The sequence below is a fragment of the Cylindrospermum sp. FACHB-282 genome, assembly GCF_014697195.1.
Lineage (GTDB): Bacteria > Cyanobacteriota > Cyanobacteriia > Cyanobacteriales > Nostocaceae > Cylindrospermum.
On sequence record NZ_JACJRJ010000005.1, the window covers coordinates 57,672 to 115,342 of the forward strand.

Consider the following 57,671-nt stretch of genomic DNA (forward strand, 5'->3'; position numbering starts at 1 on the left):
AAGTGTTAACCAAACCTCCTCAACCTGTCACAGAAAGCAAAGATACAATTACCACTCCCTCAGTTTCCCCAACTTCAGAAACGCCATTAAATAACACACCCCAAATTAAAAAGACTATAGTAATTAACCCAACAACATCCCCAGCTATCAACACTCCCGAATCTACAATCATCCCAAATACAAATTATTTCTGGCTTTCCCAAAGACGTGTAACAGATGCAGATTTGGATGGTAAAGACGCTTTTGAATTGGATATTATGCGAAATACAATTTTCGCCAAAAATGGTCGCCGTTTTGAAACTCCTGGTTTACAAGATTACTTTAATCAACAATCTTGGTACAGTCCTCAATATTCACCCAAGGAATTTCCTGCTAAATTACTTTCAAAATTAGAGCAACGAAATGTAGACTATATTGCCAAATATCAAGAACGTTATAACCGGAGATATTTTAAAAAATAAAGTATTTCACAATTAACAACTATTTGATGGTTAATATGTTGACGGTCGTTTAATATATTAACCTCAGAGAAGGGATACATTCCATTGCTAGACCGTCTGAGTATCTCATGTACATTTAGAAAGGGCGCACGCTTGTAACTGAATATGACAACAACGCTACTGAATAATCGCTATCAAGTTATCCAGGTGCTCGGTGCTGGTGGGTTTGGTGAAACCTTTCTGGCAGAAGATACCCATATGCCTTCTCGCCGACGCTGCGTTATCAAACAACTCAAACCCATAACTAATGATCCGCAAACCTACCAATTAATTCAACAGCGGTTTGAACGGGAAGCAGCAACCTTAGAGTATTTAGGCAAAAGTAGTGACCAAATTCCTGAACTCTACGCCTACTTTTCTGAAAATGGGCAGTTTTACCTCGTCCAAGAATGGATTCTTGGTCAAACTTTATCTAACATAGTCCAATCGAAAGGATATGAAAGTGAAACAGCCGTTCGAGATATTCTCTTGAGTTTGCTGTCAGTCCTTGATTATGTCCACAGCAAAGGCATTATTCACCGGGATATTAAGCCAGATAACATTATCCTTCGCGCCCTTGATAACAAACCTGTTTTAATTGATTTCGGTGCAGTCAAAGAAACTATCCGTTCTGTGGTAAATTCCTCAGGACACCCTACACAATCTTTGGTGATTGGTACACCTGGGTATATGCCTAGTGAACAAGCCGTTGGCCGTCCAGTTTACGCCACAGACATCTACAGCTTAGGGTTAACAGCAATATATCTGCTAACTGGCAAACATCCCCAAGAATTAGAAACTAACCCGCAAACTGGCGAAATACTTTGGCAAAATCACGCCCCTAGAGTTTCTCCCCAATTAGCGATGGTACTCAATCAGACAATTAGACCCCATACTAGCGATCGCTATAGTACTGCAAGTAAAATGCTATATGCCTTGCAGTCTGCTAGTAATATTCCCTCACAATCATCTACTGCTACTGCCACAATCAGCCTTAGTCCCCATGGTGCGGCGCTAACCCAGCCATTATCATCACCACCAAAAACTCCCGTTATCAGAGGGTCTACAACTCTAGAACTCTGGCAAAAGCCTCCCGTGATTATTGGTAGTTTGGTCTTGGGTAGCTTGATTGCTGGAGTAGTTATTTCTAACATCACCCGTCAGCCCCAGATAGAAGCCCCCATTGCCAACAATACCAGCCCCTCACAACCATCTCCAACTCCCACTATTTCCCCTACTAATCCCCCTATTTCTTCCCCACCTTCTTCGGCCCCATCTGTAACTAACTCACCACCGCAGCAGCCAATTACTTCTACATCTTCACCAACCGCTGATACCTCAGAAGCATTCACACCACTGCCAGCAGACGAACCTGAAATTGCCGATACCAACGCCCCCGCAGTCCCAGCAACACCACAACCAGAAACAGAAAATCAGACCCCTGTAATTTCCACATTGGAGGCTGATTCAGAAACAAAGAAAAAGAAACCAAAGAAAAACAAGGAGTTTCGTAATAACACAACTGCCTCTACCACTGAGACAAGGGTACCCGCATTTCCTACCGGCACATCAAGAAGCAGCGTTGAAGCAGCACTTGGCAAAAAAAGTAAAGATTTAAGAGGCTTGTGGGGCAATACCCGTGCTGTCACCTATAAGTTAGTCCCAAATCAAATTGACCTTGGCTACTTATTTGATCGTAATTCTGGAGCATTGCGTCAAACAGAGGCAGCTTTTGCCCAATCGGTAGACCCCCAAGTAATGCAAACAACCTTGAATGGAATGTTAAATGGGCAAGCTACGGAGGAAATTAAGCAGGGACTCCAACAAATACAACAGCGTCAGTCCGATAATTTTCAGTTTAGCCAAGGTAGCGTCAAGGGTCAGATTGTCCGGCAAAATTGTGATTTTATTTACATCAGTATTTGGGATGCAGATTTACACGAATTTGTCAGTCCATCAGCAGCTAAACAGTGTTAGGTCATCCGTGAGAGGTTAAGATAAAGCGCCTTTTGCTGCACCCTCTTGACAAATGTACAATTTTTTTAACCTGTCACGGATGGCTCTATATTCTTTATCACAAAATCAGACTCATGTAATTATTATTTTGTCAATAGTAATCATAGGAATTATCAATGTGATCTGTTGTTAATTATTTACAGAATATTTACTATAATTTGATACGGGCAATATGAGCTTATGTACTGGTAAGTCAATTCAGAAAAAAATTCTGATATCCAAAATTTAAAGTTAATAAGATTATCTTGCAGAAGATACTTTAAATTTACTTATCAATCGCATTTGAAATCATAATTATTTTTCCCCTAATTTATAAATATTCAGAGTAGTCATGGCAAAGTATCTACTGGCTTCTGCTAATGGGATGGCATTGTTATGCTTAATTTCCGGGTTATCACCCGTGCAAGCTCTCCCTAATTTAGAAAGTGCAGATAAAAATATAGCTGTTAATCAAGATGGTGGCAGCTATAAAAAAAATGATTCTCATCAAAGCAATTTAGCAAATAATATATCCAGTGAATTGCTGATAGCTAATGAGAGTCAAAAAACACTATCCTCAGTCAATCAACAGCAAAAAAGTCAAGATTTAGAAGTAGATTCTACTGTTGATTCTTGGCAGCCAATCTTGCCACAACCAGCAAATTTCTCTCCACCCTCAGACAGTCTTGCACAAGTAACATCCGTATCCCAATTGTCTGATGTACAGCCGGCCGATTGGGCTTTTCAGGCACTGCAATCTTTAGTTGAACGCTATGGTTGTATCGCAGGTTATCCCAGTCAAACCTATCGCGGTAATCGGGCGATGACTCGCTATGAATTTGCTGCTGGATTAAATGCTTGTTTAGACCGAATCAACGAACTGATTGCGACTGCAACTACTGATTTGGTCAAGAGAGAAGATTTAGCCACGTTGCAGAAACTACAAGAACAATTTGCGACGGAATTGGCAACATTGCGGGGTCGAGTAGATGCTGTAGAAGCTCGCACAGAGAAACTAGAAGCAAATCAGTTTTCTACGACTACTAAACTAAATGGAGAGGTAATTATTGCTGGTGTTGGTGCTAGCGGCGGCGCTCCTAATGACAGTGACCCTAATATCGTTCTAGTAAATAGAGTACGGTTAAATCTTACCACTAGCTTTACTGGTAAAGATTTATTAATTACTGGATTGCAAGCTTATAACTTTTTGGGCGGAGTCAATGGACAGGGTAGCGTGCAAGAAAGTTTAGGATTAGCTGCACCGCTTTTAAGTGCGAGTAGCGCTCGTACCAGTTTTGAGCCGCAATTTCCTGGAGTAAATGTCAACACTTTGTCGAGTGTTGGCGCAAACAGTGTTCAGCTTTACAAATTGCTGTATATCTTTCCCGTCGCTGATAAATTAACCTTGTTTGCGGGAACTGCGGCGGAAACATCAGATGCGTTCCCAGCAATTACGCCTTTTTCTGGTGAAGGACAAGAGTCAATTTCTCGTTTTGCCGGCTTGAATCCTGTGGTAAGGGTTTCTGGTGGAACTTCTGGTACTGGTTTAGCATCGGCGGCGGGATTTATTTTTAACATTTCGCCAAATTTGGATTTAAGAGCTTTATACGGCAGTGTAAATGCCAATTTACCCCAAAATTCTGCTAATGAGGCACTACCAGGAGTTTCTACTACACCTTTGGGAGCAGGTTTATTTAGTGGTAGTAGTGTTATTGCCACACAGTTAACCTTCAAGCCAAGTAGTGATTTGGATATTGGTTTAAACTATGCCCACAGTTATCACGAAATCAATATTTTGGGTACAGGATTAATTAGTAGTGATATCGGTGCTTTAGCAGGGGTGGCAGCTGGAACACCAGTCACACTCAACTCCTTTGGAAGTACCGTAACATGGCGATTGTCTCCCAAGATAGCCTTATCTGGCTACGGTGCAGCACTATTTGTTGACGCTGCTTCTAATAACGTGAATGCTTCCACCGCCTTTACAAGTTGGATGGTGGGAGTTCACTTCAAAGATTTATTCAAGTCAGGGAACAATGCCGGGATTATTTTTGGTCAGCCGCTTTACCGTACTGATGCCAGTGGTTCTGCTCAACTTACCCCCACAGGTGACAATCGGGCCACTCCTTACCATTTAGAAGCCTATTACCGCGTTAAAGTTAGCGATAATATCAGCATCACCCCTGGTGCGTTTATTCTCTTTAACCCAGAAGGTAACAGCAACAATGAGACTACGACTGTAGGTGTACTTCGGAGTACTTTTACATTTTAAGAGCTTGGGAGTGGGGAGTGGGCTTCTGCTGTTTACCTAAAAAAGGAGCCTGATTTAGGCTCCTTAATTAAAAACTGGTTAGTAAATTTAGACTACTTGATAGTTACCTTACCACCAGCTTCTTCAATCCGCTTCTTAGCATCTTCAGCAGCATCCTTCGCAACAGCTTCTTTAACAGCCTTGGGTGCAGCTTCCACCAAGTCTTTCGCTTCTTTCAGACCCAGACCGGTCAATTCCCGGACAATCTTCAGCACGGCAATCTTCTTATCAGCAGGTACTGACTCTAGAATTACGCTAAACTCGGTTTGCTCAACAACTTCTTCAGCAGCAGCAGCAGCACCAGGAGCCATCATCATCATGCCACCAACGGGTGCAGCAGCACTGACGCCAAAGGCTTCTTCAATTAGCTTGACTAATTCGGAAGCTTCCAGCAAAGTCAAAGATTTCAATTGTTCTAAAATTTGTTCGGTTGCAGCAGACATTGATATAACTCCTGTAATGTTGATTAGTTATTTAGTCATCAGTCATTGTTTTTGACTATTGACTATGGACTGATAAACTGCGAATTTTATTCGCCAGCGCTTTCGGCACTATCGCCTTCAGCGCTACCGCCTTTCTCACCCTCAGCCACAGCCTGCAAGGCACGAGCCAAGGAACCGGGAACTTCGTTGATACCCACGGCAATCTTGGTAGCCAATGCGTTGATAGCTCCAGCAATTTGCGCCATGAGTTGTTCCTTCGATGGCAAGTCTCCTAAAGCCTTAACATCTTTTTCTTGGAGCAGGCGACCTTCCATCACGCCGCCGCGAAGTTCGGTCTTCTTGGTGACTTTCTGGAATTCTTGGTATGCCTTAATTGCTGATGAGAAATCTTCTTTGACCAGCAAAAAGGCAGAAGAACCTTGGAGCAATTCTGATAGTGGCTGCCATTGTTCTTGACCTTCAATAGCAATGCCCATGAAGGTGTTCTTAGTCACCTTGCAAACAGTGCCAGTCGGACGTAGCCGCCGCCGTAAGTCAGTGATTTCGCCAACTGTTAGCCCCTGGTAATCAATTACCAGTGCCAAAGTTGACTCACTCAAAGTTTCTTTGAGGTCAGCTACAATCTCTTTTTTATTTTCTAACGTTCTACCCATGCTTCTTTCACCTCCAGAGGCAAAATTATTAATTTCCGCTCTGAAAAACTTACCCAAACCCAGATAAATCAGGACAAACCAGATATTAAATAGTTTTGGTGTTTTCTTCCTGCTTCCCACGGTCGGCAATCCCATACCATCCGCAGGCAGATAACCACGGCAGTTGCTACAAGTTTGGTCACATGAGCAACGCACTGCCTCCCGAAGCTACGGGCTACACAACACAAGGTTTAAAACTCTTAATCCTGTTTGCGCGTCTTGTTCTGACCAGTCCAAAATAATAAACCCCAGCTATTTTTGCCGGGGTTTAGTAGTCATACTTCTCATGCCGTAGTTATTACACCTTTTTAGGTAAAACTTCAGGCAGTTAAAGCATCAACCTCGGCAGGATATTAAGCTATTAGCACCTGCTTTCTCCGGCTTTGCCTATTCAATTTAGGATTAGGGAGTGGAGGAATGAGTAAATATGAGTGAGGAGTTGATTTAAAACTCAAAACTCAAAACTCTGATTAGACAGCTTCGGTCAGTTTAAAGTCCCGTAGGGCGTTGATATCGATTCTAATCGATGGCCCCATTGTGGCAGCTATGTAGAATGTACGCCAATAACGACCTTTAGCACCTGAAGGACGGTTACGATCAATCGTTTCTTGCAACGCCTTCAGGTTAACTAACAAATCTTCAGGCGTAAAAGCTGCCTTACCAAACATAACATGGACAATACCAGTACGATCAGCACGGAATTCTAGTTTACCAGCTTTGAATTCGGCGATCGCACTTGCTAAGTCAAATGTCACCGTTCCACCCTTAGGTGATGGCATCAAACCACGGGGCCCCAGCAACTTACCCAGCTTTGCCACCTGTGGCATCACATCCGGTGTGGCAATCAGCTTGTCAAAATCCATTCTACCTTTTTGGATTTCGTCAATTAGTTCTTCTGACCCAGCTATATCAGCACCAGCATTTGTGGCTTCATTGACCTTTTCACCTCTGGCAATAACTGCCACCCGGACAATTTGTCCTGTACCTTTAGGCAGTGCTACCGTTGTCCGCAGCTGTTGGTCTGTATATTTTGGGTCAATTCCCAGCCGGATATGCGCTTCAGCGGCTTCGGCAAATTTGGCTGTTGCTGTCTCTTTCAGAAGGGCTAAAGCCTCTAGGGGTGTATATTCCCTATCTTCTACTTTTTCTTGCAGCGTCTGCAAGCGACGCGATATTTTTTTTCCCATTTTTCTCTCCTGGGGTAATTCCGAAGCTTGGCCTCTCCCCCGATATTTTTAGTAATGAGTGCTGAGTGTTTAGCTTTTTGCTAATAACTTTTGACTCTTGACTTTTGACTAATCAGAAACCGTTACGCCCATATTTTTAGCGGTTCCTTCCACGATATTCATTGCCGCATCTATGTCATTGGCATTCAGATCGGGCAGTTTTGTTTGGGCAATTTCTCGCAATTGTGATCTAGTAATACTTCCAACTTTCTTTTTGTTGGGTTCATTAGATCCGCGCTCAATTTTCGCTGCCTTACGAATCAGCACTGATGCTGGTGGCGTCTTGAGTACAAATGTAAAACTCCGGTCTTCAAAAACCGAAATTTCTACAGGTATCACCATTCCAGCTTGGTCTGCTGTTTTGGCGTTGTACTCTTTGCAGAACATCATGATGTTAACGCCGTGTTGACCCAATGCGGGGCCTACTGGCGGTGCTGGATTGGCTTTTCCAGCATTCAGGGCCAGTTTAATGACCGCTACTACTTTCTTCGCCATTTGTATTTAGCTCTGTTTCTCTACCTGATTAAATTCCAATTCTACTGGTGTATCTCTTCCAAAAATCGAGAGCAGGGCTTTAAGCTTACTCCGCTCTGGAGAGACTTCAATCACCTCGCCTTCAAAGTCCTTAAAGGGACCCGAAAGTACGATTATCTTATCACCAGTAGCCATGTCAATTTTGACAATCGGCTCTTGTTCACTGGTTTGTTTGAATATGCGTTCTACTTCTGAATTACTCAGTGGTAATGGCTTGACGTGACCGCGACCCTTACCACTGCCACGTTTTTGTTCTGCTCCCACAAAATTAATCACGTGAGAAGTGTTTCGCACCACCTGCCAAGTATCATCATCCAACATCATCCGCACTAGCACATAACCAGGAAAAACCTTTTCTTCTGTGTGCTGCCGACTGCCATCTTTACGGATTTTCACCGCTGGCGTGTGTGGAATTTCCACCTGGATAATTTTGTCAGCGACATCAAAGGTTTGGATGCGCTGCTCTAAGTTCGTCTTCACGCGCTTTTCACAGCCTGAGGCTACTTGCACTGCATACCAGCGTGATTCTTTGAACGCTGTTTCTGCCGCTTCCTCTGACTGCAACGTCGAGTTGCGTGGTTCGTCTGTTGCAGAAGTCATCAGAACACCTGTTTTGCTGCCCACCCAAAAAATCCATCGACCAAGTATATCAAAGACGCGGAGAGTGTCACCATCAACAACACAGCCGCTGATTCGCTCACTAGCTGCTTCCGGCTGGGCCAAACCACTTTTTGAAGTTCTTCTTTAGTTCCTTGGTAGAAGTTACTAAAGCTAAACCCTTCTGTAGTTTTGGGCAATTCTGCTTCATTTTTTTTGGTCATGGACGTTTATCCCCCGTTGCTTATCCAGCTATACCCTGCTAATTTTCGTCCAGGTTTACAGCTTTGACCCCATTTAACCGGAAGCAAAAAAGCTGCAAATACAAAAATAATTATACCCGAAATAATTAGCATTAACTGCCATACTAGCAGATGCGTTCTTCTTTCGGGCTGTATTTTTGGCTTTTGAGCGCGCCCTGGAGGACTTGAACCCCCGACATCAGGTTTTGGAGACCTGCGTTCTACCAACTGAACTAAGAGCGCACAAGCTGTCTTTGTTTCAGTCATTGCGCTGAACTTTTGATAGTTTAACGCAATTACGATTTTGATTATAGCTTAGTTTTGTCTAGGAAGCAAGTTAGCGGCAGATGCCGCTTGCAGCATGAGATTTCTCTCATAGTTTGGGAAAGCAAATTATAAGGGGCGGTCAAACCGTTGCTTGATCCGGGTTGCCTTACCGACGCGATCGCGAAGATAATAAAGTTTAGCACGCCGTACTTTACCACGACGCAATACTTTAATGTTATCAATCCGGGGAGAATGGAGCAGGAATACCCGTTCCACGCCCACACCTTGGAAAACTTTACGGACTGTAATAGTTTCGTTGATCCCGCCATTGCGTTTGGCGATTACTACTCCTTCGTAAGGTTGGACGCGGAATTTCTCGCCTTCCTTGATTTTCACGCCTACTCGCACTGTGTCGCCCACATAAATATCGGGCAGATTGGATTTTAGCTGTTCCGCCTCAATAGAGCGGATAATCTCTTGAGCGTTCATAATCTCTCTGTATGCTGACAAAACTCACAATCATCAATCATAAACCCATTTATGTGAAGTACTCAAACTTGGCTACGCCTAAAGTCTGAGCTTCCTGTCTCCTTCGTCGTGGCCGCCTTAGGCAAAGCCAATGTTTACAAATCGGTTCATTGTCAAGAAAAGACACTTTAGAACTGAACTCACCCCCCGGATTTATCCGTGGGGTTCCAACTTACTGCGTAAGTTTCGTTTACCCTTGTAGGTTCCGACTCCTCACAAGCTATTGGATTACGGAAGATCCACTCTATCCCACAACAAGTAGGAGACTTTGAACTAGTCGCAGTCGCGACGACTCTCTCAACCAGAGCAACCCGCTGACTTCTCTTGGCTATCTGGGTGTTTGACCCAGTGCCGTAAATATTATATCACGGCAGTTTAAACTGCTTTTATTAGGCTAATTGATGAAAATTATTCTCATAATGTGAATTGCTGAGATGGGTTTACCCTGCTACCAAAACACCGACAAGGACATATTTCCAGAAGTCAGAAGTTTTGAATGTTTTAAATGCTTACATTTGTTCCCTCTGGATAAATTCCACTTTATTATGCTTTTTGTGTGGCTGAAGAGGGATATATCTGCGTCTGGATCGGACTGTAGATCATTAACATAACGTAGCACCAATTTTTCTAGATAGGGACTTCGACGAAACGTTAAGATTAGTGATCTTTCTGCCAGAAATTTCCTGAAATCGAAAGAATCTTACAGTAAAGCTTTACCACAGGTAGGAAGTTTATGAAATTTAGCATCGTCATCACCACCTATAACCGCTACAAATTACTGCAAAGAGCAATTGACTCTGCTCGTAACCAGACGATTAATTGCGAGGTGGTTGTTGCTGATGATTGCTCGTCTGATGCCACCGAAACCTATGTCAAAAGCTTGGGTAATGATGTCATTTACCATCGTAACCCAGTTAACCAAGGCCATGCGGCAACGGTAAATGCTGGAGTGGGAAAAGCTAGCGGTGACTGGATTAAGTTTTTGGATGATGACGACTACCTAGCTCCCAACTGCTTAGAAGAGATGGTAAAAGCGATTTCAGCCCATCCCAAAGCTGTAATTTGCTCCTGTGTTGCGGCTCAGGTGGATGTTCAGGAAGTGGAACTCAGTCGTACCCCGCAACTTGGGCCTGGGTTAGCTTATTATATCCCCCAAGCAGATATTCACTACGGGATGCTGCTAGAGCTTGTGCCCTTTGGTACACCTGTGCAAGTAGCTTGTCGCCGTGATACTTTCATGCAAACGGGCAGTTGGGACTCCTCTCTTGATGCTAACTGTGATGATATTGATTCGTGGATTCGCATTGCCCAGTTTGGTGATGCCATTTTCCTCAATCAATGCCTCGCTTATCGAACTATCTGGCCTGGTGCTTATAATCAAAAGATTTCTTTATCTCAGCGGCTAAATACAAATATTTTGATGAAGGAGAAGATTTACTCCTTAGTGGATCAACAGCACCGCGCAGAAATCCCAGATTTTCGGTATATAGAACAATACCTAAAACTGCATTGGGATTTAGTAGCGCTGAAGCAAAGAAATCTCAAGAGTTTACTTTTGATTCTTGATTTATCCGTACTTTCTCCTACTGCTTGGATGCTTTTACTGACTGCGTCTTTATCACGTCATTCACCTGTTATCAAGACTCATATTCGCAAATTAGTGTTAATTGAATCCTAGTTTTTGGAGCGTTGATGACAATATTTTGGTGTCAGAAAATGTTATTTATTTAAGTACAATTACTAAATATAAAGGCAAGTAAAACATCCTTGTATCCAGTGTTTTTTAGTTTAAAAATATGCTCTTGTACAAGTACAGACAAAATAGAAGATCACTGTATATGATGGATAAGCATTGAAACTTATTTTGAATTCTTAACACACCTTTTAAAGATTATGCGAATCATACATATCTTGAACCACGTTCAAGAAATCGGTAACGGTATTGTAAATGTAGCTGTGGATCTTGCCTGTATACAAGCAAAAACTGGCCATGAGGTAGCGGTAGTTTCTGCTGGTGGAGAATATGAGGCATTGCTAGCTGCTTATGGTGTCAAACACTACTATTTAAACCAAAGTAGGAAACCCCTAAGTATGATCAAAGCGGCGGTGGATTATCGGGCGATTGTACAAGAGTTTCAGCCGCATATAGTTCATGCTCATATGATGACGGGAATAGTGTTAGCACGCATCCTGAGAACTGGAAGGGAGTATGGCTTAGTTTCCACAGTACACAATGAATTTCAACGTGCTAGCCTGCTGATGGGTTTAGCCGAGAGGGTAATTGCCGTTAGTCAGGCTGTGCAGACTTCTATGGCCCAGCGTGGTATCCGCGAAAACAAGTTGCGGGTAGTACGCAACGGCACTCTAGGCAGTCCCCGTAATCGGCAAATATCAGAGTATCAACCTTTACCTTTACAGCGCCCGGCGATCGCCACTGTAGCCGGGATGTATAAACGTAAGGGTATTGCTGAGTTAATCGCTGCCTTTGAGCAAATTGCCGTAAATTTGCCCCAAGTGCATCTTTATTTAGTCGGAAACGGCCCTGATAAACAGCTATTTGAGGCTCAAGCACAAACAACTTCTGTAGCTGATCGGATTCATTTTGAAGGTTTTCAGCCAGAACCGCAACGCTATCTACTATCAAGTGATGTTTTTGTATTAGCTTCTCACCGTGATCCTTGCCCTCTAGTACTTTCGGAAGCGAGGGAAGCCAGTACCGCTATTGTAGCTACTCAGGTAGACGGCATTCCGGAAGCATTAGACTATGGGCAAGCAGGTCTTTTAGTGCCAGCAAAAGATAGTCATGCCCTAGCAGGGGCACTGGTGCAACTACTAAGTAACCCAGAGATGCTCCAAGAATGGCAACATCGGGCAAGTCAAAACCTAGAAGGGTTGACTCTTAACCGCGTCCATCAAGAAACATTGGCAGTTTATCGTGAATTAATTACATTTGAAGAACAGGAAGTCAGGGAAATGGAAAAAGTTTAGGCTTTGTTGAACCTTTTTTTCCAGATACGTAACCTAATTAACGCTGGTTTCGCCCAACGCCAACCGAGTAAATCGTGCAGCAGAGTATAAAAACAGGGAATGATAAATAGGGTGAGTACTGTTGCTAAGGACAAACCGGAAAACACTACTATGCCCAATGGTTGGAGAAATTCTGACCCTTCCCCAATTCCCAAGGCTAGGGGGAACATACCTAAAACCGTGGTAATGGTGGTCATTAATACTGGACGTAGGCGTTGGGGTGCAGCTTGCAAAATCGCCGTTTTTCGGTCAACCTTGTCTCTGTCTCGAATTTGATTCGCTAGTTCTACCATGATAATGGCGTTGTTAACCACAATACCCACTAACAAGACTGCCCCGACGATTACTGTTGCGCCAATGGCAGTTTTAGTGACGTAAAGCCCGAAAATGCCCCCAGCTAATGCCAAGGGAATGGTAAACATAATCACCAGCGGGTCAATGAGGGAATTGTATTGTACTGCCATCACCACAAAGACTAAAAAGGCAGCTAATCCCCCTAATAGCTGTAGCGAGTTTAGTAGTTGCTGATTGGATTCGGCTGCTGAACTGGGTAAAATGCTAACGCCTGCGGGCAAATCTACGTTGTTAAGTACTGTATTTACCTGAGCTAAAGCCTGACTGAGACTAGCTCCCTCGGTCAAATTGCCAGCAATTAAGAAAACTTGACGCTGGTTGATGCGCTGAATCTCTCCGGGAGCTTGACCTTCGACAATTGTAGCTACATCACTCAGGCGGATTTGGAGATTGTTATCCACAGACAAAGGCAATCTCTCCAACTGGGAAGCTTCTTTTATGGATGTTTCATTTAACTGCACGCGGACATCCACCAAACGATTACCGCGTTGCAGTTGGGTGGGGATACTGCCTTCAATTGCTGTCTGAATTGTTTGCCCAATATTACTAGCAGTCAACCCCACAGCGGCTACTCGCTCCCAATCGGGACGAATCTGAATTTCTGGTTGACGTGCATCGGCATCAGGGCGAAATCTGGCTAAGGTGACTTGCTCTTCTAAGGCTGACAGCACCTGACGCCCTGTTTGTTGTAAAGTATCCGCGTTATCTCCTTGAAGAATCAGGTCAATATCAGCACCTCGTATGGGGGAGTTGTTGAGAATCAAACCCCGTACTTGTCCAGGATTAAGGCGCAGGCGAATGCCAACTAAGTTTAGCTTGTTAAATTCTTGAGTGACTTGTTCAATATAAGCTTCGACGTCAATACCTGGTTTGAGGGTAACGGTGCTGGAACTCCGCAGGGGGTTAGCATTGGTATTGTTGCCAAATAGGGAACCGCCGACTGTGGAAAAAATATAGTCCGTACCTGGTTGGTTGCGGAGAATTTCATCTACCGCTTTCATCACTTTTTGGTTTGTTTCTAAGGGTGTACCCGGAGGGAACTGAGCAACTAAACTGGCTTGTCCGGTGTTGATGCGGGGGAGGATTTCTTGGGGGATTTGTGGGGCCATCCACCAACTAGTACCGCCTAATAGGATAATGGCGATCGCAATTGTTAACCACCGCCAACGCAATATCCCTGCCAAAAAACTCCCATATCCTCTGGTTGCCGCCTCAAAACGACGATTAAATGCCTGCAATAGCCAAAACTTGTTCAGAGAACTGGAAATCGGCAAACCCAACAATCGAGACGCGAGCATGGGTACGACGGTGACAGCAATCAAAATTGAAGCTGCTACGGAAAAGCTGATGGTGAGAATTAACTCATTGAATAGCAGGGAGATAAAACCACCGATGAGCAAAAACGGCAACACTGCCACCAAGTTAGTACTGGTGGAGGCAACTAAAGCTGATTCTACTTCCCGGCTGCTTTGTTCCGACTGGGAAATTAGTTGCCGCTGACTTAAACGGGTTTTGCTATCTTTACCGGGAGTCATGCCCGCACCCTCGGCGATGTTCTCCAGCATGACGATGGAATTATCTACTACAACCCCCACGCCTAAAGCCAAACCACCCAAGCTGAAAACGTTGAGGGATAAGCCAAACAGCCCCATGAAGATGATGGCTGCTAGAGTTGCCAAGGGGATGGCTAAAACAATAATTAAAGTTTGCCGCAGAGAACCCAGGAATAATAAAACTGCGATCGCCGCTAATCCTGTACCAATTAACCCGGAACTGGTAACGTTAGCAATAGAATTGCTGATAAATCGCGACTCATCCAAGGTAGGTGTGAGAGTAGCTTCTGGGGGAATCACACCAGATATTTTGAGTTCCTGAAGTCGTTTTTTCACACCTTCGACAACGGCAATCGTGTTAGCATCTGGCTGCTTTTGAATGCTGACTTTTACCGCTTCTTGCCCGTTGAGTAAGACATACACCCGCTGTTTTTCTGAGCCATCAATAACTTCCGCAAAATCTCGCAAGTAGGCGCGGCTTTTAGGCACAGAGGTAGAAGCACCGACTTCAAAAGAAAGATTGCTGATTTCCTTGGCATTTTGGAACCGCCCAACAGTACGAGTTAGGGGTTCAGAATTCTGCCCCAAAATTCGACCACCAGAAATATCTTGGTTGCGGTTTCTCAGTTCATCCAACACATCTGTCAAACCTATACCCAAAACCTGCAACCGATCCAAATCAACATTTACCCTAACCTCTTCCGTCACTCCTCCCGATACATCTACCCCCGCTACCCCAGGCACTACACCCAATTCACGAGCTAGTTCTTCTTCAGCAAAAACCCGCAAATCAACGTTTTTTAAGGAGGGCGAAGTTAAAGCCAATTCATAAACGGGTAACTGGGAAGGATCAACTTTGAATAAACGCGGTGCATTAATGGTGTCTGGTAAAGTGTTTCTTGCTCGATTAAAGGCAGCAGTCGCATCATTGAGGGCTTGATCTATATTGCCTCCCGGTTGGAAGTACAAATCCAAACTTACCTGTCCCTCACGGGTTTGGGAAAAAACCTGGACTACTCCCTCAGTGGCTGAAAAGGCTTCTTCCAGCGGTTTAGTCACTTCATCAACTGCTACCTCTGGGGATATTCCTGGTGCTTCTATTCGCACGCCAATTCGGGGATAAGTAATTGATGGAAGCAAATCCACGGGCAATCTAAGGATAAAAAATACACCCAAAACAACCACTGCTAGGGTGAGCATGAGTGTGCCAATGTGTTGGCGAATGGAAATAGCACTGAGACTAAATCCGCCGCTGTTATTTGTTTGCTGCATCTTTATCAATTCAAAATTCAGAAAAGTAATTTTTAGGTTCCCGTGGGATTTGATTTTGCGTTTTCGGAAATAAACGACAGACTTACAGCCTCCCCATCTTTTAACGGCTTACCACTGCGAACAACATAAGATTCTCCTGGTTGCAAGCCGGATAAAATTTCTATTTGGCCATTAGCCTTTTCTCCTAGGGTGACGGATCGTGATGTTACCTTCTTCTTCTTTTCGCCTGTATCCTGCACAACAAAGATTATTCCATTGCTGTCTTCTGACTGTGTCTGTCCTACTTTGCCTTGATTAATCGCTATTTGTGGTACCACAACTCGCTGGTTCGTCTGGGTAGCAAAATTCACTCGCGCCCTCAGTCCACTACCAATCTTTCCACCACTGTTGGCAATCACTACTTCTACTTGTCTAGAAAAAGGTGTGACATCGGCAACTGGGTAAATGCGCGTCACTCTGCCAATTAATGTTTGCTCGGCAAAAGCTTCTAAACTAACTTGTACAGACTGCCCAACTTCAATTTCTGCCAAATCTGAGTCGGAAACTTGCACCTCGACTTTAATCCGGCTAAAATCGCCAATTTTCAAGACTTCGCCGCCTGTTTGCACAAAATCACCCGGTTCTAGCGCTTTTTCTATGACTAGTCCGGTGATGGGCGATATTAGCCTAGCGTAGGATAGACGCTCTTTAGCTTGAGAAACTACTGCTTGTTGGGCAAATACTCTGCCTTGGGCAGCGGCGACAGCTTGTTTTTCTGTCCGGACTTGCTCAGTGGCAGCACGTAAGGCTTGGGTGGCAGTTTGCGCTTTAGTATTTGCTTGTTCGGCAGTTTGTGCTGCGATCGCACCTTCTTTGTAGAGTTGCTGCTGCCGTTTTGAATCTGCACGGGCTTGCACCACCTCTAACCGCGCTCGTTCTACTTCAACACGGGCATTGTTTACCTGAGTTGCGGCCCTGGCTACTTCTGATTGGCGGGCTGCTAGTTCTGCCTCCGCTTGTCTTAACGCTGTCACCAACAGAGCATCATCTAACTGTCCAACAAGTTGCCCCCGTGTGACACTATCACCCTCATTGAGATTCAACGCCAATAGCCGTCCTTCTGAGCGCGATCGCAGTGTTACCTCCCGGAAGGGTGTGGTTTTGCCGTTAATCTTGTCTGGTTGTTGGCTCAATAACTGAGTCCGGGCGATCGCCACATCCACAGGCGTTACACCCCTGCCGCGTTCCTGATCACCAGGGCGCTGAGATTGAGCCTCCGCTGATTCCTTTGGTAAGGATCCGCAACTTGCTGATAGCAGTCCCAATCCCAGCACATAAGTAATCAATAACTTATGGGTATTAATTACCAGTTTGGTAGCTCTAACAATTGGTATTTTCACCTGCTTCTGCGGCTTATTTACGTCCAAAATCATGATTTATCTTTCTCCTATTTGGGAGTTTAGGGCTTAAAAAAGCTGGTTATTAGCAATTAATTCTGAATAGATATCACTAAAAGCAAAATTCCAGAATCTTCAAGCTTTCTTGCCGTATTTTTTGGCTCTCACGCAAAATCCTTTCCTCTATCCTGCTGACTTAGAGGTAGATATTTTTTTTCACACCCGATGAAATTATAAAGGTAGTATAAATATTTTGTCGGCAATGGGTAATAGGTAATTAGTCATGGTTAAAAAGAGCGAGAGAAATTTCTCCCCATTCCCCGTATTTAAAATGTGTCTATGAACTGCTGGATCAGGTTCAGATCAACGATTTACCCCAAACAGTGAATTTATCCTGTGGTGCGGCAGTGATTTGGTTAAGTACGGATATACTAAAAGAAAGGCAAGAGTCTGAAGGTTCAACCCTGTTTGGTGCTTTGAGAAAAACCTTGCATCCCTCGTAATTTAGAGAAATATGCACGGTTGACTTTCCCCATGCCTAGACGCTGAGGGTTAATTGCGCCGTCGCTCCCCATTGAAGCGTCAATCAAAACTGATGTCCATAGTTATCTAAGTTTTCAATAGCAGTTAAAGCTCATTGGCAGCAAATACTGTACAAGACAGACCAACATTTCCCGTGCTGGTGAACAATTGATCATTGGTCAATATCTAGAAAAGCGGATTAAAACTAAGTTTTACCCGTCGTGGGTGAGGCAATAGCTGTAACCCAATCCCAGCCATAAAAAAACATAACCAGTTTGGGAGCTATCGGCCCATAGCCCTCAGTTGCTAACATGACTTTTTATAACAATTTTTCCCATTCTTCCCCCATTTTTTGATTGCTATGTCATCATAGATGAGTGAGAATTAATTCGGTGACAGTGTTTGTTGTTAGTATTGACAGGCTTTTTCCTCTTGGTATTTACAGACGTCTCTCCGAAATCTAAATCTCTACACACTTCTGATTTTGGAGACATTCTATGTCGATTTACGTTGGTAACCTCTCCTACGAAGTTACACAAGACACTCTGAGCGCTGTTTTTGCCGAATATGGTTCTGTAAAGCGTGTACAGCTACCCACAGACCGTGAAACAGGTCGCTTGCGCGGCTTCGCTTTCGTGGAAATGGGTACAGAGGCCGAAGAAACAGCAGCCATTGAAGCTCTTGATGGAGCTGAATGGATGGGACGTGACCTCAAAGTGAATAAAGCCAAGCCCAAGGAAGACAGAGGTTCCTTTGGTGGTGGTAACCGGGGCGGCGGTGGCGGTGGCTCCCGCAATCGCTACTAAGCGGAATTATCTAAATTCTTTTGGCTCTTGAATCCTAAAAACAAAAAGCAGCCATCTTGTTTTGCCACTTTTAGGACTAAATAAATAAATAAAAATTACCCACTCTGCTAGCGGATTGGGTAATTTTTTTTCAGTCATGGCTCAGACTAGCAATATATGGCAGCCTATATAGTTTTCACGTTCTTACCCGAATTACTATAGGTGCTACTTTGAAGTACGGGATATCCTTGGGAATACACACCGCTGTTTCAATCCATAACAGAATTACCAGCTACACGTATACTTAGTTATCTTTTTGCGAAGTTGATACGCAAATAAAATGTAAGCCCTCAACAGTAACATAGGGTTGTAGCACTTAGCAAGTAATTAAATGGCCTAGCGATTAGTTTTTATCAAACGCTATCAGTTCCGAGTAGCAATTTTACAGACCTTTAGCCACTAAGACTTGTTCGTACAGACACTTGAATTCATAGCTACACCAGTTTCTTTTTTAAAGAGAAAATAAAGCTTTGATAAAGCAATCCTTTTACACTTGATTTTTAAGTACTGGTGTCGGTATATTATGTTGAGTACACCTTAATTCTCCCATAGCTTTTTTTTACAACCTAGATTTACGCAGTGTACAAGTGCAATATTTTTCATCCTTTATATTCTTTTACGATTTACCCAAGGAATTAATTTCATGCTGAAAACAAAACCCGTTTCTCAAACCTTGAAAATAGCTGGAATAGCGGCTTCGGTCTCTCTAGCCTCTTTAGTCATTTCCCCAAAAGCTAACGCAGCTAGTCTATTTTTCAGTGATAGCAGTTCCTTCAGCAACCAAGTAACTGAACTAGATGGGGAGCCACAATTAATAGTCAGTAAGTACAAACCAACCGCAGGACAAAAAATCACTCAGGTACTCATTAGCCTGACTACTAACCTTAGCAGTACTGGTACTATTAAAAATAACGCGGCACAAGCTCAGACCTTCACGGTGGGTACTGCTGTTGACACATACGATTTTGTAGCGGTTGATGGTTCTCCTGCGGTGCTAAGTACCTTAACTCCTTTTCCTGATTCCCCTCTAATCGGTAAACAAAAATATACTAAGTTGGCGTCTGGCGAATCATCTAGCTTTGGCACTTACAGCATCAATGGCTCAACCTCTGTGTCATTTACTAATGCTTCAGATATAGCCCAATTTTTAGGGTCAGGTACTTTTGGCGTATCGCCCTACACATCAATCTTTACCTCCATAGCAGGTGGTGGTGGTAATGTTTCCACCAACATTACCACATTGACGGGAGCAACTTTCAAAGTAGATTATTACGGCGAAGAAGTCCCAGAACCATTCACCATTCTAGGCACCCTAACAGCAGCTGGCTTTGGTGTCGCGATGAAAAAATTTAAATCACAGCAAAATATAGCTTAGATAGAACTACCCCACCCTACAGACTTTGCTTAAGCTTAGTCTTAGGTAGTGGCTGATAGCCTTACCTTAGACTTACTTCCGCTATGTTTAACTCAAGTTTATAAACGTCTAGATATGTGCTAGACGTTTTTTTCGTAAAAACAACTGTTTAAACTAAGTAAGTATGTAAAAAAATCAACCTATATTAACTAAACTAACAAACGTTGAAATTAGCTCGTAGTGAGGGCTTTAGCCCTCTCTATCTCCTCTGTCCGACGCTACTCGTTCGCGTAGCGTCTGAAGATAAGGAAGAAATGCTTAACTCAACTGTAATAACTAAAACTTCTTCCCCAGAAAGTAGCGATGTAATCTGAACTACCTGCTAAGACTTATCTGGTCGATAAATTTCCACCTGCTTTCCTTAACTTGGTTTCTGCCACACCCTAACAGAAAAAGGCATTCATAAAATCTAATGAATGCCTTTTTACAGCATTTTTCAGGTAAATGGAGTACATACTAGAGATTCAAACCTTTGTAGTGGCGTGACAAGGCTAAAATAGTGCAATAGATTTTCGGTCTTTGTTCTTGTTCAATCAAGTTTCGAGCATTTTTCTAAAGCAACATTTAAGGCGTGTCACGCCAGTAGAGACGTTGTATGCAACGTCTCTACACTGTTGTCTACTCAACGGAAAGAGAAAAGTAAGTTGTTACTCTTCGTCGTCGTAATCGTCCTCGTCCTCGTCCCCTTCCTCGTAGTCATCCTCTTCGTCGTCTTCTTCCACAAGAACGCTCTCAACATCAGCAATCAACTCATCTTCCTCATCTAAAATTGAGCGTTCTGTCCGTCTGTTGCCAAAGCTAGACTCGCTTAAAGAGGGCACATCTAGGTTATAAGCGCGGGCGGTGCGGTCATCTAGCACCATGTCTAAGGGGTCATCGACTTCGTCTAAAACGCCGCTGGTTTCTAACACCGCGTAGTCTTCAATGGCGCCGGTTTCTTCATAGGCGTTGTAACCAGTCCCGGCGGGAATCAACCGCCCAATAATTACGTTCTCTTTTAACCCCCGCAGCCAGTCAGATTTACCCTCAATGGCGGCTTCAGTTAGCACTCTGGTGGTTTCTTGGAACGATGCAGCAGATATAAAGCTGTCGGTGTTGAGCGATGCCTTGGTGATGCCCAGCAACACGGGGGTATACTGCGCCCTCGCCCCGCCTGTAATTGCCATGGCTTCATTCACCTGTTCAACTTGGCGCAACTCCACCAACTCTCCAGGCAACATGGTGGTGTCGCCACCATCATCAATTCGCACCTTGTTGGTCATCTGCCTAACTATTACTTCTATGTGCTTGTCAGAAATATCAATGCCCTGAGACTGATACACCATCTGCACTTCGTTGACCAAAAATGTCTGCACTTTCTGCAAGGCATGGCTAGCACAGGCATAGATTCCATCTTCCGAACCCAAGCTAAAGAAGATTTCCAAAATTTCGTGGGGGTTAGAGGGGCCATCACTCAGGGGTTGACCGGCTAGCACATGGGCACCATCGGGCACCATGAGGTTTTGTCCAGGACCAAGGGGATAATCGGTGACTACTCCATTAGATTCTATAACTTTAATGGCGATCGCTTCGTCACCATCACCATATACTACCTTCAGTTCTCCACCCCGGCGGGCTAATATGCAGGCTTCTTTGGGTTTGCGGGCTTCTAGCAGTTCTTCAATTCGGGGCAAACCTTGAATAATGTCTCCGGTTTTTGCCCGCTCAAATACCAACAACACCAAGTTATCGCCCCGTTGCACTAGGTCGCCATCTTCTATTTGCAACACAGCCCCAGGGCTGACTCGATAAGGGCGACCAACCCGCAGTGTGACCGCATAAGGCTGGGTGCTGAGTGCTGTGGGTTGAGTTGTGGCGGCGGCATTCGTGCTCTTTACCTCCACCACTTGTCCAGACTCTGGCGCCAACACCCCAGGGGCAATTTGAGCACCTTCTACTAGCAGGTCGCCTTTTTTCACCTTGGGTTGGGTGCTAGTGGGGATAGAAATCATGTCGGCTTTTCGCAACACCAAGCAGCGGCGGACATTTTCGGCTGCCCTCTTGACACCCCTAACTACTCCCCCCTCTTTACACAAAATTTGCGTGCGAGCAACCACCGAGCCAGGGGCTATGGTCATGCCCTCTTCTACCTCTAGGGTTGTTTGGGTGCTGCCTTGGGTGGCGTCGGCCGAGATGTCGCGGCGAATTACCAAAGACTCCAAAATTACTAGCTGCAAACGAAGACAGACTTTGGAGTCTTTTTCCGTTGTGGTTCCCTCGTGGTCAATGGCGGCATTTGTACCCCCGGATTGCACAAATAAGTCGTTGTGGTCGGGCACTAGTTCAATGTCTGCTGCTAAAGGCGAGGCGTTGTGGTCTTGTTCTCCCTCTTGTTCAATTTCTAACACCAGCTGAGTTCGCAGCAGTTCTACCGATTCCACAGACTTGACTCGCTCAGAGTCTTTGTAAGGCAGGCGCTGCACTGCTCGCAACTGAATAGAACGCCCGGTTTGTTGGCGAATTGTGGTGGTGGAAGGTACATCTGGGTTGCTGGGCACGGCAAACTCTACCACGGGACGGCTTAAGAGGGCTGGCCCTTCTGGTGACTCTATATATTGGATATAGCGCAACTCTGTAGAGACGGCTCCTTGAAATTCTTCCCCTGGTTGAACAAAGGTGCCGTCTAGCCCCATGACTGCCTCTGTGCTCTCTACCATTAGCAGCGACCCTGGCTTAATCACCACTTCTCGCAAAATGTCGTTTTTCTGGGTGACTTCGACTACGCCGCTGGTTTGGCAGAAGATGTCTTTGACTACTTCGGTGCCTGCTTCGACATACTGCCCGTCTTCTACCAACAGCAACGAAATGTCTTTGTTGACTTCGTGGGTTTCTTCAGGAATCCACAGCAGGGTTCCACCTTGAACTACTTCATAGCCCAGCTTGGCTTTGCCTTTTTTTTGCACTTCCACCCCAGCAAATTTCAAAAAGCCGCCGGTGGTGGTGCGGTAGCGGTCGTCAATTAACTCGGCGACTACTTGCCCATTTTGCACCTTTGTGCCTGGGGTGGCGCGGAGGTTAAACACCTGGTTGTTGCCAGTGGAAACTAAATAGTTATTCCGACCTTGAGAACTCTGGACTGTAACTGAGGCTTGGTCTAGTACTACAGAGGCGGTGATAATTTCGATTTCTCTGGTGCTCTTGCCGGGGGTAGCTTCTGGCAACCGCACTACACCACCATGGACTGTGGTTAGTTTGGTTTCTGCCAACACGCCGTTGGAGGCGATCGCATCTCCATTGTGCACTACCAACTCTGCCCCCGGTGGCAAGTTATAAACTTCCCCAGAGAGAATCCAAATCAACCCCCCCCTAGCAGCGGTGATGGTGGTGTTGCCTTGGCGGTCGGTTTTTTGTTCTGGCACCACCTCAGCAAACTGCACCTCTCCCGCTAGGTCGGTGGCTACGTCTTTAACAGCTTTTTCGGTGTTGGCACGGGTGGTGCGTCCCCCCAGGGCTACTTCTGCCAGCAACTGACCAATTTTTACCTGCTGCCCATCTACTACATACAGGGTAGACCCTTGGGTGACGTGAATTTCTTGGTTGTCTAAGGTTTCACCACCCTCTTTTTTCTTAGAAAGTTGCTCCATTTGAGGAAACCCCAAGACCGCACTTTCCGCTTTTGGTTCTAACACCATGATGCCGTTGGCTTCTACATACAGGGCATCTTCGCCGTGGCGGGTGCGGTAGGGTCTGGTTCTCAGTTTGCGGGGCAGACGAATGGTGCCATCTGCAAAAGAGCGCACCTGCTGGGCTACTTCTCCCGTGAAGACGCCCCCGGTGTGGAATGTCCGCATAGTCAGCTGGGTACCTGGTTCGCCAATGCTCTGGGCAGCGATAATTCCCACTGCTTCCCCTAGGTCTACCATTTTGGCATGGGCCAGGCTCCAGCCATAGCAGTGTTGACATACAGAGCGGGCAGCCTCGCAAGTGAGGGGACTCCGCACTACCACTTCCACCACTCCAGATTTGTGAATTTTCACCGCTAGGTCATCAGATATAGGGGTGTTTCTGGTGGCTATGAGTTCTTTGGTGGTGGGGTGCACTACATCTTCTGCTAGCACTCTGCCCATGAGCCGGTTTCCTAGGGGAATCAACACTTTAGCCCCTTCTGTCATTGACCGCACGGGCACGCCTCTGGTGGTGCCGCAGTCAAACTCTCTAATAATTACATCTTGAGACACATCCACCAACCGCCGGGTGAGGTAACCAGAGTCTGCTGTTCGCAGGGCGGTATCCACCAACCCTTTTCTGGCACCATAAGAAGAAATAATATATTCTGTAACCGTCAGCCCTTCCCGAAAGTTGGTTTTAATTGGCAAGTCAATAATTTCCCCCTGGGGGTCAGCCATCAGTCCTCGCATGCCCACCAGCTGCCGCACTTGAGAGATGTTGCCCCGGGCCCCAGAGAAGGCCATCATATACACCGAGTTGAGGGGGTTGGTTTTTTTAAAATACACCACCACTTCGTCTTTTAGCAGTTCTGAGGTACCATTCCAGGTGTCAATTACCTTTTGGAACCGTTCCACTTCAGTGATTTCTCCCCGCTGATAACGGGTCTCTGTGGCGCGGATTTCTTCTTCGGCGGCTTCTAAGAGTCGGCGCTTAGAGGGGGGCACCATTAGGTCATCGACGCTGATAGATACCCCGGCTTTGGTGGCGTAGCGAAAGCCTAAATCCTTTAACTTATCCGCCATCACTGCTGTGCGTGCCGTCCCGTAATTGGTAAACGCCCAGGAAATTAAATTTCTCAGTTGACCCTTGTCAACCACACGATTGCGAAAAATCATAGTCGCTCTGCTCCAATTAAAAATTACAAATTAAAAATTAAAAATTAAGAGAAGAATAAATTAAAAATGAAACTCTAAAAAGTTAGTTCTTTCATTTTTAATTTTTAATTCTTAATTTTTAATTGCTTAAGGCTTCTTGAATCGCTTTGTTGTAAATAACTCGACCAGGGGTCGTGCGGATATACTGAGAAAGTAAATTTCCTTTGGCGTCTTGGCGGACGCGACGGAATTTATAGAGCAAAGTTCGGGTACCATCGGAGTTTTCTGTCACTTCCAGCGGCTCTGTGTCTGGTTGGTCTGTCTCCATTTCGCCATCAAAGCGCACGTATATATAGGCATGGAGGTCTACTTGCTCCTGCTGGTATGCCATAATCGCATCGTCCAGAGAAGAAAAGTATCCGCCCGCGCCTTTGGTCGCACCGGGATTTTCTGCCGTCAGATAATATGCCCCCAAAACCATATCTTGGCTGGGAGTAATAATAGGTTTACCTGTCGCCGGGGAGAGGATATTGTTAGAAGCCAGCATCAACAGCCTAGCCTCTGCCTGACTTTCCAAAGACAGAGGCACATGCACCGCCATTTGGTCACCGTCGAAGTCGGCGTTAAAAGCCGGACAGACCAGAGGGTGCAGCTGAATTGCCCTACCCTCTACCAAAATCGGCTCAAAAGACTGAATCCCCAAACGGTGCAGAGTCGGGGCACGGTTGAGCAACACCGGGTGCCCCTCAATCACTTCTTCCAGCACATCCCACACACTGGGGTCGTTGCGCGATATCAGCTTTTTAGCCGCCTTAATATTGTTCACCATGCCGCTTCTAATTAGGCGGTTAATCACAAAAGGTTGAAATAGCTCAATGGCCATTTCTCTCGGCAACCCGCACTGGTGAATCTTTAGCTTTGGCCCCACCACAATTACCGAACGCCCCGAATAGTCCACCCGTTTGCCCAACAGGTTTTGGCGGAACCGTCCTTGCTTGCCTTCAATAATGTCTGAGAGAGACTTGAGCGGGCGGTTGTTAGCCCCCACCACAGTCCTACCCCGGCGACCGTTGTCAATTAAAGCATCCACCGCCTCTTGCAGCATCCGCTTTTCGTTGCGGACAATAATTTCTGGTGCCAAAATTTCTTGCAGTCGCGCCAAGCGGTTGTTGCGGTTAATTACCCGGCGATATAAGTCATTTAAGTCGCTGGTGGCAAACCGACCGCCATCTAGCTGCACCATGGGGCGCAAATCGGGGGGAATCACGGGGATGACCGCCATCACCATCCACTCTGGTTTAGAACCGGTGGCAATGAAGTTGTCAATCACCCGCAGCCGCTTAATTAGCTTCGCCCGCTTTTGTCCCTTGGCGTTGCCAATTTCTTCTCGCAGGCTCTCTGCCTCTTGCTCTAGGTTAATATCTGCCAGCAACCTTAAGAGGGCCTCAGCCCCAATGCCCACCTCTACCCCTACCAGGAGTGAGTCTTCGCTATAGATTTGGTCTTCAATTTCTAGCCACTGGTCTTCACTCAGCAGCTGCTTGTAGCTGAGAGTGTCGGCATTGCCAGGGCTAAGGACACAATAAGAGTTGAAGTAGACAATTTGCTCTACATCCCGCAGGGGCATATCTAGCAAAATAGCAATGTAGCTAGGGATGCCCTTGAGATACCACACGTGGGCCACAGGAGCCGCGAGTTTAATAAAGCCCATGCGGTGGCGGCGCACCCGTGACTCGGTCACCTCTACCCCGCAGCGTTCGCAGACTATGCCACGGTGACGCACCCGCTTGTATTTGCCACAGTGGCATTCCCAATCTTTCGCCGGGCCAAAGATGCGCTCGCAAAACAAGCCATCCATCTCTGGCTTCAGGGTGCGGTAGTTTATAGTCTCTGGCTTGGTCACCTCACCAACTACCTGACCATTAGGCAAGGTACGCTCCCCCCACTGGCGGATGCGCTCTGGAGAAGCTAACCCGATTTTGACGTAGTCAAACTGATTAGTTTGGGCGTGTCTCATGTTGGGTAATAGGTAATAGGTAATAGGTAATAGGTAATTAGGTAATAGGTAATAGGTAATAGGGGGAAACAGGTCATATTCTAAGAGGTGATTTCTTTTTTTTACCCGTTACCCGTTACCCATTACCCATTACCCATTACTTACTCGTCTTCTTCTAGTGACTCACGAGAGAGAGACTCGTAGGTGGGTCGGGGTGGTGTGCGGCGGGCTGCCACATCGGCCATTAAATCGACCTCTACATCTAAAGAACTGCCATCTGCCTGGGTTTCTACCTTGTGCACGGCAATATCTAAACCTAAAGACTGTAGCTCTCGCATCAACACCTTAAAGGACTCAGGAGTACCAGGGCGGGGAATTGACTTGCCCTTAACAATGGCATTGAGGGCTTCGTTGCGCCCCTGCATGTCGTCAGACTTCACCGTTAGCAACTCCTGCAAGGTGTAAGCTGCACCGAAGGCTTCCAGCGCCCACACTTCCATTTCTCCAAACCGCTGACCCCCTTGCTGGGCTTTGCCACCCAAGGGTTGCTGAGTCACCAGAGAGTAGGGGCCTGTTGACCGGGCGTGGATTTTGTCGTCTACCAAGTGCACCAGCTTTAGCATATAAGCCACGCCAATGGTGATTGGTCGGTCAAAGGGTTCGCCAGTGCGACCGTCAAACACCATAATTTTGCCGGGGTCGTCGGGGTTATATACCCACAGTTTGCTGGTTTCGTCTCTGGCTTCTTGCAGCTTGCCGTGGACAATGCGCCGCGAAGACTCTTCGCCATACATTTCGTCAAAGGGGGTAATTTTAAACCGCACCCCTAGGTTGTGACCCGCCCAGCCCAAGAGGCACTCAAACACCTGTCCGACATTCATGCGGCTGGGTACACCCAAGGGGTTGAGCACTATGTCTACTGGGGAGCCGTCGGGCAGGTAGGGCATGTCTTCGGCGGGGAGAATTCGCGAGATAATGCCTTTGTTGCCGTGGCGTCCTGCCATTTTGTCGCCGACTTGAATTTTCCGCTTTTGGGCGACGTACACCCGCACTACCATGTTGGCTCCTGGTGGCAGTTCATCCCCTTGTTCGCGGGTAAACAGGCGCACATCTACGACTCGTCCTTTTTCGCCATTGGGCACTCGTAGGGAGTTGTCGCGCACGTCGCGGGCTTTTTCGCCAAAGATGGCCCGCAGGAGTTTTTCTTCGGGGGGTTGGTCAGACTCGCCCTTGGGGGTGACTTTGCCCACTAAGATATCCCCGGCTTCTACCCAGGCGCCAATGCGGATGATGCCCTGTTCGTCTAGTTGGCGCAGGGCGTCTTCGCCGACGTTGGGAATTTCTCTGGTGATTTCTTCGGGTCCTAGTTTGGTTTGTCTGGCCTCAATTTCATATTTTTCGATGTGAATTGAGGTGTAGACGTCGTCTTGCACTAGGCGCTCAGAAATTAAGATGGCGTCTTCGTAGTTGTAGCCTTCCCAAGGCATGTAGGCGACTACTATGTTTTGCCCTAGGGCTAGTTCTCCGCCTTCGGTAGAGGAGCCATCTGCTAGCACTTGCCCAGCCACTACCCGCTCTCCGGTGCGGACTAGGGGTTTTTGGTTGAGGCAGGTGTCTTGGTTAGAGCGCTGATATTTAGAAAGGGTGTATCTAATTTCTTGGGGTTTGTCTGCTGTTTTGCTGGTGTCTGCTGGTGTTGAAAGGCGGACTCTGACGCGAATTTCGGCAGCATCAACATAGGTGACGTCGCCGTCGGTGCGGGATACTATCACCATGCCGGAGTCTCTGGCTCCCTGTGCTTCTAAGCCGGTGCCCACTAGGGGGCGCTCTGGCTTGAGCAGGGGCACTGCCTGCCGTTGCATGTTAGAACCCATGAGGGCGCGGTTGGCGTCGTCGTGTTCTAAGAAGGGAATCATGCTCGTGGCGACGGAGACTATCTGCACTGGAGAAACTGCCACGTAGTCTACTTGCTCTGGTGTGGTGGTGGAGAACTCTTGGCGATAGCGCACCGGCACTTGGGGGCCAATAATGTAGCCGTTGTCGTCTACTGGCACATCTCCTGGTGCTACCCGCAGGTCGTCTTCTTCGTCGGCAGTCATGTAGACTGGTGCTAGGTCAAACCGCACGCGGGCGTTTTCTACTGGTCTAAATGGTGTTTCTAAAAATCCGTAGAGGTTGACGCGGGCATGGGTGGCTAGTGAACCTATTAGCCCGGCGTTGGGGCCTTCTGGTGTTTCAATGGGGCAGATGCGCCCGTAGTGGCTGGGGTGAATATCTCGCACGGCAAACCCTGCCCTCTCGCGGGTTAGCCCCCCAGGGCCTAGGGCGCTGAGGCGGCGTTTGTGGGTCAGTTCTGCTAGGGGGTTGGTCTGATCCATAAACTGGCTCAACTGGCTGGAGCCAAAGAACTCTTTAATTGCCGCTACTAGTGGTTTGGGGTTGACTAGGGAGGCAGGGGTGAGAACTTCGGCGTCGGATACGGTCATCCGTTCCCGAATTATGCGTTCTAAACGGTTTAAGCCTACCCGTACTTGGTTTTGCAGGAGTTCGCCAACGCTTCTTACCCGGCGGTTGCCTAAGTGATCAATATCGTCGATGCTACCAATGTCATATTCCAAGTTAATCAGGTAATCCACGGCGGCTAAGATATCACCGGCAGTCAGCACGCGCATGGTGTCGGGAACGGAAAGCCGTAATTTCTTGTTGAGCTTATACCGACCAACGCGACCTAGGTCGTAACGTTTCGGGTCAAAGAAACGGGAGTCTAATAGTTGTTGCCCACCTAAGACGGTGGGTGGTTCCCCAGGACGCAGTTTGCGATATAACTCCATCAGGGCTTCCTCTTCGGAAAATTGCCCTTCTTTTTCGATGGTTTTTTGGAAGTATTCTGGGTGGCGTAGGGCGTCAAAGATTTCGTTATCTGATAACCCTAGGGCTTTGAGGAGTACCTGCGCTGAGAGTTTGCGGGTTTTGTCTATGCGTACCCACACCAAATCGTTACGGTCTGTTTCAAATTTCAGCCATGCCCCCCGGTTGGGGATTAAGCTAGCTGAATATGTGCGCCGCCCGTTTTTGTCAATTTCTGATTTGTAGTAGACCCCAGGCGATCGCACTATTTGGTTAACAATTACTCGCTCGGCTCCGTTAATAATAAACGTGCCGCGATCGGTCATCAAAGGCAGATCCCCAATAAATACTTCCTGCTCTTTAATGTCCCCTGTTTCTTTGTTTAACAGGCGTGTGGGTACATACATTTGTACTGCATAGGTACTGTCCCGCCGTTTGGCTTCTTCGACGCTGTACTTTGGCTCTTTAAGTTTGTAGTTATGACCTAAAAAATGCAGCTCTAGTTTGCCGGTGTAGTCTGTGATCGGACTAAAGGAGTTCAGTTCTTCTATCAGCCCTTCTTCCAAAAACCAGCGGAAGCTTGAACGCTGGATTTCAATCAAGTCGGGTAACAGAAAGGCGGGTTCCATATATGTTTCGTTCGTCATGCCTCTACCTTTGTCAACCTGGTTAAACTTTCCCTTGGACACTGCTGTGGGACGGTTCCCGATCCTAGCTAGTGTCCGTAGCTGTTGGGGAACTTCTCCTTACACCACCCGAAGAATACAGGTGTGGGCAAACGCAGTCATTAAATCTGGATTGGGCGATTCTTACAAGGGGGTAATCGCCCCTGATGGGGAGCAAGGAACGCTAAAATCCAACTGTGGTATTGATTCAACAACTGCAGATGGAAGAAAAGTTGCTGAGTTTGATTAAGATTCCTCACTTCCCCCTCCAAAAAGCGCGTTAATTAATTTATGCAGATCTACACTGTTGTGTCTTCAAAACACCTCGTCTATACTCACAGTGAGAAGAGCTAAAACTGAGGAATTGGCGAGAGTAGGCTCGCTTATCTGTCTGGCTCGATTTTGGTTTCTTTGTACTCACAAGACGATTACGTTTAACAATTTTCTATAGATTCAATACACATTCATCCGCTGCCATACGAACATACTCTTCTTTCAACCTAGATTGTCACGATTTGTCATCTATTGAGAGCATCCGAAGAGTAGAGATAGGAGGATGTCCATAAAGTTTTGGATTGAGAAATTTAATCCAAATAAAGAAAATCACAAATCTCCAATTGATACGGTCAAGTTGATAACAGCACAAAATCAAGCGATTGAGTTATCTGTTCCTTCCTTTATCATTATGGCGCAAGCTAAATATTTTGGAGGCGACGATCTTAGCATATTTTTGTCTGCAAAGGATTTTTATTTTTTGAACCCACAACTGACACCTATGAATTGGGTACAGTTTATAATACCAAACCGAATAATTCACAGGCGTTCTGGGTGGTTTGAGCGGCGATCGCCTCTACCGTTTCCCCGCGCAGCCTAGCTAATTGCTCCGCGACATAACGGACATAGGACGGCTCATTACGTCCTTGGCCCCGTTTGGGTACTGGAGCTAGGAAAGGGCAATCTGTTTCTATTAGTAGGCGATCGCTGCTCACCATAGCTGCTGCACTTTGGATAGCTTTAGCATTTTTGAACGTTACTGTTCCACTAAAGCTGATGAAAAAGCCTAGGTCGAGAAACCATTGGGTTTCTTCTGGCGTTCCACCCCAACAATGCATTACACCCCGCACCCTTTCTCCTTTGTCATCCTGCCATTCTTGCAACACGGCTCTTACCTGTGGTGCTGCATCACGACAGTGAATAATCACTGGTAAGTTGAGTTGACTAGCCACGCCTAATTGCGCTTCAAACACTATGCGTTGTAGCTCATAGTTATTTGCTTTGTAAAAATCTAGCCCCATTTCCCCAATTGCGACCACTTTGGAGTCAGAACTAGCAAGAGTTTGTATTTTATCGGCTGTTTCGCAATTCCATTTATTAGCATCTAGAGGATGTAATCCAACGGCAAAGCTGAGTTCGGGAAACTGGTGCGCTATGGCTTGAATGCTGGAAAACTCCTCTGGGTGAACGCAGGAATGTACTAAATGCACTACACCTGCTTCTTGCCACCGGGAGCGTACGGTTGCTAAGTCCGGCTGGAAAAGGTCAAAGTTGAGATGAACGTGGGTGTCTATCAGCTGCATGGTTTAGTCATTAGTCCTAAAAGTCATTAGCTAATAACTAATGACTTTTAGGACTACTGTGCTGTTTGCGTGAGTGGTTTTAGTCTGTGAGCCAATTGAGACTTTTTCCTGGCCCCGTTGTTGGGGTGAAGAATGCCCCGCTTTACAGCTTTATCGATTTTGCTATACGCCTCGGACATCCGAGCCTGTACTGCTTGTTCTGATTCTGGGGTAGGATTAGCTGTATAGACTTCAACAGCATAATGGTATTTCTTCATCAGCGTCTTTACTGCTGATTTGTAAGTTTTATTACGCAGCCGGTTGCGTTCTGCGATTTGGGCGCGCTTAAGAGCAGATTTTGTATTCGCCACAGTCAATTCCAAAAAGACTATTAATATGTACACACACTACTAGACTTACTAATATAGCATCTATATTGCCAATATTAGAATTTCTGCCAAAAAAAGTCCCCAGGACTGAATTTTTCACAACAGCAGCCAAGAAACTACTTTCACAACCAAGTAGGACAGTGCGCCACAAACAATAAGGATATGTGGTTAACCCAGGAAATGAGTTAGAATAAATTACCCGAATATTTATAGTAACCCTAACTCACGACCACCTAAGCAAACGGTGCAACGGCTAATTCAGTACGTCCCCAAAAGAGGACGTATTGTTTGAGAGTTTTCTTGAGACCCGAACTGTCGTGTCTCAAAAAGTTTCAGGGAATAAAATCGAAAAATCAGCGAAAATTATACTCAGACCCTACCCCTATTAAACCAAGGGGCTGGATCTGTAAACACAGCACCTTTGCTTCGTCGGGAGTGAGGAGTGGAGTTAAAGGGTAGTGGGAGGAGGCATACCCGCTCCCTGGGGTAGCTCGAAGGACTTGCCACCAGGGTAAGCCTGTGGCAGTCAATCAGACCAAGAAATGAAGTTGCCTTATAGAGCAATCTTTGTGCTGGCAACTATGTGAGTATCAAAAAAATCCAGGTTAAGCTAGAGAAGAGGATTAGGGTAAGCTTGACACCCCAGTGGGTAAAGAGCAAGACTAATTCTCAGGCGAGAATATTCTAAATTTTGGCATTGTCCTTACTCCATGCTGCGAATCATTACTCAGCAGGCAGACGTCAGAGCAGAACTACAACGTATCTGCGATCGCACCCACGATGAACAGGTGCTTCACAAAGAAGCAACGGTGCGGGAAGTATTGCAAGCAGTCAAGCGCCAAGGCGATAAAGCTGTGTTGCATTATACAGCCGAATTTGACCACCAAACCCTGAAGCCAGAAGAACTACGTGTTTCAGGCTCCGAACTGGATGCAGCCTACCAACAAGTGTCGAAGGAGTTGCTCCAGGCGATTCGGCTGGCTTGCCGCCAAATTGAAGCGTTTCACCGTCAGCGGGTACCAAAAAGCTGGGTACACTTTGGCGATGATGAAGTAGTGCTGGGCAAACGCTACACCCCTGTAGACCGGGCGGGTTTATATGTGCCTGGTGGCCGCGCTGCCTATCCCAGCACAGTGTTGATGAATGGGATTCCGGCGAAGGTAGCTGGTGTACCCCGTGTGGTGATGGTAACACCACCAGGAGTAGGAAAAGCAATTAACCCAGCAGTTTTGGTAGCTGCCCAAGAAGCAGGGGTGCAAGAAATTTATCGCGTTGGGGGGGCGCAAGCTGTTGCCGCTTTAGCCTACGGCACAGAAACGATTCCGAAAGTCAATGTGATTACCGGACCAGGTAACATTTATGTCACCCTAGCGAAAAAACTTGTCTATGGCACCGTGGGCATCGATTCTTTGGCCGGACCGAGCGAAGTGTTAATTATTGCTGATGAACACGCAAATCCTGTGCTGATTGCCGCTGACTTGTTGGCCCAAGCCGAACATGACCCGATGGCGGCAGCGATTTTGTTGACAACAGACGCTACTTTAGCGAAAAACGTGCAAGTAGCTGTAGAAAGACAACTGGTAGATCACCCACGGCGCCTAGACACAGAAAAAGCGATCGCACACTACGGCTTGATTGTCGTTGTGGAATCGCTGGAAGCAGCCGCAGAACTCTCGAATGAATTTGCCCCCGAACACCTGGAGTTAGAAATCAAAGACCCTTGGTCTCTAATTCCCCAAATTCGTCATGCCGGGGCCATCTTCTTGGGTTACTCTACACCAGAAGCTGTAGGAGACTATTTGGCAGGTCCTAACCACACCTTGCCCACTTCTGGTGCAGCCCGCTATGCTTCAGCCTTAGGCGTGGAAACCTTCCTAAAACACTCCAGTATCATCCAATACTCACAAACCGCACTGCAAAAAGTAGCTGGTGCCATTGACGTACTAGCAACAGCTGAGGGCTTACCCTCCCACGCCGATTCAGTACGACGCCGAATTCAGCAAGAGGAGTGATTTGGAATGCTTGATTTTGTCCTATACTTTTGGCAAAAGTCACTCTGCGGCTGCAAAGTAAAAGTCTGTAGCTATACAAACTAACTTTGCATCTGGGAAATTGTTAGTATAGCTAGCAAATAAGGTGATCCCCTGAGGCACACAGTTATCAGTTGCTCAAAAGTTGAGCTTCGCAAAGTTTGCGGGAGCCAACCTATAGTATGCTGTTAACCAGTAAGACTACGGCTCGGTTAGGAAACTAACGTGTAAAGCCTCAGTAGGGGCAAACGAAAGGGCTGTGTTCAGCCCAAGAATCCCCTGCTATAAAGCTTAGGGGAGCGTCAAGTAAGGGGTCTACTCTTGAGGAGACGAGAGCAGTGGTAAAAACTATTTTGGTAGCTCTGGATGGCTCGGAAATAGCAGAACGAGTAATTCAGACTTTAGATGATTTGGTGCTGCCAACAGACACCAGAGTTATTCTCTGCCATGTATTTCCCACGCCAGAGTCAGAGATGGAACTACCCGCTGATCGCCCCCTTGCGGAGCCACCAACATTTCCTTATTTCCAGATTGAAAAACAGCTGCAATCCTACCAGGAGCAGTTGTCAGTCAACAGTGAATTAGAGCTGGTAACTGGCGATCCTGCTGATGAGATTATTCGCCTTGCTAATATTTACAAGGCTGATTTAGTGATCATTGGTAGTCGCGGGTTAACTGGGATGAAGCGAATTGTCCAGGGTTCTGTTAGTAGTCAAGTGGTGGAAGAGGCTGATTGTTCAGTACTAGTGGTAAAACCAAGTAAAAGTTAAAATTACAAGTCATTGGAGCAGCCGATGTCTTGTAAATTGACCCTCATCCTAGAAGGGTGGGGCTACACAAACTTTCGTCCGCCTACGCGGACTAATATAAATATAGCCTAGCTCGGCGTAGATATGTTTACAGCCCAAAATTTGGTAAATTTTGGGCGCTTTTTTGCCAAGATTTTTCAACATTCAACATTTATTGGACTGATGCCAATGTGTGTCACTATAACCAGGAAATGGGACTATCATTGCTTGACCCATTGATTAAGAGTTATACCTAAAAACTGTTCCAGTTGAGTAATACTATTAAGATGATTAATAGTAGCACTAAGTTCTTGATTTTTAGCATCAACTAAACTTTTTTCAAAATCAATAATATCTGTCATAGAAATATTACTACCTAACCGCATTCTTTCTTTAGCATTAATAACTTTTGTTTCTGCTAATTGTCGGGCTTGCTGTGCTAATTTAATTTGTTTAAAAGTATCTTGAGAATTACGAATTTTAGTTTTTAATTCTTCATTAAGATTTTCTTTAGCTTTTTCATAAGTTAGATTAGCACTTTGCAAGCCAATCTGACTTTTTTTTACTGCATTATTTTGGCTTAAATTTCCAAATTCACGACTTAAGGTAAAAGATGAATTTAAGTCACCTGTATCTTGAGTATTAGTAGCACTATTAAAACCATAACTTAAGTTAAATTGTAAATCTAACTTCTGTTGATTTTCTGCTTCATTTATACCAAATTTTGCATCTTCTACACCATTTAAAGCACTGAGATAACCACTATTATTAGCTAAAGCTAATTCTAACATTTCTGCAAAACTAGGTAAATTTAAAGTTGCTGGAGTAATAGGAGTTTCAATAGCAATCAGCTTCTTTGGTACAGGTAAGTCTAACAATTTATTTAAATCAGCAATTGCTTGCTCTAAGCTTCCTTGTGTATTAACTAAGTCTACTTCTTTTTGAGCAATGTCTGATTGACGCTCAATGAGGTTATTTTTGGCAATTCTACCAAATTCAAAAAGTGCTTGTAATCTTTCTAAATCTTTTTTAGAACTTGCAACAGATAATTGTTCAATTTTTAACCTTTCTTGTGCTAGCAATAAGTCCCTGTAACTTAATATTGTATCAGTAATTGTTTGGCTAATGTTATTTTTAAAAGTTAAAATATTAACTTTTTCTGTTAATCTAGCTCTTTTAATAGAAATGGTATTAAACCGTGTGCCAAATCCCCTTAATAAGGGTTGGCTAAAATTAAAACTCATGCTTTGACTGAGCATATTTGTATCTAATGAGTTATTTTGTGATAACTGGCTTTGCCCTTGCAATGTTAAACTAAGATTAGCACCAGTAGGAATTTCTAAATTCAACTTAGCACTTAAATTAGCGGTTTGATTATTGCTTCGGTTCTCTCCAGATTGAGAATTATTAAAATTAAGAGAAAGTTCTGGAGTAAATTTAGGATTAAACTGAGATTCAGTTTCAGCTAATTGTTTTTTATCTAAAATGCGCTGGAGATAAACTAGTTTTAAGTCCCGATTATTTTCCAAGGCTAAATAAACTGCGTCAGCTAAATTTAATGGTAATTCATTACTAGAATTATCTAGTATCTGTAACTTAGTAGCAGAACTTACTATTGGAGTTTTTAGCTTTTCTTGACTAGGGATATCTTGACATTTTCCTAGACTAGGAAATAGCAGAGTTAACAACAGAAATAAAGATGAACCTTGAAATAAAAAATGATTCATAAACTTTTGATGATCAATTTTAGGAATTTTGCCACAAATTTAGTATTTTTCTAGGGTTTTCGATAGTTTGGTGATACGTCAGGAGAGACATCCTACTCATAGGATGCTGGAAAAATTAGCTAATTTGCTATTTCTTGTCAATGGGTAATTACTGAATTACTTTAAGCTTAGGCTTTTGATTAATTTAACTAAATTTAGTTATTGAGAACGCAAAGATTCAACTGGATCTAATTTACTAGCTCTTAGAGCAGGTAAGAAGCTAGAAATGATGCCTACTACCATAGCAGAATTTAGAGAAATAAGAGGCGTTTGATAATTAAATTCATAAGGTAAATTTAATATGTTTACTGCCAAAATGGTAATTCCTTGAACAGTAGCGATCGCTATAATTCCTCCTACCACACTAATGATTGTGGCTTCTAGTAAAAATTGAATTAAAATATCTTTTTGACTTGCACCGATAGCTCTTCTTAATCCAATTTCTGGTGTACGCTCTACCACTGATGCTATGCTAATATTAGCAATTCCTACTCCTCCTACTATGAGTGCAATTCCCCCAATTAGTAAGAGAATAATAGTTACTTGATTTAACAAGTTTTCTGATTTTTTCATTTGTTGAATATTGCTATAAGCATCAATATTTAAATTTGTAAATCTCTTTTTCAACAATTTTATCGCTTGAATTTTAACTTTATCTAAATCTTCTGAGCGAGTTGGAGTGATAATAATTTGTTCAAAAAAAGGATTGGATATGACGGCTTGATATACGGATAAAGGAATTAATATTAACCCTTCTTTTTCACTCCCATAGCTACTAGCTTTACTTTGAATAACTCCTTTAATATAATAAGATTTATCTTGAAAATAAATCATTTTATCCAGAGGATTTTTGCCTTTGAACAAGTTTTGAGCTACTAATTGATCAATCACGACAACTGGATATTTTTGTTGTAAATCATTAAATGTGAAGAAATTCCCTAAAATTAATTTTCTTCCAGTAATTCGTAAAAACTCTGGTGTCACGGCTTGAGAGTTGGCAGCTATTTTTTGATTCCCATATAAAATAAAATTATTACTACCATTTTCAAGAGGAGCAATATAACTCCAACCTGACAAACTTTTTTTTAACCATTCCAAGTCTTCTGGTTGATATTTTTTTGACTGATATGTCACTAAATCACTAGGTGAATAAACAACGATTTGTGGAGATTCCATTTCCTCTAATTGTTTTTTTAAAAATGTTTTACCAACATCACTTACTTGTAATGTTCCACTAATAGCAAATACCCCCATAAATACACCCAAACTACTCAGAAAAAAGCGTAAAGGATTACTGCTTAAAGATTTAATACTTAAAAATAATAAATCATTAGGTTTCATTAACCTACCTCTTTTCTAAAATTAATTAAGTTTAACTGAAACATAATTACCTTCATTTAATTTAGTTTCAAACGAAGGAATTAATACTTCGTCTCCTATTTTTACACCTGATTTAACTTGAACATTATCTAATCCTTGCAAACCCAGTTTAATAGGTTTTTTCAATGCTTTACCTTGTGCATTTTGCATCCAAACAAAAGTTTCTGACTCAGTTTGTTGAATTGCTTCATTTGGGATAACCATTACTTTATCAAGTCGAGATAAAATCAACGTAACTGTGACTGGAGTCCCAGGAACGATATTTTTATTTACTTGATCTAAGCGCACAATTGCTGTTAATTTAACATTATCTGAATTCTGATTATTATTACTTTCTGCTTCTCCTGCTAATAGAGAAATTTGCTGGATTTTTCCTGTTATTTTTTTTGATTCTAACCCTAATACACTAATTTCGGCTTGTTGTCTCAATTTAATTTGAGTTGCATCTAAAGGAGATAGTTTTAATTCAACAATTTGTTGAGTAGGATCACCAATTAACAAAACATCTCCTTTTGGTTCAATTACATCACCTACTTTGACTTGCAGATTAAGAATAACACCATCAACAGGAGACATAATTACTGTTTTACGTAATTCTTCGGCAATTTTTTGACGTTGAATTTTTGTTTTTTCTAGCTCTCTAACAACTTGATTTAATCCTATTTTAGCTTGATTAAGTTCTTGTTGAGCTTGTTCAACTTTGGATTGGGCTTCTTGAAATTTTTGTTGAGGTTCAGATTTGTTGTTTTTTACATTTTCAAGAAAACTTTTTAAATCAAGTTCTTGTTTTTCTAAATTTATTTTACTCAATGATAGCTCATCTTTAGTAGTAGTTAAACTACTTTCTGCTCCAGTTACTTGTTTCTCTTGATCTTTTAAGCCATCCTTGGAAATAAAATCTCTAGCAAATAATTGCTGATTTTCCTCTAATTTAACTTTTGCTTCTGCTAAAGTACTTTCTGCTTGACTAATTGCTTGTTGTTTTTTATTAAAATCTAATTTCGCTTTTTCAATTTCCCACAATATTTCTTGTTTCTTATTAGCAATATCTTGAAGATAAGTTTTTTGAATATTTTGGTATTCTTTTTTACTGTCCAATAGTTTCTTGGTGGCTCGTTGTAAAGCCAAATTTTTATCACTAATTTGGAATGATTTATCTTTTAAGTCAGACTCAAATTCTTGTAATTTAATTTGGGATTCTGCATCTCGCAGCCGAATTAAGACTTGATCTTTTTTTACTGTGTCTCCAATTTTAACTAAAACTTGTTCTACTGTTCCTGTTGTGGGAAATTTAATGGTTCTTTGATTATCTAATTTTAAAATTCCACTTTCTCCGGTAATTTTATTTTCTACTTCGCCTTGAGTTACTGTCACCATGCTAACAGTTACAGGTTGGGTATTACTTTTGAGAACTGAGCCAAAAACTAACCAACCTCCAAGAGTAACAACGGTTAAACTTGCGGAGATGGTTAACCATTTAAATCCTGGTTTGAATTTAAAATTTTTCATGCTGATTTATAAATACTATTTAAAATAGTTAGTTGCCCAGATATACTTCCAAGCAATATGAACGGAAAAATTTACTAGCTGTGACAGAACGATAGATAAGCTTTAAAGCTTTCATGTCAGAATTGCTCATGTAATTGGACAATACTTTGCATATACGTACATACGCTAGTACATAATATAAAACCTTGTGAAAATAATACTAGCATTTATACTAGACTTTTTAGCTACTAAAAAAATTCATTTCATCTTGATGAAAGTAGCAGATTTATAAAATTGCGGTGAACTTAATCAGTGCTAACTTTATTTCATTTAGTAAAATTAATCACTAAATTTCAAATAAAAATAAATGTAACATATTACACATTTGAAGCGTTAAGCTTTACCGCAAATTAGTTTTGAAGCATATCTATAGTATTGGTATATTAATTTTGCTTAGTATCTTTAGTAACTAAATATTTTGAGTTCAGCAAGCTCACTATAAAAGCTTAAGAAAACGTTACTCAATGAAAATACGGTGATTAAAATCAGCAACTGAAGAGATGGTTAAATATCTCTTGGTGAAAGAAAATTAGCTGGTGAGGATAGGAAGGAAAGGAAAATCAATCCTATCCCATTCAGGTGGACTACTTACAGATTTAGGGTTTCTGGCTGGCCAAAAACTGACGCAAGCTTAATAAACTCAGGGTTTGTCCCAAATTTAGGGGCAGAATCGATATTCCTTCCAGTCGGGACTGCACCCAACCATCGCCCCAGTACCATTCATGAAACCCGTCAATGCCACCACTAAGTAGCAAGCGCAGGCAGTTAGTTTTTGCTATGTCCACTTGATGATCAATCTGGATTGGCCCAGTCCAAGTAGTAAACTGAAATCCTGGTTGCAGTTCTTCAGGCATTCCTGGGGCAAAGCGTTGCCCTAAGAGCCATTTTTCTAGTTGGGCTGGATGCAGTATACTGTCGTGAATTGCATCGGCTGATGCTTCAATTTCGATTCGGAGTTGGCTTTGTTGGAAAGTACCCAGCATTTTTGGAGAATTGCCTAGAGGCGAGACATGATTATTTCTAATATTGCAAATATAATTACTGGTGATCATGGCACCACTTTTCTACCAGATGAGAACTTAGAATAGAAAAGTGTACTTGTTAAGAAATGTAAGGTAATTCATGGCGGATCAGTTAATTCGTGCCACTGCGGCCGATGGTGGGATTCGTGCAGTAGGTGTGATCACCACACGCTTAACAGAAGAAGCACGGGGGCGCCACAAGCTTTCCTATGTGGCGACAGCAGCACTGGGTCGGTCTATGGCAGCGGGCTTGTTAATGGCTTCTAGTATGAAGCGAGTGGGGTCTAGGGTCAACGTCCGGGTGAAGGGCGATGGGCCTTTGGGAGGTATACTAGTAGATGCAGGGTTAGATGGCACAGTACGTGGCTATGTAGAAAACCCCGCTGTGGAATTGCCTCCCAACGCCAAAGGTAAGCTAGATGTTGGCGGTGCAGTGGGTAGGGGCTACCTCTACGTTGTGCGGGATATCGGTTACGGTTTTCCCTACTCTAGTACAGTTGAACTGGTTTCTGGAGAAATTGGTGATGATGTGGCTCATTACCTGCTTAATTCTGAACAAACACCTTCAGCTCTGGTTTTAGGTGTGTTCGTGGGGGCAGGTGGAGTAACAGCTGCTGGAGGGTTACTGATACAAGTGTTGCCCAAAGCTGCTAGAGATGAAGCCCTAGTTGCAAAGCTGGAATCACGGGTAGCTGGTTTGGCGGGATTTACGCCTTTGTTGCAAGCTGGGAAGACCTTGACCGAAATCTTTGATGATCTGCTGGGCGATATGGGGGTGAAGATATTTCCGGAAAGCCAGATATTGCGCTTCCACTGTGGTTGCTCTTTTGAGCGCGTGCTAGGGGCACTTAAAATTTTAGGAGCAGCGGAACTGCAAGACATGATTGTTAAAGATGATGGTGCTGAGGCAACTTGTGACTTTTGTGGCAGTGTTTACCAGGCAAGTAGCGATCATCTAGCTCAGTTAATTGTTGATTTGCAAGGGTCGTCCTCGGTTTCAGGATAAAGTATAAAAGAATACTAATTTCTGAAATTGTTAATGCTATCTGTGGAGATAGGTGAATATAGCGCCTTGATTGGGCAGTTGAGACAACTTGGCGGTTTTTTTGATTAGCTATGTACTTCTTCACTGTTTCCTAATTGTAGTATCTTAGATTTATCTTCAAAGAGGTTTAAGGGTGCTAGTTTTAGAGGCTAAGTTAAAAGGTAAACAAGGTCAGTACAATGCTTTGAATGAAGCGATTTGTACTACCTTGTTTATCTGGAACAAAGCCTTGAGACACTGGGAGGATAAGCAAGGTGTTAGCAATAACATCCAGCAAAAATTGTGTGCAGTATTAGCCGAAGCATTTACTTGGGTTGGGGAACTAAACTCAATGGCTCTTGGTGCTGATGCTGATAAAGCTTTTCTGGCAATCAAGGGTTTCTATGGCTATCGCCAAGCTAAAAAGCCAGTCCAGGTTGGCTATCCACAATTTGGAGAATGGGGTGATTCTGTCGAATACAAAAGTTTTGGGTGGAAGCTTGCGAAAGAAAATATCTAATTTTGACTGATGGTTTTAAGGCAGGAACTTTTAAGCTGATTAGTAATATTAACTGAAGCTTTTATGCTCCACAGCAAATTAAACGGATTTCAGTTGCAGGGCCAGGGCAAACCCAAAGGTTGGAGAAACTCCTGAGGATAAGTTGGCTGTTTACAAGGAGAATCCCACAGCCTCAATCTGTGGGAGCATCAATAAGGCAAAAATGGAATTATCGGTCGCCAACAGATCGCTATTCAATTATTTTGGTGTGAGAGATGACAGAGCGGGATACTCCAGACAGTTGGTCTCCAGCCGGAGCAAGAGAGCCAGATCCAAAGAAAAGATTATCCCGAACAGGACAATTCGGCGAAACTGAAGTATTTGGTGTCCCAGCTACTGGTTCTACCTCTAAGCCAGTAAAGCGGCGAAAAAAAACTAATCCCGTAAGTCCTGCAAAGAGGCTACGCCAACGCCTAGCATCTGGTAAAGAAGGATTAGTGATAAACAGTCATTCAGAAGAAACTTCTCAACCCACTAAGATGACTGCGAGATTACCACGGTGGATGAAAAGCTGGGTGTCGTGGTCATTATTGCTAACGTTGATTCCCGGTAGCATAGGATTTCTGGCGATAAGTATGCTGTTTAAGCTGCCATCTGCCCCTAATTGCCCGGCGATTTTTTGGCCTTTGGCTAGTGCGTCGGTGCGGCTACACTGCGCTCAGTTGGCGGCTTCTAAGCAGACAGTAACGGATCTGCTACAAGCGATCGCTCTCGTGAAGCAGTTGCCACCAAATCACCCGCTGCGGGGAGAAATTGATCGTTTTTTAGAACAATGGTCGCGGGATATTTTGCAGCTAGCGGATCAGAGTTTTCAATCGGGGGAATTAGAGGAAGCGATCGCTACTGCCCGCCAGATTCCAGAAGGAATGGCAAATGGTAAATTAGTAGACGAGCAAATTAGCAAATGGCAGACCATCTGGTCAAAGGCAGAAGGAATTTACCAAGAAGCCCAGAAAGAACTGGGAGAAAGGCACTGGCAATCGGCGTTTATGTTGTCTGCCAGATTGCTGCGGGTGGACAATAAATTTTGGTCGAGTACTAAGTACGATCAATTGAATCGCCTGATTGCCTCGGCGCGGGAAGATGGCGATAAGCTGGGCAAAGCTGAAAATCTGGCTGACAACGGCGGAGTAAATAATTTGCTAGAAGCTATCAAGCTAGCGGAGTCGATTGGGCAGGAAAGTTCCCTTCATCAAAAAGCTCAGGAATTGATTCCCGTATTTGGACGCAAGATGCTGGATTTGGCACAGTCCAAGATGAAAAGGCGAGATGCGGATGCAGCGCTGGAGATTGCTAGACAAATTCCCGCAATCACGAAATTGCAGACGGAAATCGACGACTTTATTGCTTTGGGTGAGGCCCAAAGAAGTGCTTGGATCGGTAGTATTTCTGGTTTAGAGGAAGCAATTTCCCAAGCACAACAAATTAATGCTTCTAGGGCAGTTTATGATCAGGCGCAACAACTGATTGCCCGTTGGCAGTTGGAGATTGAAGCTGTTTCCCGCTTGGAAAAAGCACGAACCTTGGCTAGCCTGGGAACAGTCAACGATTTAACAGCAGCGATCGCAGAGGCCCAGGTAATCCCTGCTAGTAACCCCCGCGCCTCAGAAGCTAGGCAAGATGTGAATCGCTGGCGATCGCAAGTGGAGACAATTGAAGACCAGCCTTACTTGGATCGCGCTCAACAAATAGCTCTATTAGAGGATGTTAATTCTTTGCAAGCGGCGATCGCCGAAGCTAGTCAAATTCGCAATGGTCGTGCATTGTATCCAACAGCAAGGAAACAAATTCGCACTTGGACGGCGAAGATTCAGCGCATTCAAGACCAACCCTACTTAGATCAAGCACGCGCACTAGCTGACAGTGGTGATCTACCCACTGCCATTAATACAGCTCAACAACTGGCATCTTCGGGACGGGCACTTGCTGGTGAAGCACAGGGGGCGATAGATGACTGGCAAGGGCAAATCCGTGGTAAAGAAAACTGGAAGAAAGCGCGGGAAGTGGCACTTACTGGCACGCCTGAAGCTTTGGTTGAGGCTATCCGGTTAGCGGATCGGGTGTCAGTACGTAGCATGTTACGCATGGATGTGAATCTTGCTATTGACCAATGGAGTCTACAATTGTTACAAATAGCACGCTCTCAAAGTGAGTCTGATATCCCCAAAGCTATTGAGACTGCTAGGTTGATTCCTCGTGGTAATACTGCTTACAGAGAGGCCCAAGCCCAAATTCGGACTTGGCGGGAATTTCTCAATCCTCAGCCTGCACCTGCACCTGAAGTTACACCCCAAGAAACCCAGCCATTACCAACTACCACTGGGCAGTAATTTAGAAAACACCATTCTCTAGATTTTACATCATCCTTGTAAGTAGGGGCACAGCAATGCTGTGCCCCTATCCCGTGAGTCTACAAATATTCTCTAACCCAAGTGCGGAAAACGCGAGTTGTGGCAATTTGTCCAATCTTTTTACTTTCTTCGATAAATCGGGGAATTTCTTTGATTGATATAGGTACAAATGTTGGGCTGATTTGAGTTTCTGAATATTGCCCGTTGGCGAGGGTGTAAATTCTTAATGTAGTTCCATTAAAGCGCCAAAATTCGGCAATTCCCATTGAAGCGTAAAGTTTTAATTTGTCAATTTTGGGTCGGGAGTATTCTACCTCTAGAACTAGGTCTGGGGGTGGGTCAAATGCTAAATTAATATTGTCTTTCTCTCGGACTAATAACTCGTTTTGGATGTAATAACTGCTGTCTGGTTCAGCACCATATTCTAAATCATCTCTTGTTAATGTTAGTGAACCAACCCGGTTAACTTCTAATCCTAACTCTTCACATAATACCCCAACGAAAACCTCAATTAGGCGGTTTGAGCTTTCGTGCGGCTTGAGTGGAGTCATAATTTCTATGGTTCCCTTGTCGTAAGCAATTCTGTTTGTGCGGTCTGAACCCATCTCAGCCAGCATAATTTTAAATGTCTGCCAGGTGATGTTTTCAAGTAAAACTCTGGTTTCTCCGGGTGTTGCTGTCGTTACCATAGTTTATTTTTTTCAGCGGTGATAAATCGGAAGAACAAATAATTTTTATTTTAGGATGTTTGTAGAAACTTAGTTTATGTAATTATCCTCTGCTCACTCTTCTTTGTACTTCTGCGCGACAGCAGTCGCTACAACGGGGGTAACCCCCGCAAAGCGCTATCTTTTCTGGGTGAGAAAAGACGATATACACTCACAGTTAACTCATCAGGATTAATTAAAATTTCTATCTTTGTACCTATTGAAGAGTGAGATTCATGCAACCTTTCAGAAACTAAACATCAAGAAAAACATCAATATTAACTTGAGCTTGTTTCAAGATATTTCTGAGTGTTCCTTCTTTAATGTCTCGATGATGAGGAATCGTCGTTTTTTGATTGGTTTCTGGATTAAACCAAATTTCATGATCTCCCTTTGCTGACCGATAAAATTGAAATCCCAATGCTCCTAACTTTTTAGTCACTTCTCGATAAGAAAAACCTGCTAATCTTCCCATTATACATCCATGATCAGAGGATATTCAAAGTGAGAAGGCAAGCCTTGAAACTGAAGGTCGTGATTATTTTGCTTTTCTAAATCTAATAATATTTTAGCTATATCCTCGGCAATTTCTATAGCTTCCTGTACTGTTTTTCCTTCGGCGACTAAACCCTGTAAATCATCACTGGTTGCCACAAAATATTCTTGACCATCTTCTATAAATTTTTCAACTTTGAGTCTAATTAGTGTTTGCATTTACTTACCCTTTTCCGCCAAAAACAATGTGAATGATTTTTCAGTTCTGCTACTACCGATTTTATGAAATCGTCCCCATACAGAATCAATTTTGAGATTCTATTTGCCTAACTACCGTCAACGCTGAATAACTCACCCCAGCAGTTCCTTCACCTGGATGGGTAGAATCACCGACTAACCACAGATGATTGATGGGTGTGCGATTGGCAAAACCAAAGGGGCCAAAAGTGGGGATTCTTTGACCAATCCCGCCGACAATACCGCGATCGCGTCCTGTAAAATGGGCAAAGGTGCGGGGCGTCGCTGCTTCTACATGAATTATCGTTTCTGGTTTCAGGTAAAAGTATTCTCCCAACCGGGAAATTGCCTCTTGGGTGTATTTTTGTTTTAATGCTTCATAATCCTGATTACCCCACCAAGGCGTAGAATCGACAAAGGAAGAAGCAATAATTGTTGCTTTCCCAGATGGCGCCCGACCATCTCCTTCATGGCTGACGGAAACAAATAGGGAATTATTCTCGCCAATTGGGCCATTGACATCGTACAAAAATTGTAGATGGGGTGGACAATCAGCAGGAATTGCACTGGCGTCTACACCCAAATAGACCACAAACGCCCCTGATGCTGGGGGTAATTTTTCTACACGCTGTTGATATCCAGATGGGGATTTTTCACCCAACAACTGCACCAAGTTTTGGACTGTGACATTAGCTACTACATGGTCGGCGGCTTCTGTCCAGACTTCGCCGGTTTGCTGATTTTTAATCACCACAGCAGTAGCTTGGCCATTTTCAACTTTAATATTTTCGACGGTGTGGCGCATCAATAACTTACCACCGTCTCTTTTCAAAGCTTGAACTAGGCGATCGCTTAAAACCTGCATACTACCCTGGAGATGAAACAAGCCTTGGGGTAGTTGGGATACACTCAACGCCGTTGCAGCATAGAGTAAAGCTGTTTCTTCTGCACTGACTTGGGAATACAGCTTGAGTTGCAAATCTAAAAATGTCCTCAATCGGCGATCGCTTCCCAATCCATATAACCGTAAAGCATCGCCCACAGTAAACAAGGTGAAAGGCACTGTCTTTAATGTACTGGGACGCAGCGCTTGAGTTAGCTGCCACAAATCCCACAAATTACGGGGTGGTAACACCGGATCGCGTCCTTGAAATTCCCAACTAGCATCAAATAAAGTCGCCAACAACTGCCAAAAGGGTTCACTACCAGGAAACTGTCTTTGGCGTTCTTCACGCCATTTATCTGGATCACGCCAAACATTAATTGGTGTCACCTCACCAGGGAGATACACTGCACAAGCAGGATCGCAAGGTGTCGCTTCCGGTAAATCTATTTCCAATTCTGAGAAAATCCGGTGGTGAATTCCCCCCGGTTCTAACCCTGCAACCTGAGTTGCGCCCACATCAAAGGTAAATCCTTGGCGTTTAAAGGTGGATGCACAGCCCCCTGGCACTAAGGCTTGGTCGAGAATTAAGACACTGTAACCTCTATGAGCTAATAATGCCCCAGCAGTCAGTCCACCAATGCCCGCACCAATAACGACGATACGGGATTTATTTCTGTCAACAGAATGATTCGACATTGATATTTATTGTTATTATTCTTAATATTGCTACTCATAATTTTACAATTAAGTTGATATTTAAGCGAGTTCCCAATCCCTAATACCCAATACTCAATCTCCGTCATAGATAAGATAAGACAGTAACAAAGCTCTTCACTCACCACTTATGACCTCATCCTTGGTAAATTTACCTCTCTCCGAGACGGTTGGCGATCGCCTTAATAACCCAAAGCTGCACCAGTTGCCCAATGGTTTAACAATCATTGCCGAGCAAATGCCGGTGGAAGCCGTTAACCTCAGCTTGTGGGCGAAAGTTGGCTCCGCTGTAGAGTCGGATGCAATTAATGGTATGGCTCACTTTTTAGAGCACATGATTTTTAAAGGAACACAGCGACTGGCTAGCGGCGAGTTTGAGCGGCGAATTGAAGAGCGGGGTGCTGTGACTAATGCCGCTACTAGCCAAGACTATACTCATTACTATATAACGACTGCCCCCAAGGATTTTGCCGTACTGGCCCCACTGCAAATAGATGTAGTACTTAATGCTGCTATTCCTGATGATGCTTTTGAACGGGAACGCTTGGTAGTGCTGGAAGAAATTAAGCGTTCAGAAGATAATCCCCAACGCCGCACCTCTCGCCGGGTAATGGAAATGGCCTTTGATTCGCTACCTTATCGCCGTCCGGTGTTGGGGCCTGAAGCAGTGATTTCCCAACTTAAACCCCAGCAAATGCGGGATTTTCACGCTACTTGGTATCAACCCCAGTCAATTACTGCCGTGGCTGTGGGTAATTTACCTGTAGAAGAATTGGTGGAAATTGTAGCCGAGGCATTTACCCAAGTTGATCACAGTCAACAGTCAACAGTCAACAGTCAGCAGTCAACAGTCAGCACTGAACCCGCATTTACAGAAATCGTCCGGCGGGAATTTGTCGATGAAAGTCTCCAGCAAGCACGGCTGGTAATGGTTTGGCGGGTTCCAGGGTTGATGCAGCTAAGTCAAACTTATGCACTGGATGTTTTAGCAGGAATTTTGGGACATGGACGAACATCAAGGCTGGTGCAGGATCTGCGGGAAGAACGGGGACTGGTGAGCGGAATTTCTGTGAGCAATATGAGTAACCAACTGCAAGGGGCGTTTTATATTTCGGCTAAGTGTGATGTAGAAAATTTACCAGAGGTGGAAAAGGCGATCGCGCAACATCTGGGCAAACTACAAACATCTATGGTGAAAGAATCCGAAATTGCCCGTGTAAGGCGGCGTGTGGCTAACAAGTTTATTTTTGGTAATGAAACACCAAGCGATCGCGCTGGGTTATATGGTTACTATCAATCTCTAGTGGGAGATTTAGAACCAGCCTTTAATTACCCAGATTATATTCGCGCCCAAGATGCACCTGAGTTAATGCAAGCCGCACAACAGTATCTTTCCCCAGATGCCTATGGTGTAGTTATCATCAAGCCGATTTAGCAGGGCGGGGTTTCCCCGCTATTACTTGGTAATCCATTCTTAACAACTGACAAATTAATGAATTGGACAGAAATTGATGCCCAGATTAGCCGGGTAACTGGTGAAAAATTTCACTCGTCACAGAGGCGCGGGGTGAGTGGCGGATGCATTAATCAAGGTTATGCTGTCTCTAATGGTCAACTTAGTTACTTTGTCAAGCTAAATCAAGCCTCACTCGTGGCGATGTTTGAGGCGGAAGCGCTGGGTTTACAGCAAATGTTTGACACAGCAACTATCCGCGTTCCCAAACCCCTGTGCTGGGGTACGGCTGATAATTCTAGCTACATCGTGCTGGAATGGTTAGAGATGGGAGGCGGTAATACCAAGTCTTGGTTTGAGATGGGACGCAAGTTAGCGGCGATGCATCAAGCTACAACCAGCCAAGGTTTTGGGTGGGAAATTAATAATACGATTGGTTCTACACCCCAAATCAATACCTGGACGGCTGATTGGGGAGAATTTTATATTAAACACCGCTTGGGTTATCAATTTCAGTTAGCAAGACAGCGAGGGGGTAGTTTTCCCCAACAAGAAAAGTTATTAGCGATTATTCCCCAATTATTGGCAGATTATCAGGTGTCGCCTTCCTTAGTACACGGGGATTTGTGGGGTGGGAATGGGGGGTTTACCGTGTCGGGTGAACCGGTGATTTTTGATCCAGCGACTTATTTTGGCGATCGCGAAGTTGATATCGCGATGACAGAACTTTTTGGTGGTTTCCCAGCCGCATTTTATCAAGGTTATAACGAGGTATTTCCTTTAGATGCTGGCTATGAAAGCAGGAAAACACTTTATAACCTGTATCACATTTTGAATCATTTCAATTTGTTCGGCGGCGGTTATGGTTCCCAGGCAAACCGGATGATTGAGCAGATTTTAAGATGAACCCCACCCCCGCTGTTGCCTAGAGGAGACTAGATTTTATTCAATTAGGGGAATTAGCAGAAACTACACCTAGCTGATATTTTGGGATTGGCTGTTTGGTAATCTCAGCGTAAAGAAAATCTGGGTCTAGGTCTGCTCCTGATGGCCATTGAATTGTGCCAACTTCAGAATTTACTTCAACTGTGGCAAAGTATTCTTGATCTTGCAATGGAGCAAACACACCTGTAAATTGGATTATTTTACTAATATCAACTACTCCTTTAACACCATCTTCAAAGGAAATGTAAAGTTGATAGTTTTCTCTTGTTTCCACGGCGATAATATCTTTGAGCATGATTTATTCCAATGGCAGAATGTTGTTTAAAGGTTGATTTTCTCTGGCTAGTTCCCAGTCTGTCATCAGTTCAGTTTGGTGTAAAGTCGCCCATTCTGTTACTAGTTTAAAAAGCCTGGGAGTCAGTTTACCTTCCAAAATTTCCAGGGTTTGAATGCTAACTATAGCTTTTTGTTGGTTGTAGCGAACGTGAAAGTGTGGTGGTGGATGGTCGTTATAGTAGATGGTGATGATGATTCCAAAAAAGCGGCTAATTTCTGGCATTTCCTTACTCCCTGGTTTCTATATCGTACAACTGGCAGAGGGTGAGGATTTTTTGCTGGAGGAGCGATCGCACATTTTCAGGTGAGACAATCACGCACTCGTCCCCATAGCGCAGCACTTCCCGAATCAACCAGAAGGGATTTGATACATTTCTCACGACTTGGCGCACTTCTCCCATAACTTCGTTGCTGATGTCGTTGGGTTTTGCTTCGTAGGCTTTAATCAGACCTTTGTAAAAGTGTAAGTACACTTTTAGGGAATCTAGCCCTTCCTGTCGCCATTGTCCGTTTATTGGCACAACAACTTTGATTCTATCCAGACGCAAACAGCGATTGTGTATCAGTTCTGGAAAGTCAGTATTGGCAATATCTTCAGTTTCGTCGCACCAAATATTTAAGTAAAAACGCTTCTCTTCAAAAGCAATTTCGGCGTAACGCACTGTAAAAGACAGGTCTCCCACCTGGGGATTTGCATAGAGTAGATGAAATGGTTGTTGATTTTTGCAGAATTGGTCTGCAAGAAGACGCCAGGCTTCCGTAGGTTGGCTAACTTGCTGGAGTAGCGATTGACGCATAGGAGGCTCAAGTTTGCCTCGTTCTAATAACAGACTAGAGATAATTTGCGCTTGTTCAATAAAACCGGAGTCTTTCAGCAGTCCTATGGCTTGCTGGAGTGCGGCTACCTGGGGTGAATTGAGGGTGAAAGGTTCACCGACTTCAAACTCTTGTTGGGCGATCGCTACTAGTAATCCAGACACGCTGGGGGATTTACCCCAGAAAATACCCAGTTTTCGGGCGATTCCCTCCAGTTGTTCTTTTGTTCCAGAGGGAATTGACAGTGTAATTGTCTCTTTTTTCCTAGACATCAAATAAATGTAATTACAGTCTTGACATATAGTGGAATTTACAGTTATTGTATCTGTATTAGAGATACATGGCTGAAAAAAGCGCAATAAATATTTGTAATTGCTAATCTGGTACTTACAAGCCAGATTAAAGATAGTTTTTTGAGATACGCAAAACTGCAACCATTAGTTGCAGAAATTGAAGTGAGTTATTAAGGGTATGTCAGAAAATTACAGTATTACTCTCAAGCCTGTTTATTCGCAAACCGTCCCCACACCTGACGGAGTAAAATTACCTAATAATTGGTCACTTTCTTGGCATCAAGCCGCAACTTTAGAAGCATTGCGCGATCCAAATATTGATGTCGTGTTCAACACTGCAATGACAGGTGATGGTAAAAGCTTGGCTGCTTATTTAGAAGTCCTTCAGGGTGATTTTTCTGCCATTGGACTTTACCCAACTAATGAACTTGCTCGCGATCAAGAAACGCAAATTCGAGGATATATTGAAAAATTCCAGCCAGAAGATAAGCCGCGTGTAGTGCGATTGAGTGGGGCTGAGTTAGAAAATTATGCGGAAAATGAAGGATTAAAAAAAGGGGCGGCACTTTTAACTCGTACAACGCAAGCCGAAATTTTTTTAACAAACCCTGATATTTTTCACTACCTCCATCAGGGAGCTTATTTAAATAATGATGATAGCCCCGATAAGCTATGGAATAGACTTAACAAAAGCTTTGATTTGTTTATTTTTGATGAATTTCACGTTTTTGCTGCTCCTCAAATAGCCAGCGTAATTAACACCATGCTGTTAATTTGCTGTACAAATCGCCGCAAAAAGTTTCTGTTTCTTTCAGCCACACCGGATACCAATTTAATTGGCAGATTACAACAAGCTGGATTTAATTGTAAAGAGATAGATCCTCTTGCACAAAATAAATATCAATTTCCAGATACACTAGAGCAAGGGCAGCAACTCCAAGCACAGGAATGGCGACAGGTAGCGCGAACAATTTCGCTGAATTTTATTCCTTTAGAACCATCTTTTAAAGCTTCAGAAACTTGGTTAAGAGAAAATAGTAATTTGATTTTGGCTCAGTTTCAGCAATATCCAGGAAGTAAAGGGGCAATTATTCTCAATTCAATTGCAGCAGTCAAGCGGCTGACTCCATTTTTCCAAGAACTTTTGCAGCCTTATGGCTTAAGAGTGGGAGAAAATACAGGGCTATCGGGAAAAGGAGAAAAAGAGCGAAGTCTAGCGGCTGATTTTGTTCTGGGAACTAGCACAATTGATGTTGGGGTTGATTTTAAAATCAATTTTCTGATTTTTGAATCATCAGATGCTGGTAACTTTATCCAACGTTTAGGACGGTTAGGAAGACATGATAACTATGAAAAAGATGGTCAAATAATTAAATTTGAAAATTTTACAGCTTATGCCCTTGTTCCTAACTTTTTAGTAGGGCGTTTGTTTCAAGTAGATTCTCCACCTTTAGAGGTGAATGGTATTTACGATCGCCCTTTCTTCCACGGTCAAATTACCCAGCAATATCGCAAAATCAATGATTTTCGCGGTTATTATCGCCGTTGGGGTGCTGTACAGTCGTTTTGGCTGTATTACCAATTGAGCGATCGCACAATTAAACAGCAATATGCCCAAAGCCGCGACAAGTTTCAAGCAGCCTGTGAGCAAGTATTTGACGCTAGTTTGAAGTCACAAGCCGGACGTATTCAAGGCTGGGCCAAAGACTGGAAAGAACTTTCGGGTAAGTCAGGAAATCCCATTGCTGAGGATGCAGCTAGTTTTCGAGGTTTGAGTCCTCTGCAATGTGGGTTGTATGATTTAACCGAAGAAAACGAGGCGGATAGGTTTAAAACCTACGATTTACCCGGAATTTTGGGCAATTTAGAGATTGAGATGTGGACAGAAGCGGCATTTATGCGATTGCTCAAAGAAACTGCCCAACGCACCGGACAACCCATAGCTAAAGGTAGATTTGCTCACTGTCTAGCATTCATGAAGTTGCGTTCTTACCGCGAAGAACGGCTGAACTGGAAATTTACCTACTCTGGCGACTTACAACCAATAGCAGACGCTTGGAAAGTTCAGGTTTTAACAGGTGTAGAAATTTCACAACCAGAAAACCCCTGGATTGGGGGAATTAACAAACGCCTGAAAAAAGAAGGTTTGGTTTGTTATGTAATTCGCCGTCCAGTAGCTGAAGTGCGGATGCGGCTAAGACTACCCATGCACTTTCAGATTTATGGCATCAGCGATCAGTACAGCTCTCATGATGCGACTGCACCGTATTGTATCGCTTTTGCTCACTCTGCACTGCTCCTAGATACGCTTGCTTATACGTTTCAAAGCAAAGGAGACGAGATATGGATTGCTTGAGGTCTATATCCCTGATAGGGATTAATTTGAATTCCTTAAGTTACAGGATAGAGAATAGACTATCAGCGAGGAGTGAATGTGTGTTTCAATCCCTAGTAGGGATTGTGCTACTCTCTGTGCTGAGAATAGCATGAAATTGACAGGGATAATCAGCAATAACTAAATGGTTACACAATCATAACTCGCTGATTAGACTACAACTCGTGTGAATAGTATGACGGCAAATCTAATGGTCTTATAAAAATTAAAGAGATATACTGAGAGCAATAAGCTTTAAAGGAAAAGCCCAAATGCTCAACCAGAATACTGACTCTCATGTATTTAGCTGGGTAATGAATGCTGATACCGACCAAGTTCAGCAGATCCATTTAGCACTGATACTTCGCTTATCTGGCAAAGTAGGTGAGCTTGACTGCCGTATCAGTGTTTTAGAAAAAGAAACGCAAGAAATAAAGCTCAGGATTGACAAACTAGAAACAACTTCATCCCTAAATGAAGCTCAACTTCAGGAATGTCAGGATTCAGTCAGCCTTTTAGAGACAAATTTTGGACACCAAGTTTGTCGAAATGAGGATCTACAGAACCTCGTCGATTTTTATTACCCACCAGATTAGGATGCTGTTTGCAGTGTACAAACGATAAAACAATCTAGTGTGACCACGCAGGTAAACCATGAACGAACAAATCTTACTAGAAAGAATCACATTCAACCCCCAAATCTTTGGCGGTAAACCTATTATTCGCGGTCGTCGTCTAGCTGTTGAACATATTTTAGGAATGTTAGCAGCAGGAGATACTATCGAAACTTTATTAGAAGCATATTCCTGGTTAGAACGGGAAGATGTTAAAGCCTGTTTAATATATGCACGGAGATTAGTTAGCCATGAACGAGTTGAACCTTTATTGATAGATTCTCCAAGGTGAAAATACTACTAGATACTTGCATTAACGCTAGGGTGCGTAACGATTTACTGACAGTTGGTTATGACGTCATTTGGTCTGGAGACTGGCCAAAAGATCCCGGTGATGAGGAGATTTTAGCAACCGCCTATCGTGAAGATAGAATTTTAGTCACCCTTGATAAAGATTTTGGAGAGTTAGCAATTCTACGGGGAAATCCTCACTGTGGTATCTTGCGCTTAGTTAATCTCTCAACCAAAGAACAATCAATAGTTTGTTTGCGGGTACTTCAGCTTTACGGTAACGAATTATTCTCTGGTGCAATTATAACTGCTGAATTAGATAGGGTAAGAATCCGCCCACCTGAAAATAGGGGTTAAAAAATTCATTCAATAAAAAACTCGCACCAATGGCGCGAGAAATTAAATAGGCAAAATATTGTGATGGTTGAGCAGAAATATGGAGAATCATCAAATGCCAAACAAGACTCCAATAATTGCAGAGCTTAAAGAACTTTCCTTACAACTTCCTGAAAAAATACCTTACTTAAAAATGTTAGTTCTGTTTGGTTCTAGAGCCACTGGGAACACTAACGCAAATAGTGACTGGGATTTTGCTGTTTTTTATGACGAGGAACAGCGTCAGGCTTACATAAAAGATAATCTTTCTGGTTTATTTGAATTACCAATATTGATTGGTGAAGTCTTGAAAATCAATTCAGACCAGATTGATATCGTAGAACTTAATCAATGTTCTTGGCTAATTGCTCATTTTGTTGCTCGTGACGGAATTAGTTTATTTGAAAAATACCCTGGAGAATTTGATAATTTTAGTTCAAATTCCTTAAAATCTGAATTAGAGTTAAAAAAATTCCGTCAAGAACAACATCGAATTATTGAAATAGAGCTAAATAAGTGGGGAGCATGAGTAATATAGACTCGGAAATAATTTTATCCAGGCTGAGGTTAATTACCAAATATTACAACACCTTGGAATAATTTCGCTCTATTAACCTTGATGAATTTTTAGCTGATTTTCGCCAACAACTTGTCGTAGAAAGACTTCTGCAATTAATGACTCAAGCAGCGATAGACATTAACGACCATATATTGTCAAAGCTAAATCCTGGAAAAACTTACACTAACTTTGAGGCTTTCATTGAACTGGGTAAATATCAAATCATTACACCAGAATTAGCAAAACAAATAGCACCATCAGCAGGACTTAGAAATCGCCTAGTTCATGAATATGATGATATAGATCCAAATCAAGTTTTCAAAGCAATTAGTTTTGCCTTGCAACAATATCCACTTTACGTGCGACAAATAAATAACTATTTGATTTCATTGGATGTAGACAATGACTAAAAAACCAGAAAAACCAGAACAAAACAAACAACTATCTTTCTTTGAAAATGAAAATGATTTGAATAGCGAAAAGTCTGATGAATTAGAAGATAATTTCTTAAATCAAGATTTTGGTTTTGATAGTAATGATAACCGCACTATTGAAACCGAGGGGAAATTACTTACACTCAAGCTATTGCGAGAAGCAATTCAGGCTCAAAATCCTGATGATATAGTAATGGCAAATTTTGCCGAGTATGTTTTACCAAATCTGCTGCGGGTAGCGATTGGTGTTACAGCAAAAGGTGGTAAATTCTTTGATGAAATAGACCAACAGCGAGAAGCCGAAGGAAAATCTAAAGTTAGACGAGATAATGCTGCTGACCAATCACTGAATACACACTTACTCAATGGCTTATTTCCTGCTAACTTAATTGAAAAACATTTAGCAAAGCTTGATACCACAATACGACGAGTAGTTAAAGAGCGAGAACGGAGATTAGTAATTGCTGGGTTTATTTTACATGACTTTGAAAAGTTTCCTGATGTTCCAGAAAATTGCCGCAAGTTGCCGTTAGCAGAACATCGACTAATTATTACTGAAAAAATTCAGCAATTAGGACTTAATAGCTTTATTAATCCAGATAATCCAGAAGCTTATCGAGACTATATTGATGATTTATTGTGCATGGCTTATAATGCACAACGCCGCTGGGATACTAACTGGAATTTTTCTGAATTTGGGTTAAACCCCATTCTCAAAGACCGCACCCTTCGCAGTTTGTCTGACTTAACTTGTTTGGCTGATTCTCTTGCTTCAATTGTCAAACATCCCCAAGATGCAGAACATCTCAGGCTTAAAGAAATTATTCACAGCCTCAGTGATGGACAATTGAAATTTACCTATCATCGCATTTCTGAAAATCGGGGTGTTTTAACCAATGTGGTTAATAACGCTTTGATTCAGGCGCACACCAGCCTTAATACTGATGAGCATACCTACTATGAACCTTTACTCTATCTACCTACAGGGGTAATTTATCTAGCTGCACGTAATGCTCCTCCTATATCACCTGAAGATTTACCAGAGCGTGTAGTTAATAATATTAAATCCCTTTGTGCAGGTCAATTGCGACTCAGACAAACAGGATTTGGTAGAGATGGTAAAGGCATGAAATATGCCGAATATTACAACTTATTTTTTGATGATTTAGGCTTGATGCAAGTAGCCTTAGATGCGACTTTACGTATCTTAAATCCTAATAAAGACTCTGTTGCTAAAAGTCGCAGCGATAATCTAATCAAGTTTCAGCAACAAGGTGTTTTACCTGCTGACTATGATTTTAACTTTGCCGATGATATCCGCATTGACCAATTAGCAGAATTTGGAGATTTAATTAGTCGCAAAATTTGGGAGGAAACAGTTAATAAAATTGAATCTGCTCGGAAGAAAGATAAAAAGCTGCCAGAAATACGCCATTTAGATTTAACTCACAAAATCGCTGAATTGTGGAATCTAGCAGCACATTTACAACCCATTCGAGAAATTCAACGTATTAATGAAAGTCTCAAAGAAAACAAATTAAAGGGGAATACTGGGGGAGTACCCTATGAATGGTATTACCTCGCAGCTAAATATCTGGAACAACATCCAGATATTGAAGATATCCGGGAAACTGGACAGCAAGTTATTACCTACTTAGCAAGTTTAATTTCGCCAATTCTCACACAGTATAAATTACCTGATGGTTGGGATGATTTAAGGCTTTGGGTAACACGAGTTGTGA

The 57,671-nt window shown here is 43.6% G+C and carries 46 protein-coding genes, 1 tRNA gene and 1 other annotated feature (2 of these 48 cut by a window edge); of the genes, 21 read left to right on the top strand and 26 right to left on the bottom strand.

The annotated features are described in order from the left end of the window. The 3 genes from H6G32_RS03985 to H6G32_RS03995 form a co-directional block, all read left to right on the top strand. Nucleotides 1–461, top strand: partial view of a protein kinase domain-containing protein gene (locus tag H6G32_RS03985; protein ID WP_190455116.1) — the end only. 991 nt of this gene lie to the left of the window's left edge; 461 of the gene's 1,452 nt are visible here — the last part of the coding sequence; the start codon falls outside the window, past its left edge; the stop codon is at nucleotides 459–461. 144 nt (nucleotides 462–605) lie between these two features. After that, nucleotides 606–2,456, top strand: a complete 1,851-nt coding sequence (locus H6G32_RS03990; protein WP_190455119.1) for a serine/threonine-protein kinase — start codon at nucleotides 606–608, stop codon at nucleotides 2,454–2,456. 370 nt (nucleotides 2,457–2,826) lie between these two features. After that, nucleotides 2,827–4,746, top strand: coding sequence for an iron uptake porin (locus H6G32_RS03995; protein WP_190455122.1), 1,920 nt, complete (start codon nucleotides 2,827–2,829; stop codon nucleotides 4,744–4,746). 92 nt (nucleotides 4,747–4,838) lie between these two features. On the opposite strand, the gene rplL is transcribed toward H6G32_RS03995, so the two are convergent. The 8 genes from rplL to rplS form a co-directional block, all read right to left on the bottom strand. Next, nucleotides 4,839–5,228 (bottom strand): 50S ribosomal protein L7/L12, encoded by a 390-nt coding sequence (gene rplL / locus H6G32_RS04000; protein WP_190455125.1) that lies wholly within the window; start codon nucleotides 5,226–5,228, stop codon nucleotides 4,839–4,841. 86 nt (nucleotides 5,229–5,314) lie between these two features. Then, a complete protein-coding gene (gene rplJ / locus H6G32_RS04005) occupies nucleotides 5,315–5,881 on the bottom strand; it encodes a 50S ribosomal protein L10 (RefSeq protein ID WP_190455371.1) in 567 nt (188 codons plus the stop codon). 270 nt (nucleotides 5,882–6,151) lie between these two features. Continuing rightward, nucleotides 6,152–6,319: a sequence feature (ribosomal protein L10 leader region), on the bottom strand. Between the two features lie 71 nt (nucleotides 6,320–6,390). After that, complete coding sequence (gene rplA / locus H6G32_RS04010) at nucleotides 6,391–7,107, bottom strand: 50S ribosomal protein L1 (protein ID WP_190455128.1); 717 nt, start codon at nucleotides 7,105–7,107, stop codon at nucleotides 6,391–6,393. Nucleotides 7,108–7,215: 108 nt separating this feature from the next. Then, entirely contained in the window at nucleotides 7,216–7,641 is a 426-nt protein-coding gene (gene rplK / locus H6G32_RS04015) for a 50S ribosomal protein L11 (protein ID WP_190455131.1), read from the bottom strand. Nucleotides 7,642–7,647: 6 nt separating this feature from the next. After that, nucleotides 7,648–8,280: a transcription termination/antitermination protein NusG gene (gene nusG, locus H6G32_RS04020; protein WP_190455134.1), complete on the bottom strand. Its 633-nt coding sequence runs from the start codon at nucleotides 8,278–8,280 to the stop codon at nucleotides 7,648–7,650. Next, complete coding sequence (gene secE, locus H6G32_RS04025) at nucleotides 8,280–8,501, bottom strand: preprotein translocase subunit SecE (RefSeq protein ID WP_190455138.1); 222 nt, start codon at nucleotides 8,499–8,501, stop codon at nucleotides 8,280–8,282. Before secE ends, nusG begins: the two co-directional genes overlap by 1 nt. 188 nt (nucleotides 8,502–8,689) lie before the next feature. Then, nucleotides 8,690–8,762, bottom strand: a tRNA-Trp gene (locus H6G32_RS04030). Between the two features lie 150 nt (nucleotides 8,763–8,912). Then, the gene (gene rplS / locus H6G32_RS04035; RefSeq protein ID WP_190455143.1) at nucleotides 8,913–9,275 is read right to left on the bottom strand and encodes a 50S ribosomal protein L19; all 363 of its coding nucleotides are present in this window, start codon (nucleotides 9,273–9,275) and stop codon (nucleotides 8,913–8,915) included. A gap of 772 nt (nucleotides 9,276–10,047) precedes the next feature. Between rplS and H6G32_RS04040 the strand changes: the two genes are divergently transcribed. After that, entirely contained in the window at nucleotides 10,048–10,992 is a 945-nt protein-coding gene (locus H6G32_RS04040; RefSeq protein ID WP_190455146.1) for a glycosyltransferase family 2 protein, read from the top strand. A 215-nt stretch (nucleotides 10,993–11,207) separates the two neighbouring features. After that, nucleotides 11,208–12,302 (top strand): glycosyltransferase family 4 protein, encoded by a 1,095-nt coding sequence (locus H6G32_RS04045; RefSeq protein ID WP_190455149.1) that lies wholly within the window; start codon nucleotides 11,208–11,210, stop codon nucleotides 12,300–12,302. On the opposite strand, the gene H6G32_RS04050 is transcribed toward H6G32_RS04045, so the two are convergent. Both H6G32_RS04050 and H6G32_RS04055 read right to left on the bottom strand, forming a co-directional pair. Continuing rightward, complete coding sequence (locus H6G32_RS04050) at nucleotides 12,299–15,520, bottom strand: efflux RND transporter permease subunit (protein WP_190455151.1); 3,222 nt, start codon at nucleotides 15,518–15,520, stop codon at nucleotides 12,299–12,301. The genes H6G32_RS04045 and H6G32_RS04050 overlap by 4 nt on opposite strands. Before the next feature lie 32 nt (nucleotides 15,521–15,552). Continuing rightward, entirely contained in the window at nucleotides 15,553–16,932 is a 1,380-nt protein-coding gene (locus tag H6G32_RS04055; RefSeq protein WP_190455154.1) for an efflux RND transporter periplasmic adaptor subunit, read from the bottom strand. Nucleotides 16,933–17,915: 983 nt separating this feature from the next. Here H6G32_RS04055 and H6G32_RS04060 point away from each other — a divergent pair. Both H6G32_RS04060 and H6G32_RS04065 read left to right on the top strand, forming a co-directional pair. Beyond that, entirely contained in the window at nucleotides 17,916–18,224 is a 309-nt protein-coding gene (locus H6G32_RS04060; RefSeq protein WP_190455160.1) for an RNA recognition motif domain-containing protein, read from the top strand. A 682-nt stretch (nucleotides 18,225–18,906) separates the two neighbouring features. Then, nucleotides 18,907–19,638: a PEP-CTERM sorting domain-containing protein gene (locus tag H6G32_RS04065; protein ID WP_190455374.1), complete on the top strand. Its 732-nt coding sequence runs from the start codon at nucleotides 18,907–18,909 to the stop codon at nucleotides 19,636–19,638. Between the two features lie 686 nt (nucleotides 19,639–20,324). Here H6G32_RS04065 and H6G32_RS04070 read toward each other — a convergent pair. The 5 genes from H6G32_RS04070 to rpsT form a co-directional block, all read right to left on the bottom strand. Next, nucleotides 20,325–24,500: a DNA-directed RNA polymerase subunit beta'' gene (locus H6G32_RS04070; RefSeq protein ID WP_190455164.1), complete on the bottom strand. Its 4,176-nt coding sequence runs from the start codon at nucleotides 24,498–24,500 to the stop codon at nucleotides 20,325–20,327. Nucleotides 24,501–24,618: 118 nt separating this feature from the next. After that, on the bottom strand, nucleotides 24,619–26,496 hold the full coding sequence (locus H6G32_RS04075; protein ID WP_190455167.1) for a DNA-directed RNA polymerase subunit gamma: 1,878 nt from the start codon (nucleotides 26,494–26,496) through the stop codon (nucleotides 24,619–24,621). A gap of 140 nt (nucleotides 26,497–26,636) precedes the next feature. Beyond that, entirely contained in the window at nucleotides 26,637–29,969 is a 3,333-nt protein-coding gene (gene rpoB, locus H6G32_RS04080) for a DNA-directed RNA polymerase subunit beta (RefSeq protein ID WP_190455169.1), read from the bottom strand. 809 nt (nucleotides 29,970–30,778) lie between these two features. Beyond that, the gene (locus H6G32_RS04085; protein ID WP_190455171.1) at nucleotides 30,779–31,564 is read right to left on the bottom strand and encodes a TatD family hydrolase; all 786 of its coding nucleotides are present in this window, start codon (nucleotides 31,562–31,564) and stop codon (nucleotides 30,779–30,781) included. 53 nt (nucleotides 31,565–31,617) lie between these two features. Then, the gene (gene rpsT, locus H6G32_RS04090) at nucleotides 31,618–31,914 is read right to left on the bottom strand and encodes a 30S ribosomal protein S20 (protein WP_190455175.1); all 297 of its coding nucleotides are present in this window, start codon (nucleotides 31,912–31,914) and stop codon (nucleotides 31,618–31,620) included. Nucleotides 31,915–32,642: 728 nt separating this feature from the next. On the opposite strand from rpsT, the gene hisD reads away from it, so the two are divergent. Both hisD and H6G32_RS04100 read left to right on the top strand, forming a co-directional pair. After that, nucleotides 32,643–33,944 (top strand): histidinol dehydrogenase, encoded by a 1,302-nt coding sequence (gene hisD / locus H6G32_RS04095; RefSeq protein ID WP_190455178.1) that lies wholly within the window; start codon nucleotides 32,643–32,645, stop codon nucleotides 33,942–33,944. A 356-nt stretch (nucleotides 33,945–34,300) separates the two neighbouring features. Next, nucleotides 34,301–34,732: a universal stress protein gene (locus H6G32_RS04100; RefSeq protein WP_190455181.1), complete on the top strand. Its 432-nt coding sequence runs from the start codon at nucleotides 34,301–34,303 to the stop codon at nucleotides 34,730–34,732. Nucleotides 34,733–34,971: 239 nt separating this feature from the next. Here the strand turns inward: H6G32_RS04100 and H6G32_RS04105 are convergent, their stop codons facing one another. The 4 genes from H6G32_RS04105 to H6G32_RS04120 form a co-directional block, all read right to left on the bottom strand. Next, entirely contained in the window at nucleotides 34,972–36,477 is a 1,506-nt protein-coding gene (locus tag H6G32_RS04105; protein WP_190455184.1) for a TolC family protein, read from the bottom strand. Nucleotides 36,478–36,675: 198 nt separating this feature from the next. Beyond that, nucleotides 36,676–37,857, bottom strand: a complete 1,182-nt coding sequence (locus tag H6G32_RS04110) for an ABC transporter permease (RefSeq protein WP_190455187.1) — start codon at nucleotides 37,855–37,857, stop codon at nucleotides 36,676–36,678. A 21-nt stretch (nucleotides 37,858–37,878) separates the two neighbouring features. Then, a complete protein-coding gene (locus H6G32_RS04115) occupies nucleotides 37,879–39,405 on the bottom strand; it encodes an efflux RND transporter periplasmic adaptor subunit (RefSeq protein WP_190455190.1) in 1,527 nt (508 codons plus the stop codon). Nucleotides 39,406–40,040: 635 nt separating this feature from the next. Then, nucleotides 40,041–40,427: a hypothetical protein gene (locus tag H6G32_RS04120; protein WP_190455377.1), complete on the bottom strand. Its 387-nt coding sequence runs from the start codon at nucleotides 40,425–40,427 to the stop codon at nucleotides 40,041–40,043. Nucleotides 40,428–40,566: 139 nt separating this feature from the next. On the opposite strand from H6G32_RS04120, the gene hslO reads away from it, so the two are divergent. From hslO to H6G32_RS04135, 3 genes are all read left to right on the top strand, one after another. Then, nucleotides 40,567–41,472 (top strand): Hsp33 family molecular chaperone HslO, encoded by a 906-nt coding sequence (gene hslO / locus H6G32_RS04125; RefSeq protein WP_190455193.1) that lies wholly within the window; start codon nucleotides 40,567–40,569, stop codon nucleotides 41,470–41,472. A gap of 172 nt (nucleotides 41,473–41,644) precedes the next feature. Beyond that, nucleotides 41,645–42,010, top strand: coding sequence for a transposase (locus H6G32_RS04130; protein WP_190455195.1), 366 nt, complete (start codon nucleotides 41,645–41,647; stop codon nucleotides 42,008–42,010). A gap of 254 nt (nucleotides 42,011–42,264) precedes the next feature. Beyond that, nucleotides 42,265–44,379, top strand: coding sequence for a chromosome segregation ATPase (locus H6G32_RS04135; RefSeq protein WP_190455198.1), 2,115 nt, complete (start codon nucleotides 42,265–42,267; stop codon nucleotides 44,377–44,379). 80 nt (nucleotides 44,380–44,459) lie between these two features. On the opposite strand, the gene H6G32_RS04140 is transcribed toward H6G32_RS04135, so the two are convergent. The 4 genes from H6G32_RS04140 to crtD form a co-directional block, all read right to left on the bottom strand. Further along, nucleotides 44,460–45,089: a Uma2 family endonuclease gene (locus H6G32_RS04140; RefSeq protein WP_190455201.1), complete on the bottom strand. Its 630-nt coding sequence runs from the start codon at nucleotides 45,087–45,089 to the stop codon at nucleotides 44,460–44,462. Nucleotides 45,090–45,360: 271 nt separating this feature from the next. Beyond that, entirely contained in the window at nucleotides 45,361–45,582 is a 222-nt protein-coding gene (locus H6G32_RS04145) for a type II toxin-antitoxin system HicA family toxin (RefSeq protein WP_190455203.1), read from the bottom strand. Further along, nucleotides 45,582–45,821, bottom strand: a complete 240-nt coding sequence (locus tag H6G32_RS04150; RefSeq protein WP_190455206.1) for a type II toxin-antitoxin system HicB family antitoxin — start codon at nucleotides 45,819–45,821, stop codon at nucleotides 45,582–45,584. The genes H6G32_RS04145 and H6G32_RS04150 overlap by 1 nt, the downstream gene beginning before the upstream one ends. A gap of 85 nt (nucleotides 45,822–45,906) precedes the next feature. Further along, nucleotides 45,907–47,421 (bottom strand): C-3',4' desaturase CrtD, encoded by a 1,515-nt coding sequence (gene crtD, locus H6G32_RS04155; RefSeq protein ID WP_190455211.1) that lies wholly within the window; start codon nucleotides 47,419–47,421, stop codon nucleotides 45,907–45,909. A gap of 148 nt (nucleotides 47,422–47,569) precedes the next feature. On the opposite strand from crtD, the gene H6G32_RS04160 reads away from it, so the two are divergent. Both H6G32_RS04160 and H6G32_RS04165 read left to right on the top strand, forming a co-directional pair. Further along, a complete protein-coding gene (locus H6G32_RS04160; RefSeq protein ID WP_190455215.1) occupies nucleotides 47,570–48,874 on the top strand; it encodes a M16 family metallopeptidase in 1,305 nt (434 codons plus the stop codon). A 57-nt stretch (nucleotides 48,875–48,931) separates the two neighbouring features. Continuing rightward, entirely contained in the window at nucleotides 48,932–49,798 is an 867-nt protein-coding gene (locus tag H6G32_RS04165; RefSeq protein WP_190455219.1) for a fructosamine kinase family protein, read from the top strand. 40 nt (nucleotides 49,799–49,838) lie between these two features. On the opposite strand, the gene H6G32_RS04170 is transcribed toward H6G32_RS04165, so the two are convergent. From H6G32_RS04170 to H6G32_RS04180, 3 genes are read right to left on the bottom strand one after another with little or no spacing between them, the layout of a single operon-like run. Then, nucleotides 49,839–50,132 (bottom strand): DUF2442 domain-containing protein, encoded by a 294-nt coding sequence (locus H6G32_RS04170; protein WP_190455222.1) that lies wholly within the window; start codon nucleotides 50,130–50,132, stop codon nucleotides 49,839–49,841. Nucleotides 50,133–50,135: 3 nt separating this feature from the next. Further along, the gene (locus H6G32_RS04175; protein ID WP_190455225.1) at nucleotides 50,136–50,396 is read right to left on the bottom strand and encodes a DUF4160 domain-containing protein; all 261 of its coding nucleotides are present in this window, start codon (nucleotides 50,394–50,396) and stop codon (nucleotides 50,136–50,138) included. Nucleotides 50,397–50,400: 4 nt separating this feature from the next. Further along, complete coding sequence (locus H6G32_RS04180) at nucleotides 50,401–51,261, bottom strand: WYL domain-containing protein (RefSeq protein ID WP_190455228.1); 861 nt, start codon at nucleotides 51,259–51,261, stop codon at nucleotides 50,401–50,403. Between the two features lie 199 nt (nucleotides 51,262–51,460). Here H6G32_RS04180 and cas3 point away from each other — a divergent pair, with 199 nt between their 5' ends. From cas3 to cas10d, 7 genes are all read left to right on the top strand, one after another. Beyond that, entirely contained in the window at nucleotides 51,461–53,638 is a 2,178-nt protein-coding gene (gene cas3, locus H6G32_RS04185; RefSeq protein WP_190455230.1) for a type I-D CRISPR-associated helicase Cas3', read from the top strand. A 290-nt stretch (nucleotides 53,639–53,928) separates the two neighbouring features. Continuing rightward, nucleotides 53,929–54,252 (top strand): hypothetical protein, encoded by a 324-nt coding sequence (locus H6G32_RS04190; protein ID WP_190455233.1) that lies wholly within the window; start codon nucleotides 53,929–53,931, stop codon nucleotides 54,250–54,252. A gap of 58 nt (nucleotides 54,253–54,310) precedes the next feature. Beyond that, entirely contained in the window at nucleotides 54,311–54,562 is a 252-nt protein-coding gene (locus tag H6G32_RS04195) for a DUF433 domain-containing protein (RefSeq protein WP_190455235.1), read from the top strand. Continuing rightward, the gene (locus H6G32_RS04200) at nucleotides 54,559–54,918 is read left to right on the top strand and encodes a DUF5615 family PIN-like protein (RefSeq protein ID WP_190455238.1); all 360 of its coding nucleotides are present in this window, start codon (nucleotides 54,559–54,561) and stop codon (nucleotides 54,916–54,918) included. The genes H6G32_RS04195 and H6G32_RS04200 overlap by 4 nt, the downstream gene beginning before the upstream one ends. A gap of 94 nt (nucleotides 54,919–55,012) precedes the next feature. Then, nucleotides 55,013–55,465, top strand: a complete 453-nt coding sequence (mntA, locus tag H6G32_RS04205) for a type VII toxin-antitoxin system MntA family adenylyltransferase antitoxin (RefSeq protein WP_190455240.1) — start codon at nucleotides 55,013–55,015, stop codon at nucleotides 55,463–55,465. A gap of 80 nt (nucleotides 55,466–55,545) precedes the next feature. After that, the gene (gene hepT / locus H6G32_RS04210) at nucleotides 55,546–55,905 is read left to right on the top strand and encodes a type VII toxin-antitoxin system HepT family RNase toxin (protein WP_309232560.1); all 360 of its coding nucleotides are present in this window, start codon (nucleotides 55,546–55,548) and stop codon (nucleotides 55,903–55,905) included. Continuing rightward, nucleotides 55,898–57,671, top strand: the 5' portion of a protein-coding gene (gene cas10d / locus H6G32_RS04215; RefSeq protein WP_190455243.1) for a type I-D CRISPR-associated protein Cas10d/Csc3. It continues 1,595 nt past the right edge of the window; the window shows 1,774 of its 3,369 coding nt (coding positions 1–1,774); it begins with the start codon at nucleotides 55,898–55,900; the stop codon falls past the right edge of the window. The genes hepT and cas10d overlap by 8 nt, the downstream gene beginning before the upstream one ends.

Bases quoted from the DNA above. Each gene is read 5' to 3' on its own strand.
- H6G32_RS03990 (WP_190455119.1), top strand. From the start codon at position 606: ATGACAACAACGCTACTGAATAATCGCTATCAAGTTATCCAGGTGCTC.
- H6G32_RS03995 (WP_190455122.1), top strand. From the start codon at position 2,827: ATGGCAAAGTATCTACTGGCTTCTGCTAATGGGATGGCATTGTTATGC.
- rplL (WP_190455125.1), bottom strand. From the start codon at position 5,228: ATGTCTGCTGCAACCGAACAAATTTTAGAACAATTGAAATCTTTGACT.
- rplJ (WP_190455371.1), bottom strand. From the start codon at position 5,881: ATGGGTAGAACGTTAGAAAATAAAAAAGAGATTGTAGCTGACCTCAAA.
- rplA (WP_190455128.1), bottom strand. From the start codon at position 7,107: ATGGGAAAAAAAATATCGCGTCGCTTGCAGACGCTGCAAGAAAAAGTA.
- rplK (WP_190455131.1), bottom strand. From the start codon at position 7,641: ATGGCGAAGAAAGTAGTAGCGGTCATTAAACTGGCCCTGAATGCTGGA.
- nusG (WP_190455134.1), bottom strand. From the start codon at position 8,280: ATGACTTCTGCAACAGACGAACCACGCAACTCGACGTTGCAGTCAGAG.
- secE (WP_190455138.1), bottom strand. From the start codon at position 8,501: ATGACCAAAAAAAATGAAGCAGAATTGCCCAAAACTACAGAAGGGTTT.
- rplS (WP_190455143.1), bottom strand. From the start codon at position 9,275: ATGAACGCTCAAGAGATTATCCGCTCTATTGAGGCGGAACAGCTAAAA.
- H6G32_RS04040 (WP_190455146.1), top strand. From the start codon at position 10,048: ATGAAATTTAGCATCGTCATCACCACCTATAACCGCTACAAATTACTG.
- H6G32_RS04045 (WP_190455149.1), top strand. From the start codon at position 11,208: ATGCGAATCATACATATCTTGAACCACGTTCAAGAAATCGGTAACGGT.
- H6G32_RS04050 (WP_190455151.1), bottom strand. From the start codon at position 15,520: ATGCAGCAAACAAATAACAGCGGCGGATTTAGTCTCAGTGCTATTTCC.
- H6G32_RS04055 (WP_190455154.1), bottom strand. From the start codon at position 16,932: ATGATTTTGGACGTAAATAAGCCGCAGAAGCAGGTGAAAATACCAATT.
- H6G32_RS04060 (WP_190455160.1), top strand. From the start codon at position 17,916: ATGTCGATTTACGTTGGTAACCTCTCCTACGAAGTTACACAAGACACT.
- H6G32_RS04065 (WP_190455374.1), top strand. From the start codon at position 18,907: ATGCTGAAAACAAAACCCGTTTCTCAAACCTTGAAAATAGCTGGAATA.
- H6G32_RS04070 (WP_190455164.1), bottom strand. From the start codon at position 24,500: ATGATTTTTCGCAATCGTGTGGTTGACAAGGGTCAACTGAGAAATTTA.
- H6G32_RS04075 (WP_190455167.1), bottom strand. From the start codon at position 26,496: ATGAGACACGCCCAAACTAATCAGTTTGACTACGTCAAAATCGGGTTA.
- rpoB (WP_190455169.1), bottom strand. From the start codon at position 29,969: ATGACGAACGAAACATATATGGAACCCGCCTTTCTGTTACCCGACTTG.
- H6G32_RS04085 (WP_190455171.1), bottom strand. From the start codon at position 31,564: ATGCAGCTGATAGACACCCACGTTCATCTCAACTTTGACCTTTTCCAG.
- hisD (WP_190455178.1), top strand. From the start codon at position 32,643: ATGCTGCGAATCATTACTCAGCAGGCAGACGTCAGAGCAGAACTACAA.
- H6G32_RS04105 (WP_190455184.1), bottom strand. From the start codon at position 36,477: ATGAATCATTTTTTATTTCAAGGTTCATCTTTATTTCTGTTGTTAACT.
- H6G32_RS04110 (WP_190455187.1), bottom strand. From the start codon at position 37,857: ATGAAACCTAATGATTTATTATTTTTAAGTATTAAATCTTTAAGCAGT.
- H6G32_RS04115 (WP_190455190.1), bottom strand. From the start codon at position 39,405: ATGAAAAATTTTAAATTCAAACCAGGATTTAAATGGTTAACCATCTCC.
- H6G32_RS04120 (WP_190455377.1), bottom strand. From the start codon at position 40,427: ATGCTGGGTACTTTCCAACAAAGCCAACTCCGAATCGAAATTGAAGCA.
- hslO (WP_190455193.1), top strand. From the start codon at position 40,567: ATGGCGGATCAGTTAATTCGTGCCACTGCGGCCGATGGTGGGATTCGT.
- H6G32_RS04135 (WP_190455198.1), top strand. From the start codon at position 42,265: ATGACAGAGCGGGATACTCCAGACAGTTGGTCTCCAGCCGGAGCAAGA.
- H6G32_RS04140 (WP_190455201.1), bottom strand. From the start codon at position 45,089: ATGGTAACGACAGCAACACCCGGAGAAACCAGAGTTTTACTTGAAAAC.
- H6G32_RS04145 (WP_190455203.1), bottom strand. From the start codon at position 45,582: ATGGGAAGATTAGCAGGTTTTTCTTATCGAGAAGTGACTAAAAAGTTA.
- H6G32_RS04150 (WP_190455206.1), bottom strand. From the start codon at position 45,821: ATGCAAACACTAATTAGACTCAAAGTTGAAAAATTTATAGAAGATGGT.
- crtD (WP_190455211.1), bottom strand. From the start codon at position 47,421: ATGTCGAATCATTCTGTTGACAGAAATAAATCCCGTATCGTCGTTATT.
- H6G32_RS04160 (WP_190455215.1), top strand. From the start codon at position 47,570: ATGACCTCATCCTTGGTAAATTTACCTCTCTCCGAGACGGTTGGCGAT.
- H6G32_RS04165 (WP_190455219.1), top strand. From the start codon at position 48,932: ATGAATTGGACAGAAATTGATGCCCAGATTAGCCGGGTAACTGGTGAA.
- H6G32_RS04170 (WP_190455222.1), bottom strand. From the start codon at position 50,132: ATGCTCAAAGATATTATCGCCGTGGAAACAAGAGAAAACTATCAACTT.
- H6G32_RS04175 (WP_190455225.1), bottom strand. From the start codon at position 50,396: ATGCCAGAAATTAGCCGCTTTTTTGGAATCATCATCACCATCTACTAT.
- H6G32_RS04180 (WP_190455228.1), bottom strand. From the start codon at position 51,261: ATGTCTAGGAAAAAAGAGACAATTACACTGTCAATTCCCTCTGGAACA.
- cas3 (WP_190455230.1), top strand. From the start codon at position 51,461: ATGTCAGAAAATTACAGTATTACTCTCAAGCCTGTTTATTCGCAAACC.
- H6G32_RS04190 (WP_190455233.1), top strand. From the start codon at position 53,929: ATGCTCAACCAGAATACTGACTCTCATGTATTTAGCTGGGTAATGAAT.
- H6G32_RS04195 (WP_190455235.1), top strand. From the start codon at position 54,311: ATGAACGAACAAATCTTACTAGAAAGAATCACATTCAACCCCCAAATC.
- mntA (WP_190455240.1), top strand. From the start codon at position 55,013: ATGCCAAACAAGACTCCAATAATTGCAGAGCTTAAAGAACTTTCCTTA.